At 42.8% G+C, this 57,671-nt stretch carries 54 protein-coding genes and 1 pseudogene (2 of these 55 cut by a window edge); 20 read left to right on the top strand and 35 right to left on the bottom strand.

Features of this window, described 5'->3' with window-relative positions; genetic code table 11:
- From Q9G97_RS11915 to rdgB, 6 genes are all read right to left on the bottom strand, one after another.
- Window positions 1-729, bottom strand: the 5' portion of a protein-coding gene (locus Q9G97_RS11915; protein ID WP_305898989.1) for a c-type cytochrome. 240 nt of this gene lie to the left of the window's left edge; 729 of the gene's 969 nt are visible here — the first part of the coding sequence; its start codon is at window positions 727-729; its stop codon lies off the left edge, out of view.
- Window positions 730-1,110: 381 nt separating this feature from the next.
- Complete coding sequence (locus Q9G97_RS11910) at window positions 1,111-1,941, bottom strand: SDR family oxidoreductase (protein ID WP_305900337.1); 831 nt, start codon at window positions 1,939-1,941, stop codon at window positions 1,111-1,113.
- 417 nt (window positions 1,942-2,358) lie between these two features.
- The gene (gene clpX / locus Q9G97_RS11905; protein ID WP_305898988.1) at window positions 2,359-3,636 is read right to left on the bottom strand and encodes an ATP-dependent protease ATP-binding subunit ClpX; all 1,278 of its coding nucleotides are present in this window, start codon (window positions 3,634-3,636) and stop codon (window positions 2,359-2,361) included.
- Window positions 3,637-3,771: 135 nt separating this feature from the next.
- Window positions 3,772-4,392 (bottom strand): ATP-dependent Clp endopeptidase proteolytic subunit ClpP, encoded by a 621-nt coding sequence (gene clpP, locus Q9G97_RS11900; RefSeq protein ID WP_305900336.1) that lies wholly within the window; start codon window positions 4,390-4,392, stop codon window positions 3,772-3,774.
- A 393-nt stretch (window positions 4,393-4,785) separates the two neighbouring features.
- Window positions 4,786-6,129 carry a trigger factor gene (tig, locus tag Q9G97_RS11895; RefSeq protein ID WP_201570297.1) on the bottom strand — a complete coding sequence of 448 codons (1,344 nt, stop codon included), beginning with the start codon at window positions 6,127-6,129 and terminating at the stop codon, window positions 4,786-4,788.
- A gap of 312 nt (window positions 6,130-6,441) precedes the next feature.
- Window positions 6,442-7,104, bottom strand: a complete 663-nt coding sequence (rdgB, locus tag Q9G97_RS11890; protein WP_305898987.1) for an RdgB/HAM1 family non-canonical purine NTP pyrophosphatase — start codon at window positions 7,102-7,104, stop codon at window positions 6,442-6,444.
- Window positions 7,105-7,521: 417 nt separating this feature from the next.
- On the opposite strand from rdgB, the gene Q9G97_RS11885 reads away from it, so the two are divergent.
- Complete coding sequence (locus Q9G97_RS11885; RefSeq protein ID WP_305898986.1) at window positions 7,522-8,151, top strand: superoxide dismutase; 630 nt, start codon at window positions 7,522-7,524, stop codon at window positions 8,149-8,151.
- 97 nt (window positions 8,152-8,248) lie between these two features.
- Here the strand turns inward: Q9G97_RS11885 and Q9G97_RS11880 are convergent, their stop codons facing one another.
- The 5 genes from Q9G97_RS11880 to Q9G97_RS11860 form a co-directional block, all read right to left on the bottom strand.
- Window positions 8,249-9,319, bottom strand: a complete 1,071-nt coding sequence (locus Q9G97_RS11880) for a hypothetical protein (protein ID WP_305898985.1) — start codon at window positions 9,317-9,319, stop codon at window positions 8,249-8,251.
- Window positions 9,320-9,366: 47 nt separating this feature from the next.
- The gene (locus Q9G97_RS11875; RefSeq protein ID WP_305898984.1) at window positions 9,367-10,527 is read right to left on the bottom strand and encodes a metal-dependent hydrolase; all 1,161 of its coding nucleotides are present in this window, start codon (window positions 10,525-10,527) and stop codon (window positions 9,367-9,369) included.
- Between the two features lie 307 nt (window positions 10,528-10,834).
- A complete protein-coding gene (locus Q9G97_RS11870; RefSeq protein ID WP_305898983.1) occupies window positions 10,835-11,692 on the bottom strand; it encodes a DUF72 domain-containing protein in 858 nt (285 codons plus the stop codon).
- 44 nt (window positions 11,693-11,736) lie between these two features.
- The gene (locus Q9G97_RS11865) at window positions 11,737-12,225 is read right to left on the bottom strand and encodes a diacylglycerol kinase (protein WP_305898982.1); all 489 of its coding nucleotides are present in this window, start codon (window positions 12,223-12,225) and stop codon (window positions 11,737-11,739) included.
- A 123-nt stretch (window positions 12,226-12,348) separates the two neighbouring features.
- Window positions 12,349-13,410 (bottom strand): polyprenyl synthetase family protein, encoded by a 1,062-nt coding sequence (locus Q9G97_RS11860; RefSeq protein WP_305898981.1) that lies wholly within the window; start codon window positions 13,408-13,410, stop codon window positions 12,349-12,351.
- 478 nt (window positions 13,411-13,888) lie between these two features.
- Between Q9G97_RS11860 and fadB the strand changes: the two genes are divergently transcribed.
- The 4 genes from fadB (at window position 13,889) to Q9G97_RS11840 (ending at window position 18,763) form a co-directional block, all read left to right on the top strand.
- Window positions 13,889-16,048, top strand: coding sequence for a fatty acid oxidation complex subunit alpha FadB (gene fadB, locus Q9G97_RS11855; RefSeq protein WP_305898980.1), 2,160 nt, complete (start codon window positions 13,889-13,891; stop codon window positions 16,046-16,048).
- Between the two features lie 93 nt (window positions 16,049-16,141).
- A complete protein-coding gene (gene fadA / locus Q9G97_RS11850) occupies window positions 16,142-17,314 on the top strand; it encodes an acetyl-CoA C-acyltransferase FadA (protein WP_201570283.1) in 1,173 nt (390 codons plus the stop codon).
- Between the two features lie 240 nt (window positions 17,315-17,554).
- On the top strand, window positions 17,555-18,130 hold the full coding sequence (locus tag Q9G97_RS11845) for a hydrolase (RefSeq protein WP_305898979.1): 576 nt from the start codon (window positions 17,555-17,557) through the stop codon (window positions 18,128-18,130).
- A gap of 75 nt (window positions 18,131-18,205) precedes the next feature.
- Window positions 18,206-18,763, top strand: coding sequence for a DUF1287 domain-containing protein (locus Q9G97_RS11840; protein WP_371747946.1), 558 nt, complete (start codon window positions 18,206-18,208; stop codon window positions 18,761-18,763).
- A gap of 93 nt (window positions 18,764-18,856) precedes the next feature.
- Here Q9G97_RS11840 and asd read toward each other — a convergent pair whose 3' ends face one another.
- Window positions 18,857-19,693: an archaetidylserine decarboxylase gene (gene asd / locus Q9G97_RS11835; protein ID WP_305898977.1), complete on the bottom strand. Its 837-nt coding sequence runs from the start codon at window positions 19,691-19,693 to the stop codon at window positions 18,857-18,859.
- 131 nt (window positions 19,694-19,824) lie between these two features.
- On the opposite strand from asd, the gene dtd reads away from it, so the two are divergent.
- Window positions 19,825-20,277 carry a D-aminoacyl-tRNA deacylase gene (gene dtd / locus Q9G97_RS11830; RefSeq protein WP_305898976.1) on the top strand — a complete coding sequence of 151 codons (453 nt, stop codon included), beginning with the start codon at window positions 19,825-19,827 and terminating at the stop codon, window positions 20,275-20,277.
- 42 nt (window positions 20,278-20,319) lie between these two features.
- Here dtd and Q9G97_RS11825 read toward each other — a convergent pair whose 3' ends face one another.
- Window positions 20,320-20,937 carry a M23 family metallopeptidase gene (locus Q9G97_RS11825; RefSeq protein ID WP_305898975.1) on the bottom strand — a complete coding sequence of 206 codons (618 nt, stop codon included), beginning with the start codon at window positions 20,935-20,937 and terminating at the stop codon, window positions 20,320-20,322.
- A 104-nt stretch (window positions 20,938-21,041) separates the two neighbouring features.
- Between Q9G97_RS11825 and Q9G97_RS11820 the strand changes: the two genes are divergently transcribed.
- Both Q9G97_RS11820 and Q9G97_RS11815 read left to right on the top strand, forming a co-directional pair.
- Window positions 21,042-21,743, top strand: coding sequence for a putative quorum-sensing-regulated virulence factor (locus Q9G97_RS11820; protein ID WP_305898974.1), 702 nt, complete (start codon window positions 21,042-21,044; stop codon window positions 21,741-21,743).
- Between the two features lie 69 nt (window positions 21,744-21,812).
- Window positions 21,813-23,213, top strand: coding sequence for a hypothetical protein (locus tag Q9G97_RS11815; protein WP_305898973.1), 1,401 nt, complete (start codon window positions 21,813-21,815; stop codon window positions 23,211-23,213).
- Window positions 23,214-23,220: 7 nt separating this feature from the next.
- On the opposite strand, the gene Q9G97_RS11810 is transcribed toward Q9G97_RS11815, so the two are convergent.
- Window positions 23,221-24,162, bottom strand: a complete 942-nt coding sequence (locus Q9G97_RS11810; RefSeq protein WP_305898972.1) for an alpha/beta fold hydrolase — start codon at window positions 24,160-24,162, stop codon at window positions 23,221-23,223.
- Between the two features lie 253 nt (window positions 24,163-24,415).
- Here Q9G97_RS11810 and Q9G97_RS11805 point away from each other — a divergent pair, with 253 nt between their 5' ends.
- The gene (locus tag Q9G97_RS11805) at window positions 24,416-25,093 is read left to right on the top strand and encodes a TIGR00730 family Rossman fold protein (RefSeq protein WP_305900335.1); all 678 of its coding nucleotides are present in this window, start codon (window positions 24,416-24,418) and stop codon (window positions 25,091-25,093) included.
- A 130-nt stretch (window positions 25,094-25,223) separates the two neighbouring features.
- Here the strand turns inward: Q9G97_RS11805 and Q9G97_RS11800 are convergent, their stop codons facing one another.
- Entirely contained in the window at window positions 25,224-26,876 is a 1,653-nt protein-coding gene (locus Q9G97_RS11800; protein WP_305898971.1) for an FAD-dependent oxidoreductase, read from the bottom strand.
- A gap of 549 nt (window positions 26,877-27,425) precedes the next feature.
- Between Q9G97_RS11800 and Q9G97_RS11795 the strand changes: the two genes are divergently transcribed.
- The gene (locus tag Q9G97_RS11795) at window positions 27,426-27,860 is read left to right on the top strand and encodes a hypothetical protein (RefSeq protein WP_305898970.1); all 435 of its coding nucleotides are present in this window, start codon (window positions 27,426-27,428) and stop codon (window positions 27,858-27,860) included.
- A gap of 77 nt (window positions 27,861-27,937) precedes the next feature.
- On the opposite strand, the gene Q9G97_RS11790 is transcribed toward Q9G97_RS11795, so the two are convergent.
- A complete protein-coding gene (locus Q9G97_RS11790; RefSeq protein ID WP_305898969.1) occupies window positions 27,938-28,549 on the bottom strand; it encodes a YceI family protein in 612 nt (203 codons plus the stop codon).
- A 456-nt stretch (window positions 28,550-29,005) separates the two neighbouring features.
- Between Q9G97_RS11790 and Q9G97_RS11785 the strand changes: the two genes are divergently transcribed.
- Window positions 29,006-29,284, top strand: coding sequence for a type B 50S ribosomal protein L31 (locus Q9G97_RS11785; RefSeq protein WP_201570270.1), 279 nt, complete (start codon window positions 29,006-29,008; stop codon window positions 29,282-29,284).
- A gap of 67 nt (window positions 29,285-29,351) precedes the next feature.
- Here the strand turns inward: Q9G97_RS11785 and Q9G97_RS11780 are convergent.
- From Q9G97_RS11780 to Q9G97_RS11700, 17 genes and pseudogenes are all read right to left on the bottom strand, one after another.
- Window positions 29,352-29,594 (bottom strand): annotated as a pseudogene (locus tag Q9G97_RS11780) (IS3 family transposase); the annotation flags it as partial.
- A gap of 9 nt (window positions 29,595-29,603) precedes the next feature.
- Complete coding sequence (locus Q9G97_RS11775; protein ID WP_305898968.1) at window positions 29,604-30,281, bottom strand: HupE/UreJ family protein; 678 nt, start codon at window positions 30,279-30,281, stop codon at window positions 29,604-29,606.
- A gap of 128 nt (window positions 30,282-30,409) precedes the next feature.
- Window positions 30,410-31,063, bottom strand: a complete 654-nt coding sequence (ureG, locus tag Q9G97_RS11770; protein ID WP_201570264.1) for an urease accessory protein UreG — start codon at window positions 31,061-31,063, stop codon at window positions 30,410-30,412.
- A gap of 80 nt (window positions 31,064-31,143) precedes the next feature.
- Window positions 31,144-31,941, bottom strand: a complete 798-nt coding sequence (locus Q9G97_RS11765) for an urease accessory protein UreF (RefSeq protein ID WP_305898967.1) — start codon at window positions 31,939-31,941, stop codon at window positions 31,144-31,146.
- Complete coding sequence (gene ureE / locus Q9G97_RS11760) at window positions 31,934-32,536, bottom strand: urease accessory protein UreE (RefSeq protein ID WP_305898966.1); 603 nt, start codon at window positions 32,534-32,536, stop codon at window positions 31,934-31,936. The genes Q9G97_RS11765 and ureE overlap by 8 nt, the downstream gene beginning before the upstream one ends.
- Before the next feature lie 68 nt (window positions 32,537-32,604).
- Complete coding sequence (gene ureC, locus Q9G97_RS11755) at window positions 32,605-34,737, bottom strand: urease subunit alpha (protein ID WP_305900334.1); 2,133 nt, start codon at window positions 34,735-34,737, stop codon at window positions 32,605-32,607.
- A 47-nt stretch (window positions 34,738-34,784) separates the two neighbouring features.
- Window positions 34,785-35,087, bottom strand: a complete 303-nt coding sequence (gene ureA, locus Q9G97_RS11750; protein WP_305898965.1) for an urease subunit gamma — start codon at window positions 35,085-35,087, stop codon at window positions 34,785-34,787.
- 124 nt (window positions 35,088-35,211) lie between these two features.
- Window positions 35,212-36,150 (bottom strand): urease accessory protein UreD, encoded by a 939-nt coding sequence (locus tag Q9G97_RS11745; protein ID WP_305898964.1) that lies wholly within the window; start codon window positions 36,148-36,150, stop codon window positions 35,212-35,214.
- Between the two features lie 29 nt (window positions 36,151-36,179).
- Window positions 36,180-36,878: an urea ABC transporter ATP-binding subunit UrtE gene (gene urtE, locus Q9G97_RS11740; protein ID WP_305898963.1), complete on the bottom strand. Its 699-nt coding sequence runs from the start codon at window positions 36,876-36,878 to the stop codon at window positions 36,180-36,182.
- A gap of 100 nt (window positions 36,879-36,978) precedes the next feature.
- Window positions 36,979-37,902, bottom strand: a complete 924-nt coding sequence (gene urtD / locus Q9G97_RS11735) for an urea ABC transporter ATP-binding protein UrtD (protein ID WP_305898962.1) — start codon at window positions 37,900-37,902, stop codon at window positions 36,979-36,981.
- A complete protein-coding gene (urtC, locus tag Q9G97_RS11730; protein WP_201570256.1) occupies window positions 37,899-38,969 on the bottom strand; it encodes an urea ABC transporter permease subunit UrtC in 1,071 nt (356 codons plus the stop codon). Before urtC ends, urtD begins: the two co-directional genes overlap by 4 nt.
- Window positions 38,970-38,979: 10 nt before the next feature.
- On the bottom strand, window positions 38,980-40,587 hold the full coding sequence (gene urtB / locus Q9G97_RS11725; RefSeq protein WP_371747945.1) for an urea ABC transporter permease subunit UrtB: 1,608 nt from the start codon (window positions 40,585-40,587) through the stop codon (window positions 38,980-38,982).
- A 304-nt stretch (window positions 40,588-40,891) separates the two neighbouring features.
- Complete coding sequence (urtA, locus tag Q9G97_RS11720; protein WP_371747887.1) at window positions 40,892-42,241, bottom strand: urea ABC transporter substrate-binding protein; 1,350 nt, start codon at window positions 42,239-42,241, stop codon at window positions 40,892-40,894.
- A 377-nt stretch (window positions 42,242-42,618) separates the two neighbouring features.
- On the bottom strand, window positions 42,619-43,470 hold the full coding sequence (locus tag Q9G97_RS11715; RefSeq protein WP_305898960.1) for an SGNH/GDSL hydrolase family protein: 852 nt from the start codon (window positions 43,468-43,470) through the stop codon (window positions 42,619-42,621).
- Entirely contained in the window at window positions 43,464-44,861 is a 1,398-nt protein-coding gene (locus tag Q9G97_RS11710; protein ID WP_305898959.1) for a nicotinate phosphoribosyltransferase, read from the bottom strand. The genes Q9G97_RS11715 and Q9G97_RS11710 overlap by 7 nt, the downstream gene beginning before the upstream one ends.
- A gap of 222 nt (window positions 44,862-45,083) precedes the next feature.
- Entirely contained in the window at window positions 45,084-46,169 is a 1,086-nt protein-coding gene (locus Q9G97_RS11705; RefSeq protein WP_371747886.1) for a bifunctional nicotinamide-nucleotide adenylyltransferase/Nudix hydroxylase, read from the bottom strand.
- A 187-nt stretch (window positions 46,170-46,356) separates the two neighbouring features.
- The gene (locus Q9G97_RS11700) at window positions 46,357-47,292 is read right to left on the bottom strand and encodes an alpha/beta fold hydrolase (RefSeq protein WP_305898958.1); all 936 of its coding nucleotides are present in this window, start codon (window positions 47,290-47,292) and stop codon (window positions 46,357-46,359) included.
- 163 nt (window positions 47,293-47,455) lie between these two features.
- Here Q9G97_RS11700 and Q9G97_RS11695 point away from each other — a divergent pair, with 163 nt between their 5' ends.
- From Q9G97_RS11695 to Q9G97_RS11680, 4 genes are all read left to right on the top strand, one after another.
- On the top strand, window positions 47,456-47,719 hold the full coding sequence (locus tag Q9G97_RS11695; protein WP_305898957.1) for a hypothetical protein: 264 nt from the start codon (window positions 47,456-47,458) through the stop codon (window positions 47,717-47,719).
- A 279-nt stretch (window positions 47,720-47,998) separates the two neighbouring features.
- Window positions 47,999-48,691 (top strand): Fe-S biogenesis protein NfuA, encoded by a 693-nt coding sequence (gene nfuA / locus Q9G97_RS11690; RefSeq protein WP_305898956.1) that lies wholly within the window; start codon window positions 47,999-48,001, stop codon window positions 48,689-48,691.
- 234 nt (window positions 48,692-48,925) lie between these two features.
- Window positions 48,926-49,939, top strand: a complete 1,014-nt coding sequence (locus tag Q9G97_RS11685; protein ID WP_305898955.1) for a ParA family protein — start codon at window positions 48,926-48,928, stop codon at window positions 49,937-49,939.
- A 182-nt stretch (window positions 49,940-50,121) separates the two neighbouring features.
- Window positions 50,122-51,444 (top strand): O-acetylhomoserine aminocarboxypropyltransferase/cysteine synthase family protein, encoded by a 1,323-nt coding sequence (locus Q9G97_RS11680; protein ID WP_201570244.1) that lies wholly within the window; start codon window positions 50,122-50,124, stop codon window positions 51,442-51,444.
- Window positions 51,445-51,545: 101 nt separating this feature from the next.
- On the opposite strand, the gene Q9G97_RS11675 is transcribed toward Q9G97_RS11680, so the two are convergent.
- Both Q9G97_RS11675 and rsmI read right to left on the bottom strand, forming a co-directional pair.
- Window positions 51,546-52,565 (bottom strand): adenosine kinase, encoded by a 1,020-nt coding sequence (locus Q9G97_RS11675; RefSeq protein ID WP_305898954.1) that lies wholly within the window; start codon window positions 52,563-52,565, stop codon window positions 51,546-51,548.
- Between the two features lie 96 nt (window positions 52,566-52,661).
- On the bottom strand, window positions 52,662-53,633 hold the full coding sequence (gene rsmI / locus Q9G97_RS11670; protein ID WP_305898953.1) for a 16S rRNA (cytidine(1402)-2'-O)-methyltransferase: 972 nt from the start codon (window positions 53,631-53,633) through the stop codon (window positions 52,662-52,664).
- 290 nt (window positions 53,634-53,923) lie between these two features.
- Between rsmI and Q9G97_RS11665 the strand changes: the two genes are divergently transcribed.
- The 5 genes from Q9G97_RS11665 to Q9G97_RS11645 all read left to right on the top strand — a co-directional run.
- On the top strand, window positions 53,924-54,460 hold the full coding sequence (locus Q9G97_RS11665; RefSeq protein WP_371747944.1) for a YraN family protein: 537 nt from the start codon (window positions 53,924-53,926) through the stop codon (window positions 54,458-54,460).
- Between the two features lie 141 nt (window positions 54,461-54,601).
- Window positions 54,602-55,432 carry a BON domain-containing protein gene (locus tag Q9G97_RS11660; protein WP_305898951.1) on the top strand — a complete coding sequence of 277 codons (831 nt, stop codon included), beginning with the start codon at window positions 54,602-54,604 and terminating at the stop codon, window positions 55,430-55,432.
- Between the two features lie 211 nt (window positions 55,433-55,643).
- A complete protein-coding gene (locus Q9G97_RS11655; RefSeq protein ID WP_305898950.1) occupies window positions 55,644-56,606 on the top strand; it encodes an alpha/beta hydrolase in 963 nt (320 codons plus the stop codon).
- Between the two features lie 348 nt (window positions 56,607-56,954).
- Window positions 56,955-57,437, top strand: a complete 483-nt coding sequence (locus Q9G97_RS11650) for a hypothetical protein (RefSeq protein WP_305898949.1) — start codon at window positions 56,955-56,957, stop codon at window positions 57,435-57,437.
- 183 nt (window positions 57,438-57,620) lie between these two features.
- Window positions 57,621-57,671, top strand: the 5' end (the start) of a protein-coding gene (locus Q9G97_RS11645; protein WP_305898948.1) for a BolA family protein. It continues 201 nt past the right edge of the window; 51 of the gene's 252 nt are visible here — the first part of the coding sequence; its start codon is at window positions 57,621-57,623; its stop codon lies off the right edge, out of view.

The raw sequence follows: 57,671 nt of genomic DNA, 5'->3' as shown, positions 1-57,671 counted from the left end.
GCCGTCATCATTATATTGACCTTCACCGTCAGCGCCGTGACAGACGCTACATTTTTCAGCAAATAGCTTTTCACCATTGACAGTATCTGGCTCTAATGACTTATCCACTTTGACAAAACCGCGACCTTCTGGTGAGACGCCATAAGGCATATCTTTTGATAACCAAGCCATATAAGAGACCATAGCATTCATATCATCTGATCCTAAATCTAACGCAGTACCATTCATAGACCGCTCAAAGCAGCCATTGATACGTTCTTGAATAGTGTTGATACGACCTGCACGAGTACGATAAATAGGATAAATACTTGGCATATTTTGCCATGGTGCGGCAAAAGCTTCTGAACCGTTGGCTAAGTGACAGCTAGTACAATTGAGCTGATTGCCGACATTATCAGGTAGCTCTTTATAAGTATGATTGGCGATTTGCAAGCCACGCCTTACCGCCGCACCGTACTCATCATCTGGGATAGTAGATTCGTCTGGCATTTGAATCGTAGGTTTTGCTCCAGCAGTACTGCCAGTAGCTGCACCTGCAGAAGCTTCAGTAGCCGCTGGCATATCATTCTTTAATTGCTCAGCACGTGCCTCAAGCCCTTGTACGCGAGCTATCGCTGCCGCTTCCTCAACCCGATCAACCGCTTGTATATTTTGCTCATTGCTACAAGCGCTGGCAGCGAGAATAGCCAATATAAGAAGAGAGGGTTTGGCTAGTGAAAAAGATTTCATTGTCATATCCTTATGATAATAAATAATATGTAAACACTTGGTAGTGTGCTACTTTACTAAGTAGTTTTGACAGCTCTTTGTTTGAGAATATCTATAATTTATGACTGATATTAACAGCACTAAATGCTTAGAATGACCAATTGTAGAAGAAGTAAGTATAGGTTTATTTGAATAAACCTATCTACAAAATGGCAAAAGTAAAGACAGTAAAATCATCGATTTTCAATTGTTATTATATCAAAAAATAAGATATAAAATCCTGTAATGTTGTCTCATTTAACAATCATACAACCAATAGGGGCGCTCAAACATTGTCAACGTTTGAGCGCCCCTATTAATTTAACTGGCTTAAGCCTATAAAGTATTAACAAAAATTATAACTCAACGCTTAGTTTTGAGCCTACGAGCAATTTTAGTTGCGCGATAAAGAACCGTTCCATAATTTGAGGGAAAAATGCGTTGAACGGCATCTATTACTTTGGCGTCATTACCTATTAAGCAGCGCGACTGGTCATTAGCAGCAGCTTGTAGGATAACCCAAGCGGCATCATCCGCATCGAATTTTAAAAATTTATTAAAGCTTCTGATAGCCTTGTCACCTGTACCCATACCCAGCTCACTGATACTATCATTACCCCGCGCACTATTAGCGATGTTGGTTTTTATACCGCCTGGATGGATACAAGTCGCCGAAACTCCGCAGCATTGAATGTTTAGCTCTTGGCGCAGACTTTCAGTAAAGCCGCGCACCGCAAACTTGCTAGCATTATAAGCCGACTGCGAGGGTTGAGCGGTCAGACCAAATAGGCTCGATATATTGATAATATGACCGTTTTCTACAGCGCCATCGGCTTGGCTTTGATTAACACTATTCTTTATCAGTGGTAAAAATGCTTTGGTGCCATATACCACACCCCAAAAATTAATGTCCATCACCCATTCAAGCTCGCTGATGCTACTGCCTTCAACAGTAGAGTACAGCGCCACACCTGCATTGTTAAAGATAAAGTTAACCTTGTTATGATCTGCCATCACACTATTCGCCCACTCATAAACCGCCTCTTTATCAGCCACATCAAGTACGGTAATAGTAGTTTTGATATCATAATCCACTAGCATTTCTTGCGTTTGCGTAAGCTCCTCTGGGTTGATATCTGATAAGGCAAGATGACAGCCCATCTTTGCTAGATGAATAGCCAAGGCGCGACCCATACCTGAGCCTGCGCCAGTAATAGCCGCCACATGATCTTGGTAAAAGGGCGCGATGTCTTTAGTTGCTACTGATGTAGTAGGTAAATGCTGGCGTAGTGACGCGCTGGTGGCAGCTAGTGTTTTTAGCATGATAAACCGTTCCTGTTTTGCTAATAATTTATAATGACAAGTTACTTTTAGAGAGTTGCTTTTAATGAGCTACTTTGATAATAATTTACCTTAGCATGATTTCCAATAGCGGTTATCAGGATTAATAAACGCGGCTGTCACTTTCTAAAAAGTATTTTGCAATCTGATTCATAAAATTATGAGCCATAAAAAAAGCGTCTAACATTATAAATGTTAAACGCTTTTACTGCTTTACTGTCAACGTGTTGCTATCAAAACCACATAGACTAACTATGTGATTTGGGCAATCTATGCAATTTTAGGTATTTCACCTTCGTTAATGACTTTTTCATCGACCGTAACGGTTTTGGCGTCTTTCATTGAAGGTAGCTCGTACATCGTATCTAACAAGACGTTTTCAACGATAGAGCGAAGACCACGCGCCCCTGTTTTACGCTCCATAGCTTTTTTGGCGATGGCATCGAGCGCTTTATCGGTAAAGGTAATCTTAGCGCCTTCCATATCGAATAGATATTCGTACTGTTTGACCAAAGCGTTTTTGGGCTCAGTCAATATCTGTACTAAGGCTTCTTCGTCCAACTCAGTCAGCGCGGCAAGTACGGGCAGGCGTCCGATTAGCTCTGGAATGAGACCAAACTTAATCAAATCCTCAGGCTCGACTTTTTGCAGCAGATCTGAGCTACGCTTGCTATCGTCTTTTGAGCTGACATCCGCATTAAAGCCAATACCTGTTTTTTCAGTACGCTGCTGAATGACTTTATCAAGTCCTGCAAACGCACCACCAACGATAATCAGAATATTGCTAGTATCGACTTGGATCAGCTCTTGCTGGGGATGCTTACGGCCACCATGCGGCGGAATAGCAGCAACAGTACCTTCGATAAGTTTTAGTAGAGCTTGCTGGACGCCTTCACCTGATACATCACGAGTAATAGAAGGGTTCTCGCCTTTTTTACTGATCTTATCGATCTCATCAATATAGATAATGCCTTGTTCAGCTTTACCAACATCGTAATCAGAGGCTTGTAATAGCTTTTGTACAATGTTTTCAACGTCTTCACCAACGTAACCTGCTTCGGTCAGCGTGGTTGCATCAGCCATAGCAAAAGGGACATCAAGCAGGCGCGCTAACGTCTGTGCTAGTAACGTCTTACCAGACCCTGTTGGGCCAATCAGTAGGATATTACTCTTAGATAATTCGACCATAGCTTCGTCAGCGCCGATCTTGGCTTTTTTACTATCACGAGCTAGTGTCTGACTGACTTTTAGGCGCTTATAATGGTTATAAACCGCAACGGACAGTGCCTTTTTTGCCGCGTCTTGACCGATGACATACTCATCTAATTTAGCGCGTAGCTCTTTTGGCGTTGGTAGCTTTTTATTGACCCACGAAGTGTCTAATTCGCTATCAGAATCGTCATCGTCTGTGTCGCTATCAGCGATTAAATCTGTGCATAGCTCAATACATTCATTACAGATATTGGCATCGTCAGCCGCGATTAACTGTTTAACTTCTTTTTTGGCTTTACCGCAAAACGAGCAATGCGGGGTTTTATCTTCTGCCATATATCGGCACTCCTGATTTTTAAAGCTAATAATGTTTAGAGCTAATAGTGTTTAAAGCTGAGCAAACTTAGTATCAACTCAGTAATCGCGCTCAAAATTGAGCGCTTTACAGATATAGTATAGGTGACTACTAAATTATATTTTCAGCTCAGCAGGGCGACGCTCTAATACTTCATCGACCAACCCATAATCTTTGGCAGCCGCAGCGCTCATAAAGTTATCGCGATCAGTATCTTTTTCTAAGCGCTCAACAGGCTGACCAGTATGCTCAGCCAATAGACGATTAAGCTTAGCTTTTAGCTCAATAATTTCACGAGCATGAATCTCGATATCTGACGCTTGACCACGGAAACCGCCTAAAGGTTGATGGATCATAACGCGTGAATTGGCTAGGGCATAGCGTTTGCCTTTAGCACCAGCGGACAATAGGAATGAACCCATAGAAGCCGCTTGACCTAAGCAAATCGTCGATACGTCAGGCTTGATGAAGTTCATCGTATCATAAATGGCCATACCTGCTGTGACCACACCACCTGGTGAATTGACATATAAATGGATATCTTTATCAGGGTTCTCAGCTTCTAAAAATAATAACTGCGCCACAATCAAATTGGCCATATTATCTTCAACTTCGCCCGTCAAAAAGATAACGCGCTCGCGTAATAGGCGCGAGAAAATATCGAATGAGCGCTCGCCACGAGCAGACTGTTCAACAACCATAGGAACTAAAGCATTATGGGGAGCTGTCTGTGACATGCTTTGAGCACCTTGAGCATTGTGGGCACTCATTAGCGTATCAAAATGCGGATTGGAGGTAATGCGATCATAATCTGTCATGGAAAAATCCTATTAATAATGCAAAGGTATAATATAAAAATAGATGAGCTAAAAAGCTAATTATCAGTCATTTATTCATGCATCGGTTTTTAGATAATAAAGTTAAGAATATAAGTGCCGTAATAGTAACTTTTTTATTGGCACCTAGTAAATACTTACCTTACAAATGATAATTTATTCCCTATTAATAGGGCGTGCCTACTCATTTATCAAGGGTGAAAGCAGCAAACAGGCAATAAAAAGCTAGAGTAAAAATGCCCCAACAATATTTGTTGAGGCATCATATGAAAAGCTAGTAGCGAATAGCGCTTATTACATTGCTTGCTGCTGCTGTTGCTGCGCAGCTAAGAGGTCTTGATAGCTGACTTCTTTGTCAGTTACTTTACCTTGATCAATCAGATAATCGACGACTTGGTCTTCTAATACTACTGACTCAATGTTCGCACGTTGTTGCTTGTCATTGGTATAGTATTCGATGACTTCACTTGGATCTTCATAGTTCTCTGACGCTTCTTGAATGAACTTCTCAACGCGCTCCTGATCGACTTCTAAGCCTTTGGTATCGATAACACGGGCAACAATGATACCAAGACGGGCCGCACGTAATGCTTGCTCTTCGAACAGCTCATTAGGTAGCATGTCTTTATCGAAGCTATCAGCGCCTGCGCCGAACTGCTGAGAGAAGCGTTGCATCATCATACTACGCTGACGGTCAATCTCTTGCTCTAGCATAGCGTTTGGCACGTCAAACTCGTTCTTCTCAAGTAGCGCATCAAAAGTCGCTTGCTTAACTTGGCTACGAGATGCGCTTTTGATCTCGCGTTCCATGTTTTTGCGTACGTCTTCTTTTAACTTATCAACGCCGCCCTCTTTAACACCGAACAGCTCTAGGAACGCATCATCGATCTCTGGTAATTTAGACTTTTCAACTAACTTAACGTTGATTTTGAACTGTGCTTCTTTACCAGCAAGCTCTTCTGCTTGATAGTCTTCTGGGAAAGTCACATCAATAACTTTTTCTTCGCCAGCTTTCATGCCTTTGATACCGTCTTCAAAGCCTGGAATCATCTGATTGCTACCGATGACTAGTTTGAAGTCTTCTGATGAGCCGCCATCGAATTTTTCACCATCGATTGAGCCTTCAAAATCAAAGGTCACTTGATTGTCTTTAGCTGCCATGCCTTTTTTCTCTACAAACTCTTCACGCTGTTTTTGTAGATTTTCGATCATGGTGTCGACATCAGCATCAGCGACTTTAGCAGTATGACGCTCAACTTCGATCTCATCGATACCTTGGACGTCAACTTCTGGGAAGATCTCAACCGTCGCTTGGTAAACTAAGAAGTCATCTTCAAGCTTAACGTCATCGATATTAGGCATGCCAACCGCACGGATATCTTCAGATTTGATCGCTTCAAATACGGTGTCGCGAATCACATCATTGATCACTTCTTGTTGAATACCAGCGCCGTATTGGCTACGGATATGTGACATAGGCACATTGCCTTTACGGAAACCATCAATCTTGGCAGTCTTAGCCACTTGGCGAATACGACCCTCGACTTTGTTTTGGATTTTTTCGACGGGTACTTTTACGGTTAGCTGAGTTTCTTTATTAGACAGCTTGTTGGTTGTGACTTGTAAATCTGTTGCCATGTTAATTACACCTTTAGAATGAAAATGTCAGACAATCGTGTACTGAGCTCAGATCTCTATGAGCAGATTGCCATTAGAATGAATGGGGGATATCAAAAGCCTGACAGTGCAGATAGCAGTATCAGGCTATAAATATCAATAAATAAAGCGCCAAAATGTCTGATTCGTAGATAAGCGCGACAAATGGTAGCTCATAATAAAATTTTAAAAGTAGATTAGTATAATCTATCTACCAATTAAAGTAAAAGTTATCTATCCGCTTGGCTTTAAGATAAAAGTAAAAAAATGCAAAAAACACCACTTTTAAATAAGTTAGGCTTGCAATTGCTGCAATAATTGCCTGATAGCTTGTCCGCGATGACTGATGTTGTTTTTATCATCTGCGCTAAGACTAGCAGCGCTCGCCTGCAGATCTGCTAACCAAAACAGCGGATCATAACCAAAGCCGCCATCGCCATGTACTTGCTCCAAGATTTCACCTTGCCATAAGCCTTGAGCGATAACCGGTAGTGGATCATCAGCGTGCCGCACCATTGCTAACACGCAAACGAACATTCCTTTGATAGGTATATCTGTATTGTTAGTCCGATTTTGCGCACGGATAGGCTGTAAGTCTGCAATCAGTTTGGCGTTATTATTGGCATCATTGCCATGCTCACCAGCATAGCGCGCGGAGTAGATGCCAGGCGCATTACCCAGTGCGGGCACGCATAGTCCTGAATCATCTGCGATAGCAGGCAATTCGCTGATACGGCTGGCGTGACGGGCTTTGATAATCGCGTTTTCTACAAAGCTTAGACCATCCTCGATAGCGTCCTCGATATCGAGCTGACCTTGTGGAATAATCGTGACATTCAAGTTAGCATCAGTGAATAAGCGCTTAAATTCTGCTAGTTTGCCTTTATTGTTACTAGCCAAAACCCAATCTTGCTTGAATATATTGTTAGCTTCATACGACTGTTGAGAGGTATACATAAAAGTTAAGCCCATGATTTAAAGTAAATAGTTTTATTTTTGTTTTGGATAAATTTTAGGTGTTGTAAGATGGGGTAAAGCTATAACATTCGGTAACGGATAATAGACAAGATTATTGTTATACTAATTGGCAAGCTACAGTGAATTATAGCTTATAGCTTGTAAATTAAAAGTTAACAATATGCAACTTACCTTCGTTGTTGATGAATATTGATAGATATTACCAATATTTAACGATAACATCATTAGCTAAGTTGTTTTTAGGTTGTCTATTTACTTTATAGCAAAGTGTATCGCTTTAACTGGTACTTTGCTCATTCACTAATAATAAACTCAGCCAACTTAGCCTAGTATTTTATAGTTATTATTTTATAATACCTATATTATAAAGGGCTAAACAGCAAGGATAAAATAACTATGTCAAATATTACTTTACCAGAATTACCTTATGCAAAAGACGCATTAGAGCCACATATCAGCGCTGAAACGCTAGAATATCACCACGACAAGCATCATGCGGCTTATGTTAATAAGTTGAACGACTTGCTACCAGGCTCTGGTATGGAAGACAAAACCCTTCCAGAAATCATCGAAGCGACGTCTAAAGATGACAGCAAGCAAGGTATGTTTAACCAAGCGGCACAAGTTTGGAATCATACGTTCTACTGGAACTGCATGACGCCTGAGAACGGTGGCGGCGAACCTACTGGTGATCTAAAAGGCAAAATCGAAGAAGACTTCGGTAGCTATGATAAGTTCCGTGAAGAGTTCAAAAACGCAGCATTGACTCAGTTTGGTTCAGGTTGGGCATGGCTAGTCGCTGATAAAGTTGGTGGCACACTATCAATCGCAAAAACAGCTAACGCTGATACGCCATTGGCTCATGACCAAGTAGCGGTATTGACTTGTGATGTATGGGAACATGCATATTATATCGATTATCGTAACCGTCGTCCTGATTATGTCGATACGTTCCTAGACAAGCTAGTGAACTGGGACTATGCGAACGCAAAATATAAAGGTCAAGATGCTGGTGTTGAAGAGTAAATAACTAGGTTTTTGATTGATAAAAAAGGAAGCTGAGAGGCTTCCTTTTTTTGGTTTGAGGGCTTATGAGCTAATTACTAAAAATTGAATTTATTAATTATTCTGAATCATTGAAAACTAAATTTCTATAGGCTTTGGTAAAAGTGAGTATATGTAGATCTTTATTATTACGTCTATTCTTAGTAATTTCAGGCTCAATTTCATCCCACGTATTAATAATTATTTGCATATACTCTTTACCTCCAACTCTATTGATAGTTCCACAATGCAAAAAGTCTGATAGTTGATCTGGGTGTATGTGTCTTTTTCTAAACCAAAAGAAACCTGATGTTAGGGAGCTTCTCTCACATTGATAGACTAAATCTGAACGACTAGCCTTAATATTAATTGCTTTTTTTTGCTCTAAGAAATCTAGAGTTTCCCAAATTTGAGGCAATATTTGCTCTAACCTGACTATTGGTGGTGGATGAGAACCTGTTACTTCTGAATTTAAATCTGACATTCCCAAACCATGCATTTTGTAGATTGCGCAAGATATACCAGTAACGAATGTTCCTATAGTTTCTTTCAATTCATTAAATTCGAAGTGTCTAATTAATTCAGATATACAAGCCTGAATCGCTTCAAAATCTGCGGCAAGCTCCAAAACATGATGTATATTGGCAGCTTTTCCTTTTAAGGATTTAGAATTATCAATGTTGAACTCTTCGTATTCTGAATATTCATTACTGTTGAGTAGACTATTAAGGATGTAGACATGTTCCTGATTGAGATGCGCTAGTTCGTGAAAGTAGACCCAAGTTAGAGCGCTTATAAACATATTTTTTCTATAGTCTTTCGGTTCAAAATTAGTAGGTAGTATTGATTTATCCAAATGATTCTTGAAGAAAAAACTAAATAATTCATTGTCAAATCCGCTTTCAATATAGGTACAGTATTCATCAATAGCATGATATATCTGAAGTGCTAATCCGTAGTTGATAGTGATGATATCAACTGGTGGTTCATTTAATTTAGACTTTGGTATAGCTGAAGCATTGAAAGCATCACACCTTTTCCATAAAACCGATAAACTTGAGTTAGGTTTAGCATACAAACTTTCATTTAAATCTTTAGTAATGGTTTTAATTATACTCTCTGCAAACTGAACTATCTCAAAGTCTTCCATGCTCTTAACCTTGTCTGAATTTATTTTGATATTTTTCATATTGAATGTTATTTACCATCAACCAACTCCCAACCACCATTCTCATCAATGACCGACTCATCAAACACTCTTTCAAAGCCTTGCTTTATCAATTCAAAGCGTGACGGCTGAGGTTTATTGTCGATAGTAATCACTGGCGCGTCTATCGGTTCAATCGCTTGCCATTCTGAGTTTTGAGCATCTTTATTCGCTAATACAAAACTAAAGAAAGCCGTATCGCCTGCCATCATCCGTAAATCATCAACGACCAATTGTGTACTTTTTTTATCAGAGTTATCAGCAAGCGTTTGCGTTCGATACCCTGTCCATTCCCCAGAGAACCAATCCAGCCTCTTTGCATAGGGCTGGCTAGCGCTTGGTAAATTTGCATTTAGCCTAGTCGAATTATTGTATTGAGTCAGATAACGATATTCAGGCAAACGCTTATCTAAAACACTACCACGCAGCTCAATAAATCTATTTTGCTTATCTTCTGCGAGAGTACGCCACATCAGGATAGTCGGTAATACAGGCATAGTTTTGATACGGACGATATTATCAATATTAGCCGCTGCTAAGGTTTGCTCGGCTTTATCTTGTGCATGATATTTTAGACCTAGTGATAGTAGTAAATAGCTACTACTTACCATAAGCATTATTACTGCCAAACGCTGAAAATTCGCTAATAAACCCTGTTTAAAAACACTAAGACTACGCCCTTTTACTAGTCCAAAGATCATCGCAAAAAGCAGCGGCAAAGTGTAAAGCGGATCGATAATAAATATTGAGGCGATACTGATAGGAGTAATTTGCAAGGGGTCTTGTAACGGCCAAAATAGCTGAGTGCCATAGACCGTGAAGCTGTCTAAAATTGGATGGGTAGTGAGCGCCAAAGTCATCGCCAGCGCTAAGCGTTTACCAGAGTAGGGCAAAGGCATGTCACGCCATCGATGGTAACGGGTGATTAGCCAAGAGCCTAATGTTCCCACTATAGTCAAGACAATTAGCGAATGACTAAAGCCGCGATGATAAGTCATGTTGCTGACAGGATCGCCATAACGAATAAGCACATCCAAATCAGGTAAAGTTCCGAGCATTGCGCCATATAGATAGGCTTTACGGCCTTGATATTTACCGAGTATTGTCCCTTGGACGCTGGCACCTAAGACGATTTGACTGAGTGAATCCATAGGTTTGAGTTGGCTCTTTTAGAATGGGAAATTTGCGGTATTTCGTAGCGTGGGTGGTAATCCTGAAAAGCGTTAAAAAATTGCATTGCAATTTTAGCTTTGCAAGGGAAATTCTTTAAATAGAATTTCCGTAAATATTTCGAAGAATGCAAAGTCGCAGGTTGCCACCCACGCTACAATCTGCCCAAGTTAGAATTGTTTTTATATCGAAATATAAAAAGGCGGGTTACGTTTTATTTGAATTCTCTATGAGAGCTTTATAAAACCAACCACACCCTACGAACCTTGTGCATCAAAATTTTTAAGTCTACAAAACATTAAAATCATACGCTGTTAAAGCCTCTCGCAACATCGCAATATTATAATAAGCATGAGCATTAACCGTGTTTTGAAAGAATATATACAGCGTATCGAAGTGCTCGCGTTGATTGGCAATCGTCTGTGCCCAGTCTTGCATCTCAGGCTTGCTATAGCGATAATCATGGCGATCAGAGGCACTCATCGCGCCCCACCAGTCCAAATTATTACCATGCATACGCAAGTAGCCTGTGCGCTCGGTAAATATTAGCCTTGATGGCGGTAGACCATTCACCTTGGGATAATCAACGCTACACCAAATAATGCCTTGCTGCTTGAAGCTATCGACCACTTGCGGGGTATGCCAACCACTGTGGCGAAACTCTACCGCTAATGGGAAGCCAGCAAACCAGCTGACTAGCTGAGCTAAATACAGTCGATGCTCGCGAGTACGATCAAAACCATGTGGAAATTGCAAAAGTAACGGTGCAAGGCAGTTGGCTTCGATAAGTGGTATCAAGGCTGTGAGAAAAGCTTGAGCGTGCTCTGTAGTACCTTTTCGCGCATGAGTAAAGTCTTGATGGAGTTTTACCGCGAACTTTAACTGGCTGTCGGTTTGCACATAGGCTTTATTAACCATGCCCGCAAAGGCTTTTTGCCCGATAGGCGCGTAAAAGGTGCTGTTGATCTCAACCGCGCCGTATTGCTTGGCGTATTCGCATAAAAAGTCAGTCTTCTTAGTACCAATAGGATAGAGCGTACCAAGCAAATCTATATCGCTATAGCCACCAGTACCAAGATAGACAGTCGGCATTGGATTAGCCGAATTTTGAGTTGCGTCGGTTCGACTTGCAGTATCTTCAATCATAACCTTTTGCCTTTTCTTAAAAGCCACCTTTTAAAAACATCGTCTTAAAACAGAAAAGTAGATAGTGCCATTAACCACAAAATAAATAGTAAGGTTAACGCTAAAAACTGTGCCGCAGAGCCGACGTCTTTACCTATCTTGGCTAAGGGATGTTGCTGGGTAGACGTATGATCGATACTGGCTTCTAATCCCGTATTAAATAGCTCAACGATGATAGATAGTGTGGATGCGAAAAGCAGAATCATCTTTATAGTGATCGCAAAAGGTATAAATATCAGCACAATCAACAATACTAAATTGAGCCAAAAGGCTTGGCGAAAGGCCGCTTCATTTTTATAAGCCGCCATAAAACCATCAGCGGAGTAGCCTGCAGCTTTAACGATACGACCAAACCCTGCTTTACCTTTGGCATCAGCCGCAAAACTATCAGCTGCTAGCGAGCCTGCATTTGGGGTATGTTCATCGTGGTCGTTATGAACGTGTTCATGACTAGGTTCATGATTATGAGAACGGTTTAAATTATTATCAGTCATATTATTTATACCAAACGTATCAATTATAGTTATCAATGATAAGCAGTTTAGCATGAGCATAATTCTAACAAAGCTGTTAGTTAGCCTATTTTTGTTTGATTTTTAACACAGCTATAAGAGTAGCTATTTATTACGCGCCCATAGCCAATCAATAAGCTCAAGTAGCGCACTGTTTTTACTAGCACTATTAATATCAACGCTATCGTCAGTACTAGTATTCAGCTCACGTATTATTGCGCTGCGACCTTCGTTAAATAACGATTGCGCGTGCTCTTTGGCCTTCTCAACACCCATTAGTTTTACGTAAGTCGATTTATCTAACTTTTCATCGCTGCCGACAGGTTTGCCTAAATCATCGGTATTACCAATCACGTCCAATATATCGTCTTGTACTTGAAAGGCGAGACCGATATGCCCCGCGCACTCTTGTAATGCCATGCGTTGTAATGCAGTAGCGCCTGCGCAAATGCCGCCCATCAGCATTGCCGCTTCAATCAAAGCGCCTGTCTTATCACGATGGATTGCCTCTAGCTCATTCTGCATTATCCCCGCGCTCGCTTCAGCATTTAGATCGAGCATTTGACCTGCCACCATACGTCGCGCACGTGGCGCAAATACTGCCAGCAAGCTACTGGCGATATGAGCATCAAAAGGCGCGAAGGTCTCAACCTCAGCAGTTAGTATTTCAAAGGCCAAGGTCTGCAACACATCACCTGCTAGCAATGCTGTCGCTTCACTAAAGACAATGTGACAAGTCGGCTGCCCACGGCGCAGCGCATCATCATCCATACAGGGCAGATCATCGTGTACCAACGAGTAAGTATGCAATAGCTCAACGGCTAACGCGGCACGCCTGCACATATCATAATGAATTTCGCTATTTAATAAGTCATCCAACCCCGTTTCTATATTTAAAGTAGCGCTATTCAAATCAGGCGTTTGAGAGCTGTCCTTTGCGCGGTTATGACTGGCCTCAACGCTGACAAAACTACTAGCCACTAGCAATGGACGCACCAGCTTACCTTGTCCCGTCATGACATAACGACAGGCCTCATCCAGCGGGCTTGGCAGCTGAGCATAAGCAAACAGCGCCTCAATATCTTGCGCTAGCTGGTTACGCAAAGCATCGTGCAGCTGCTCAAAAGAGTCAGAAGGAATAAATCGCGGTGCAACAGAGACGGTCATAATTCGAGCCCAGTTGAAGTAAGAGAATAAAAATAGGGTAGTTTAGCATGATAGCCAATACTGCCTATATGGCTTTTATTCATACCTTGATAGTTCTAGCTATTCTTTGATGTTTAAAGTCATAGTAATGATACTTTTCTGCTATTTATCTTTACTCATTGATGATTTAACTTGTTAGCTGAATATGTTTTTATAAAGCAAGTGTGATCTTTATAGCGTTCTAAACGAGTGGCTATTGCTTACTATTTATGATTACTCATTAAATAGTGACTTGTGCGTTTGGTTTTAGCTTGTGACAGTTGCTACTATAATCCCTACACTAATTGACGATGACAGCTTATCGAAGATGATTTTATTCTTTGAGCTAAACAATTTGTACTGAAAATTTTTATTAATAATAACGAGCTACTTTACTTAAAAAATAGGTTTGTTTTTTAACTTGATGAGATAGCTTTTAATACATAGCAAGGAGTTCCAAATGGTATATCAAGGAAATCGCATTACCGTGAGCATGCTAGAGGATGGCATCGCCAACATGCATTTTAATGCAGAGAATGAGAGCGTCAACAAGTTCGATCTTGAAACCAATAAACAGCTTAGCGAAGCGGTTAGTGCGTTAGAGAAGTCTGATGACGTTAAGGGCTTGATCGTCACCTCAGGTAAAGGCGTCTTTATCGCTGGAGCAGATATCACAGAATTTGTCGCTTCATTTAAAAATTCAGAAGAAGACATCAAAGCTTGGGGCATTAAAGTCAATGGCGCTTTCAATCGCTTTGAAGATCTGCCTTTCCCGAAAGTAGCGGCTATTAACGGCGCAGCACTGGGCGGCGGTTGTGAGATGACGCTGGTTTGTGAATATCGCGTTATGAGCGACAAAGCCATCATCGGTCTACCAGAAACCCAGCTAGGTATTTTCCCAGGCTTTGGTGGTACGGTACGTAGTTCACGGGTCATCGGTATCGATAATGCGCTTGAATTGATCGCTACAGGCAGCCCTAAAAAAGCCCTTGATGCGCTAAAACTAGGCTTAGTCGATGCAGCAGTTGCAGCAGATGACTTGCAAGATGCTGCCATAGATTTGGTCAAAAAATGTATCTCAGGCGAGATTGATTGGCAAGCTAAGCGCGAAGAAAAACTAAATCCAGTTAAGTTAAATCCGCTAGAGCAAGCGATGGCGTTTAACAGTGCTAAAGGCATGATCTTCGCTAAGGCCAATCCTAAGCAGTATCCAGCGCCAGCATTAGCTATCGAGGCAATTGAAAAGCACGTTAATTTGCCACGTGATGAAGCTATTGAAGTTGAAGCGACTTACTTTGCCAAAGCAGCTAAGACTCCACAAGCAGAGAGCTTAGTAGGTCTATTCTTGAGCGATCAATTGGTCAAAAAATTGGCCAAAAAGCATAGTAAACAAGCGCATGATATTAATGAAGCTGCCGTACTAGGCGCAGGCATCATGGGTGGTGGTATCGCCTATCAAGCCGCCAGTAAAGGCTTGCCAATCATCATGAAAGATATCAAATCTGAGCAGTTAGATTTGGGTATGGGTGAAGCCAGTAAGCTATTAGGTAAAATGGTCGACCGTGGCAAAATGACTCCGACCAAAATGGGTGAAACGTTAAGTCGTATCCGCCCAACACTTAACTACGGCGACTTTAGCGATACTGATATCGTTATCGAAGCGGTCGTTGAGAATCCAAAAATTAAGCGTTCAGTGTTAAAAGAAGTTGAAGGCTTAGTCAAAGACGACGCTATCATCGCCTCTAACACCTCTACTATTTCTATCACTTATCTAGCGGAAGAGCTGGCACGCCCAGAGAACTTCGTCGGTATGCATTTCTTTAACCCTGTTCACCGTATGCCACTAGTAGAAGTCATCCGTGGTGAAAAGTCTTCTGAAGCAGCTATCGCAACGACTGTGGCGCTAGCAACCAAAATGGGCAAAACGCCTATCGTGGTCAATGATTGCCCAGGTTTCTTAGTCAACCGTGTACTGTTCCCATATTTTGGCGCTTTTGATTTACTGCTTAAGCAAGGCGCTGATTTCGTCCATGTGGATAAAGTCATGGAAAAATTCGGCTGGCCTATGGGCCCTGCGTACTTGATCGATGTGGTTGGTTTAGATACAGGTGTACATGGTGCTGAGGTGATGGCAGAAGGCTATCCTGATCGCATGAAAGCCGACTATAAAGGCGCTATCGAGCATCTATATGACAACAAACGCTTAGGTCAAAAGAACGGCGTTGGTTTTTATAAGTATGAAATGGACAAGCGCGGTAAGCCGAAGAAAACCCCTGATGAAGCGACTTATGAGCTATTGAAAGCCACTACTGATAGTGAAAAGCAAGCGTTTGATGATCAGGCTATTATTGATCGCACCATGCTAGCGTTCTGCAATGAGACGGTACGCTGCCTAGAAGATAATATCGTCAGCACGCCAAGCGAGGCGGATATGGCGATGATTATGGGCGTTGGTTTCCCACCATTCCGTGGCGGACCTTGTCGTTATATCGACCAAATGGGTCTTGATAACTACTTAGCACTGTGTGAGAAATACGCGCATCTTGGCAAAGCCTATGAAGCCCCACAAAAAATACGTGACATGGCAGCCGCTGGTGAGACGTTTTACGCCACGGCATAATGCGCACACTCAATTAGGATAAATGTCGCCAGCTTATTTTTAGATCAAAAACAAGCTGACGATCACTAATAAAAATTTAAAAGGAAAATTAATATGACAACTTTAAGTCCAAATGATGTGGTCATTGTCGATGGCGTACGCTCAGCGATGGGCAAAACAAAAAATGGTATGTTCCGTCATGTGCGTGCTGATAGCTTATCAGCAGAATTAGTTCGCGCGTTAGTTGAGCGTAATGATTTCGATACTAATGATGTCGAAGATATTATCTGGGGCTGTGTTAACCAGACTCTAGAGCAAGGCCTAAATATCGGTCGTAATATCGGTCTATTGGCTGGTATTCCAAAGACTGCTGGCGGTCAAACCGTTAACCGTCTATGTGGCTCATCTATGCAAGCCCTGCATACTGCTGCTGCGCAAATCATGACTCAGCAAGGCGATTTATTTATTATTGGTGGTGTTGAGCACATGGGTCACGTCGGTATGATGCATGGCGTTGACTTAAATCCAGCGGCCTCAAAGCACTACGCTAAAGCCTCAAATATGATGGGCTTGACCGCTGAAATGCTTGGTCGCATGAATGGTATTACTCGCGAAGAGCAAGATGCATTCGGTCTAGAGTCGCATCGCCGCGCGTGGGAAGCGACTACTGAAGGTCGTTTTAAAAATGAAATCGTCGGTATTGAAGGTCATGATGAAGCGGGTCGTTTGCAATTATGTACCGTTGATGAAGTAATTCGTCCTGATGCGACGATGGAGCAAATGCAAAAGCTACGTCCAGCGTTCGATCCTAAAGGGGGTACGGTAACAGCGGCAACTTCATCAGCATTATCAGATGGTGCATCAGCGATGCTAGTGATGAGCGCCCAAAAAGCTAAAGACTTAGGTCTTAAGCCACGCGCCCGTATCCGCAGTATGGCAATCGCTGGTTGTGACGCGGCTATTATGGGTTATGGCCCTGTACCAGCTACGCAAAAAGCGCTAAAACGCGCGGGCTTAAGTCTTGATGATATCCAAACTATTGAGCTAAACGAAGCCTTTGCTGCGCAAGGACTATCAGTACTCAAAAACTTAGGTCTGACGGACAAGCAAGACATCATCAATGTCAACGGCGGTGCGATTGCACTTGGTCATCCGCTCGGTTGTTCAGGCGCGCGTATCACGGTGACTTTGCTAAACGCAATGGAGCAGATGGATACCGAAGTTGGACTAGCAACTATGTGTATCGGTCTCGGCCAAGGTATCGCCACTATTATTGAGCGTGTGTAGATATAAAGTTTAAATTTTCGAATCAGTTTATTGCCTAATTTAAAGCCTTTGATCTATATGATTGAAGGCTTTTTTATTTTCTGTCAATAGTAAACCGACGCAGCTAGGCTCGTTATAAGTTGTTACGATAGGTTATCCTCGTTGACGTCCTCAACAAAATGTGACTAAATGAGAAGGAGCATAGACTATAAAAATAAACTGATCTGTCGCTATCTGCTACAGAGGTACAAGGAGTGTATTATGTCCACTATGATTATTGACCGTACTTACCGTATTGCCCGTGAAAACACCCAAGCTATGGTTATTGACGTTCAAGAGCGTTTAACACCGCACATTCATGATCATGAGAATATCGTCAAAAAAATAGTAATACTCGTTAAAGGTCTGCAAGCCTTAGGTGTTCCTATTATGCTGAACGAACAATATAAAAAAGGCTTAGGCGAGACGCTCCCTGAAATTCGTGAGCTGTTAGAAGAAAAAAACAGCAAAGGCTTTGAAAAGGTCACTTTTAGCGCTTGTGATAATCCTGATGCTTGGAATCATCTAGCGCAGCAAAATCGTAGTATCGTGCTGTTATTTGGGGTGGAGTCGCATGTTTGTGTGCTTCAAACCGCGCTTGATTTACTTGATCAAGGTCTGCAACCTGTCATTATTGGTGATGCGGTAGGTTCTCGTTTTCCCTATGATAAGAAGCTAGCACTACGTCGTATTCGCCGTGCAGGTGGCATCATTACTACGGTTGAGACTGTATTGTTTGAGCTATGCCGTTCAAGTCAAGACCCTGCTTTTAAAACGATTAGTAATTTAATTAAATAATGAATTGAATATATAAAGTAGGTCACAGCGATGAGTAGGATAGAGCCGTTTAGTGTTAAGAGCTTGTTGGCGGTAATGCTCTCAATAGCTTTATTAACACCAGCTATAGCTGCTAACACGATTAGCAGTGGTGATAAACTAGCTGTTGATGCTAAAAAGCAAATCGGGGTCACAACTAGCTATGATCCTACTTATCGCAAGCTAGACTTTCCGCGCGGTGATGTGGCGCAAAATACGGGCGTCTGTACCGATGTAGTCGTCCGCGCTTATCGCTTGCAAAATATTGACTTGCAGCAGCTGATCAATGTCGATATGAAAGCCAATTTCTCTGCTTATCCTAAGATTTGGGGTCTCAAATCCACTGATAAAAATATTGACCATCGCCGTGTACCCAATATCGAGACTTACCTTGAGCGTCATGGACAGAGTTTATCGATGACTGATAAGGACAGCTTTAAGACAGGTGATATCGTCTCATGGCGTTTGCCCAATAGTAATTTGCCCCATATTGGTGTGGTTTCAGACAAAAGCGCGGATGATGGTACGCCACTTATTATTCACAATATCGGACGTGGCACTCAAGAAGAAAACATTCTGTTTGCTTATCCTATTCATGGTCATTATCGGTATTGATAAGGTCTTACCTACAATTTTTTTAAATAAAAAAAGCCGCTAGCAGTTTCATGTTAGCGGCTTTTTCAGACAAAATTATTAATAACAAAAGCTTTATTCTGCGTTTGCCAATCCTAAAAGCTCACCCATCTCAACTTTAGTATTAGCACTCATACTCTCTTGCCAATTCGCTTTCGCGGCCTTTGGCAAAATCACAATAGCAGTTGAACCTAGATAAAAGCGTCCAAGCTCATCGCCCTTTTCAAGCTTTATCTCATGCTGCTCTAGCTGAATATCTTTAGTACGCGTAATTTTACCCGTCGCTACGGTTTCGATACCTGCAACAATCATCGCGCCAACCATTACTACCGCAGCTTTGCCATATTCTGTATCGAACATACAGACTAAGCGCTCGTTACGTGCAAACAAATCAGGCACGTTAGCGGCTGTGCTATTATTAACCGAAAATAAAGTACCAGGCACATAGCGAGTGGTGGTCAAAGTGCCAGCGAATGGCATATGCACCCGATGATAGTTACTTGGCGCTAGATAGACGGTGGCAAAGCTGCCATCGGCAAAGTAATCGCCATCGTCAGTATTGGCTAGTAATTGTCCAATCTCGTAATAGCGTCCTTTGGCTTGCAACAGTTTGGTATCTTCTATTTGCCCCAATTGTGAAATGACGCCATCAGCTGGGCTGACGATACCTTGCGCAGTCTTATCAATAGGGCGTGCCTCGTCTTTTAGCTCACGAGTAAAAAAGTCATTAAAGCTCTCATAGGCATTAAAGCTTTGGCGCTCATACTCATCCAAGCTGACCCCATAAGCTTTTGCAAAGCTACGAATAAAGGCTTTTTTGACCAAAGGGTGACGACTAGAGGCTAGACGACCAGCGACGCGGCTGAGTTTCTGTTGTGGGACAAATTGCTGAATAGTAGTGAATAATGACATAGTAAGTTACCAAGATAATTTTAAATAAAGTTGTAAATAAGAGTGAATGACAATGTGGCGTATTTTATCATGGTCAGCGCTACTCGTATGCGTGTAATTGGTTAAAGGCAGTTTAATATAAGGACAATTTAATGAAAGCACTTATTCAGCGGGTCAGCTCTGCTAGTGTCAAAGTCAACGGGCATAGCGTTGGCGCAATCGAACACGGTATCTTGGCTTATATCGGTCTAGGCAAAGATGACAACAGCCAAAGCATGCAGCGTATGATCGATAAGATCTTGACTTATCGTATTTTTGAAAATACTGAAGATATTAGTAAACTAGGCAAGCTTGATCAGAACTTGCAGCAAGTGAAGGGCGGACTATTATTAGTATCGCAGTTTACGCTAATGGCAAGAACTGATAAAGGTCGCCGTCCTGACTTTGGTCGTGCGATGGCCCCTGATATAGCGCAAGCTTTATTTGCTCAGATGATAGCTTATGCCAAGACGCAGCATCCGCTAGTAGCTACGGGTGAGTTTGGTGCTAATATGCAAGTTGCGAGTGTCAACGACGGGCCGTTAAATTTCTTATTAGAGACTTAATATATAAGCTAGTCAAAGTTTTCAAAGTTAACGTTTTTATCGCTAGTTTTTTATTAATAAAGGATAAGGATTGACCGCGCTACCATTGATATATATTCCATAATGCACGTGTGGCGGTGTGCCTTTGGCGTTGCCGCTATTGCCAACATAGCCGATGGTGTCTCCCGCCTCGACCCAATCATTAACGCTAATATCAGCGTAGTCCTCTAGGTGTGCATAATAATGCCCTGCGCCACCAGGCCCGACGATGACGACCACGCGACCGCCTAGAGTATTCTCACCTACCTTGCTGATAATGCCATGTGTGGTGGCTTGTACGGGTGTATTGCGCTCAGCAAAGATATCAATGCCCTCATGAGAGCGACCTTGGCTACGAGCCGCGCCCCAAGTATCCGCTAAGCTCTGCCCAGGTAATGGGCTAGGTAAGCTATTATCTACAGGGAGCTCTTCTTGTAATAAATTAACCCGTTGCCATTTACTTTCGATCAAGGTCTGTGTTTGCAAGCGAAAAGTTGGCCATAGCTTGTCAAATATAAACAAAAGCGCAAATAAAAAAACGGCTCTTAGTAGTACACTGAATATCCGACTAAAGAGCGAAGGCTTTGGCGGTTTTGGCGGCACTGGTAAGGGTGGCGGTGTTGATGACTCGTTAGGTAGCATTGATTCGCCTTATTTACTCTTAAGTAAAGGTATAGAATGTTATTCTATAGAATATGTGCCAAAACTTTAAATGGTGTTTGGTAAAAGAGATAGGTATTTGATGAATGACTGACATAGCAACCGCGCTGATTATCGATACAGAGACCGACCGAGGCGGCGACCCGCGACCTATTCAAGTGGCGACTATCAATGTTGCTACAGGCTTTGAGTGGATGCAGTACTTTAATAGTGGCCGTGCTATATCGCCTGTGGTGATAAAGGTGCATGGTATCACCGACGAGGATGTGGCTGGACTTGAGCCGTTTAATATTGATGAGTTTGAGCTGCCAGAGTATCTAATTGGTCATAATGTACGCTTTGATTGGCGAGTCATTGGTCGCCCAGTGGCCAAGCTGATTTGTACCGTTAGACTGGCGCGTGTGGCCTTTCCAGAATGGCGCTATTATGGTCAATCAAAGTGTATCGAGCAGCTAATAGGTAAAGGCGAGGCGAGCAAAATGACTATCGCGGCGCACGATGCTTTGGGTGACGCGCGAATGTGTTACCTGCTATATAAAGCCTGCTGCGAGCGCCTTGAGATTGAGCCGACTGATTTTGCTGCTGCCCATAAAATATCGAACAAAGCCAGTCCGACAGGCAAGATGCCCTTTGGTAAGCACAAAGGCAAGTTAATAAAAGAGGTGCCTATCGACTATATCAAATGGATGCTCGCCAATATTCATAATTTGCAACCCTCATTGCATACCGCTTTAACCAAGCGTGTTGCCGCTGAAAATCTAAAGTCTACAGAAGACCCTATCAATTAAAACTTTATAATATTCAAAGTGAACTCTAAAGGTTAGTGATAGCCAAACAAAACAAGGATGTCATCTACAATGGGTATCACTGAAGCTGCATTATTTTGGGGGTTTTTGCTGGTTTATGGCGTGATTATGTATGTGCTATCACCCAAAAGTAAAAGTTCAGAGTCGTTCTACAAAGGGGTCGATGAGCAAGGTAAGCCCGTTGGTCAATGGGCACTGACTGCTAGTATTTTTATTAGTTGGATATTTGCCAAGTCAGTGACTAACGCGGCCAATCTAGGCGCAACCTATGGGGTCGTCGGTGGCCTCGCTTATGCCAGTTATTGGCTCTCTATTCCCGTAGCGGGCTATGTGATTTATCTGATTCGTACGCAGACGGGCGCGCGTAGCTTACAAGAGTTTTTGACTTCGCGCTTTGGACGGCTAGCGTCATTAGCTTTTGCCGCGGCTATTTTGATTCGGCTCTACAATGAGATTTGGAGTAATACTGCGGTGGTCGGTGGCTATTTTGGTCTGCCTGGACAGTGGCAGTATTATACAGCAGCGATGGTCTTTACAGGCTTTACCTTAGCTTATAGTTTAAAAGGCGGGCTACGCTCCTCTATATTTACCGATGTCATTCAGACCTTTGTCTTTGTATTCTTTTTAGGCGCGGTCATATTTATGATCTTGCCCGCTAATGATCCGAGCGCTTTATTGCAGTCGGGTAGCTTTCGACTGAATGGTGGTGTAGATTTATTATTAGTGGCTTTGCTACAGCTGTTTAGCTATCCTTTTCATGACCCAGTATTGACGGATCGCGGCTTTGTAAATAATGAAAAGACCATGCTCAAGAGCTTCGTAGTCGCAGGGTTATTAGGATTTGTAGCGGTATTTGTTTTCAGCTTAGTAGGAGTACATGCGCGCTTAAACGGTATCGATGCGATGGGCAATGCACCTGTCGCTGTTGGACGCTCGCTAGGGCTGGCGGCGCTGTTTTTTATGAGCGTAATTATGATGACCTCAGCAGGCTCGACGCTGGATTCTACTTTTAGCTCGTTAGCTAAGTCGCTAGCGGTAGATTTGCCAAGGCTTGCGCAGCGTAGCATTCAAAGTCTACCCAGTGTAAAAGTTGGTGCTGGCGTCATGATTATTTTTGCTCTACTGGGTAATATACCTATGTTTGCAGGTACTGATATCCTGCTGGCGACGACTATCTCTGGCACTATGGTTATGGGGCTAGCGCCGGTATTTTTGTTTTATAAGTTTACCAGCTGGTCACCGTGGAGCTTTCATTTAAGTTTTTGGACGGGTCTGATGTTAGGGGTAGCATTAGCCATTGGCGCTGTACCCCAGAGCTGGGCTATAGGCGATGGTGATTATGCCTTGCTATTAGGAACGAACGCTTGGGGTATCTTGCTATGTACCCTAGGATTTTTTATACCGTTAGTACTGTCTCGTTTGCGTGATAAACCTGTGGTAAAAGCCAATTAAAATAAGGCTAATGCGTTTTAAACCAGTCTACTGCCATTTGCCAAAGCTCAGGCGCTTGTGCATGAGTCTTACGACTAAAGAAACGCATGTGTCCTATGCTATTGACGCCTAAGGCCTTGGGGTCAAGGTAGTGCTTTTCTACAGGCATGTTTGGGAATACTCTGATCATATCGTCGATGTTTTTACTATTAGCGATTTCATCATCACTAAAGCCTAGCCAAAGCGCAGGCATCGCAACTTCATCATAAAAGTGACTATGCACGGTTTTGCCAAGTGCAGTCTGTATATAGCCTGAGCCATTGCACCACTCACGCCACTGTCTGGCAACGCCTCGTGGTAGTGGCTCGCCCATGCCGATTTTGTCCGCTGGCGTATAGCCCAAAGTTAGATTACTTAGCGGTATAAAGACATCCATAAAGCCCATTGCTTTGAGCTTGTAGGGCATGTCCATATTAGCGATGCATCCTGATGAGCAAGCGACATTGAATACCGAGCTAATAGCACTATAATTAGGCATCAAGCCAATGAGCTGACCACCTGCACTATGACCGATCAAATGATATGAGGCATCAGGGAACTCATAGTGCAGGGCATCGAGCACCGCTGGCATGTCATGACGACCCCAGCTAATCAGGGAAGCATCACATTTTTTCAAATCAGTGGTCAACGACTCACCGATACCTTCATTATCAAAAGTAATCACTCCGAAGCCATGCCCTGCTAAAAACTCAGCAAAATGATGATAAAACTGGCGCTTAATACCTGTTGCTGGTGCTATCATTATCGCGGTCTTGATCTGATTTCGAGGACGATAAATAGTAGCTGCCAGCGTGCGGTTGCGTTCAGTCATTATAGTTAATGAGTATGTTTTTATAGTCTCATTGTTATTCATAGCTTCTTTGGTATTATATTCTTGCTGCAAGTTGTGGAATGATTCATTATCTGACATAGTTATATCCTAAATTGCCTGAGTATTGAGCGCTAGCATGTAGTGATTACGTAGTGATCAAGCGTTGCCAATCAGTATTAGTATGGCTTATGGTAAAATAAACGTAGCCTAATTTTAACCAATAATCCAATCAACCAGCATAAAAATTAATATCATCACAGTCATAGATAAAAATGATACTAGAATTAAAAAAAGCACGATATCTAAAAAAATTAAAATTAAAATTTAAAAACTAAACTAAGGGCACGACATGATGCAAATGAAAATCAATAACGATACGTATGAAGTAATAACCAGTCACGATATAGCCAATATAGAACAAGCAGTCGATAAATCAAGCCTTACTATGCCATTAGTAGCCGTCTATTGTGGATCGCGCTTGGGCAATGATGAGGTTTATGAACAAGCGGCGCGTGAGCTAGGTAGCGCGCTTGCAAAGAACGGCTTAGGGCTAGTCTATGGCGGTGCTAGTATCGGCTTGATGGGTGCGGTCGCTGATGGCGTAGTCGATGGTGGCGCACAGGCAGTAGGCGTTATCCCAACCTTTATGCTCAAGCATGAGATCGCTCACGAGGGCTTAACGCGTCTGCATCTAACGGATACCATGCACACTCGCAAGACGGTTATGGCGGAGTATGCGAATGCCTTTATTACCCTACCAGGTGGCCTAGGTACTCTAGAAGAGATAATGGAAATTGCCACATGGCGACAGTTGTATCAGCACGAAAAGCCGATGATTATTCTCAATATTAATGGCTTTTATGACAGTCTAATTGAGCACCTTAAATTTACCACTGATCAGGGCTTTATGAAGGCTGAGGATCTTGAGCGTTTAGTGGTCTGTAATAGTATCGCTGAGGCGATTGAGCTACTACAGACGATCGTAACTATTGATGAAGAAGTAGACACTAAGAAGATGGTGGGTAACTAAGTAAATTGGTAAGCAAATTGACAGTTTAAACGAAACGGTCAATTTGAATGGTTAATGACAGTCAGCTAATAAAAGGGCTTAGCGTATTACGCTAAGCCCTTTTATTAATAGTAATTATATATTCTACGGCCTAAACCATCACTGGGGTCAAATCATCTAACGCTACATCATGAACACTATGATTGACCTCTGCCATACGAGTAGGAAAGCCGCGTTGTTCAGCCAATACTCTAGCAGCGCCATCGATAGTCAAGCTATCATTGTGCTCTAGATATTGCCAATTATGAGCATAACGATCTTGATTAGCAGGTAAATTGCTCTCTAATAGGTCAAGCTCAATCAATTGCTCAACGATCTCATCAGCAGCAATCAATGTCGATGATGCTTTGACGTTTTCAGCGCGTGCATAATGCAAGTTAGGATAGAGACTGACATCCGCCACTCGTAGAGTATCATCTTCACCTGGAATTTGCTGACCACCATATAAGGCATTGCCTATGGTACGTGCACTATTAAAACTCGGTACAAATTCAGCAACATAATCGATCGATTGCTGACTACGCGCTTGTAGTGGCGCTTTATCCCAGCCATCTTCGATGTAGTGCACATACTGTGCAGGCAGCTTAGGTTGTGAGCTATCCTTAGTAGAGGCCACCAAGCCATCATCAAACAGAGTAATAAATTTACTCATACCATGAATCTGGAAATAACCGCCAGGGTATGGCGTCAACTGCGCCATACCCTCAGGAGTACCACGCGCACCATATACAATAATCTCAGGTATTTGCCCACCAGCATCATCCCAATGCGTAATGTATGAGGATTTAAACTCTACCATACGTGTGACATCGACACCGACCATATCATCGATAATACCAGTACGAAAGCCACAAGCATTGACTAGATAATCGACTTCTATAGAATCAGATTGTGCTGTATTTTTTGCGACATCATTATTAGCGTCACTGCTGGTATCGTTATTATGCTTAAAGGCTTGAGGACTTTGCTGATAGTCAATGCGCCACTTAGAGACATGATGATTGGCATTGCTACAGTCACTGCACTCAACAGCTACTACTTGCTCAACTTTGGTATCGGTAAAGACGTGAGCATTATCATAGCCATCTAACGCAAGCTGAGCTGATGCTGCCAAGCGAAAGATATTCCAGCCGTACTCTTGCACCACAATCAGCGGATATTTGACTTTATTTAAATCTAAATATTTGGCAACAGGTATGACCCATTCATCGACAGTGCTAGGCACAGCGACTTGCTCGCGTCCGGATAATTCAATGAGCTGCTCATGGCTGTAAAGCTGATAGTAGTCTTCAGGCTCACCCAATACTTTATTATTAGGATCTTGCTCAATAAGATCACGATAAGCTTGGGTCAATATATCTAGACGCGGCAGTAGATCCTCAGGCATGCCTTCATCACGAGTAGGCACGGCGAACACAGTAGGGCGCACGTCTATGGTATAAGGATAAAGACGTAAAATATCGATACATTGCTTAAGTAGTGCGACGCAATCCTCATCAGGAATCTCACGATATAGATTACCACCTGCATGCAAGTGACACATTGGCGGACCATCGATAAGTGATTTTTTCTTCTCGAATAGATAAGTCTCAAGTCCTAATGCTGCTAGACGAATGGCGATAGTCGCCCCAGCAGTACCGCCACCTAAGATACCGACTCGCTTTTTAGCTTTAGCAGTAGCCAAAGGTGCAGTGGTTGCATCTGCAGTTGCGAAGGTATGAGCGTAGTTAAAAGAATGAGTCATAATCGAGTAGGTATCCTTGGAGCCACTTAGCCTAACTTAGTAACGATAGTGGCAAACTTATTGATTTTATTATCTTTGTATAGATATGAGTGCGTTAACAGTTGAGTTCAATAGAGATAGTAAAGCACCCTTCTTCATATTCCAAATTGTTGTCTAATTACAATGCAATGCAACATTTGACGTTAGCTGTAAAAGGGTTGCTCGTTATATTATTTGATCATATGGTCTTAAATGAGTATTCTACGGAATATTAAGATTTATATAACCGTAAACGCGTAAAGTACTGCATAAATTTTGTCAACAAGTGAAGGTACTGTGTAATAAGCAAACTCTAATAGTAAAGGCAAACGGAATCTTGAAAATAATACGGCTTACTATTATCTGTTATCTGTTATCTGTTATCTGTATTGAGGTGTTTTGTTAGTTTGAAGTGGAGAGCGGATTAATCGTTTTTTGCTTGTGCTATATTGAAACTGCTCGCTATTAGGATATAGATAGAGCAACTAACTTTAACGAAATAATTTTTTACTATGAGATAAGGAAGTTACTATGAAAAATATTATTATGTTGTCAGCTTTGACAGGAGTCTTAGCGCTCTCTGGTTGTACGACTATGAAAGACATGATGGGCATGGGCGATTCAGGGATGCAAGATATACAAGCTACTGCCAGTAATACAGCTCCAGTTACTAGTATGAACGGGGTGTTAGTCGACTCAGTTAATAAAATGACTTTGTATACTTTTGATAAAGATTCAATGAATAAGTCTGAGTGTGGTTCAGTTTGCACGGTTGCTTGGCCTGCATTTATGGCACATAATAATGCCAAGTCATCAAGTCAGTTTTCAGCTTTTCAACGAGAAGATGGCACTTATCAATGGGCTGCTAATGGCAAGCCATTATATTTCTATGCCAACGATACCAAAGTAGGTGATACAGATGGTGACAATAAGCTTGGTGTCTGGCATGTTGTCCGTACCAAATAATATTTAATATAGTATCTTATAAAAAAGCAGCCATTTTTAGAGCTGCTTTTTTTTGTTCATCAGAATACTTTTTTACACTAGTTTTTTTTAATCAGCTCGCCGTCGATTTGAATAGGCACGTTAGTAGTGATACCGCCTGCAAACATAGTCATACCATAAGCCGCGCGGTCGATATTACCTGTCGCACGAAAGCCGATAACAGGCTCTTTAGTCATCGGGCTATCAGCAAGCTTTTTTAGAGTCACATCAAGTGTTAATGGCATAGTTTTACCTAGCAGGGTAAAGTCGCCTGTTACTTTAGCTTGAATAGGATTACTAAAACTGACTTGGGTCGATTTAAAGGTCATTGTTGGATATGTGGCAACGTCAAAGAAGTCGTCAGATCGAAGATGCTCATCACGCGCCTCCCATGCAGTATTGATACTATTAGTATCAATAACAAAGCTCATTTGCGTAGCATCAGGCGTTTTCATATTGTAATTAAGCGTGCCATCAACCTTATCAAAACGACCCATAGTGGTCGAAAAGCCTAAATGCTCAACCTCAAAGCCGACGCGAGTATGTGAATTGTCCAGCTCCCACTGCGTTGGCATGGCGGCGCTGGCAAGGGTAGTTATCGCTAGAGTTGAGCTGATGACTAGGGTTTTTGCTAATATTTTTGCTGAATAATTTAAAGAAAGAGTAGTCATAAATCTTTGTTCCTATCAATAAGTAATTGTTGATAAATACGGTTTAATAGATTGCTCTAAAAGCCTGCAATAAAAATCATTCATCATTTATAACGTATCGCAGTGCAAAAGTCAGTAGCGTTATGCAAACGGATGTATTGCTTTATCTTGCTACACAGAACAATGTGAACTTTTGACCATGACAACTAAGTAGCAATGACAACTAAGGATAATCTTTAAGCCGCTTTTATTAATAGTCATTGCTCGATGGCTTGCATCAAAGTCCAAAAACCGTTAAAATCGCCCTTTAATTTTCCCGCTGTGGAAGGCTAAGAAAGCAGAGGTGTGGTGTTGAGTGCTGGAATAAGCCAGTGACGTGATTGCCAGCCTTAGATATGTGCTTAGTGCCTCAGTTACGTATGTCAATCCTGATTATCTATCATTTAGATGACATGCATCGGACCTAGAGAGATTATTATGCGTAAAGATATCCATCCTGATTATCATGACGTTTTGTTCCATGACACCAATGCTGACGTTTATTTCTTAACCCGTTCAACCGTTAAGACCAAAACCACTCGCGAGTATGAAGGCACAGAATATCCGTACTATCCACTTGATATCTCAAGTGCATCGCATCCGTTCTATACGGGCGAGCAACGTAAAACCTCTACTGAAGGTCGTGTTGCTAGCTTTAACAAACGTTTTGGCGCATTCGGTGGCCGTAATAAGAAAGCTGCTGATTCTGCTGAATAAGATTGCTATTGAGTATAAGTTATTTTTACTTATGCCCTATAATAGTGTGAAGATAAAAAAACCGCCCTTAATAAACTGATCCTCTAGACTTGGACAGTTTAAGTTTGACAAAGGACTGAGCCCTGTATTGTACAGGGCTCAGTCTTTTTAGTTTAAGCTGAATTCTTTCATCATTACAGTAATGCACATATTCATGAATTTGTTTTTCTAATGTCTCAGTCGTTTTATTCTTTTCAATGTAGATAGTCTCATACTTGAATATCTCAAAGAAGCTCTCCATCAGTGCATAGCCTAGACAGTTTGGCGCTCGCATCCTGAACTAGCTCAACAGTACAGCACACAATCCAAAAACAGCGATAATGCGTTGAGTAATCAGGCTGTTTGGTAAGCGATGGTTCAGATAAATGGCAACACCTTTGCCAACAGTATATAGACCAAGCATAGCAATGATCATACCAGTAAAGAAACCCGCTATAGTGCTGCTTGTAGGGACCTCAATGGCATGTGCAGCTCCGTGGAACATAGCGAGCGCACCAAAACCAATGATGGCTAAGTTATGCCCTGTTTTAACGGATGCTTTGTTGCTTTGATTCAATGAGTTATTAAAGTAGCGGCTCATAAGGGCTGTGGTGAGTGCGACGATAGAGAATAGAATACCGTATTCGATAAACATAGGGTTCAAGCTCACACTCAAGCTCAGTGCAAATCCCACTACCAAACCAACCCCTAATGAGGCAAAGCCTTTTTTGAAGCTGTGCATTTGAGTCAATAGCATGCCCATACCGAGTGCTAGCATGAGGTGATCAAGCCCCGTCAAAGGATGCGTTATGCCAGACAATATTGAACTTATAAATGCGGCATCTGTCGCTAGTAGGTCGTGCCCAGAATGAGAAAATGCCAGTGTCGGTAGCAATGACAGTAGTGCCAAGCCACTGATGATTACTGTTTTGCTAGTAAGGGTTTTAGAGGCTATAGATTGTGATGCTTTTGTGCTCATGATAATACATCCTTAATAAGTCAACAAATCGATATACTCACGATCTGCTGAGCCGTTTATCAGTGGATAAAATAGTTATTGACGCCACAGAATATGTGGCTTTGAGAGATAACAATACAGGTAGCGTCTTACGCCGCACTTATCATGCCTTTATCAAGAATAAAGGCCACAATATCATCCAGACCGTCGCCTGTTTTCATGTTACTAAAGACCACAGGCTTATCACCGCGCATTTTTTTGGCGTCATGTGCCATAACCTCAAGCGATGCGCCTACTAAAGGGGCAAGATCGGTTTTATTGATAATGAGTAAGTCGGATTTCATAATGCCAGGCCCGCCTTTACGAGGGATTTTATCGCCTGCTGAGACGTCAATGACATAAAGTGTTAAGTCGGATAATTCAGGGCTAAAGGTAGCGGCCAAATTATCACCGCCAGATTCAATAATAATAAGCTCAAGACCTGCAAATTGTTGCTGTAATTCAGCGATGGCAGCGAGATTAATTGAGGCGTCTTCACGAATAGCCGTGTGCGGGCAGCCCCCTGTTTCAACACCGCGAATACGCTCGGCTGGCATCGCCTCATGACGGGTCAAGAACTCAGAGTCCTCTTTGGTATAGATATCATTGGTCACTACGGCCATATTGACGCTATCACGTAAGCGCTGACATAATCTGAGGGTTAATGCTGTTTTACCTGAACCAACAGGACCGCCAATACCTAAGCGTAGAGGTGATAGTGTCGTATCTGAATGAGTGTTTTCGACTTTAGGGGTCAGTGCCATAAATAAATATCCTCGATAAGGGTTATTAAATAACGGTAGTTCAATAAGTATTGTTCAATAGAAGTTAGGTGTGTCAGTGTTTAAGAGCGAAATAATCGGCTGTATTGCTTTTCATGCTGACAAGAGAGTATCGCTAAATTTGGTAAATTCGCGGACATATGTAGCTGCTGATAAAGTAGATTTAGCTTTATGTTGACTTCCACAGACGTATCCTGAAGGTGCAAAAAGCTTTGCTTGACGCGGGTCGCTAGCGGATATACTTGCGTGCTTAACAACTGCTGTAATTGCCAAATAACTCGCTGTCCTGCCATTTGCCCAAGCGGTACGGTTTTGACCGCTGCCAGTACCATATTTTCTATTTGACCAAAGGCGTAGGTGGTCATCGCTTGCTCAGGCTTAAATTGCCAATGCGCGCTAATATGGGCAAACAGTGGCAAAAAGCCGTGGGCAAGCAAGCTATCAGGTACATCAAGCTTAAGTACCTCATCAAGCCATGCGGATAAGGATAGTGCTAATTGGCTCGACTCATAGACGAACTCTTTACTCTCACGGCTGGCGTGATAATCCTTGCCTAAGGCATCAGCAAGCGCTACGTCATCAACCGTCAGGGCTTCAATCATAAGCGCCAATAGCGGTAGCTCATAGCGACACAGTGCGAGCTCCAGATAGTCACTCATAAATGCTAAGCAGCTGCTTTCATCATGAATAAGCCCTGACTCAATAGCGGACTCTACACCTTGGGAGTAGGTATAACTGCCAATAGGCAAGTTACTTGAGGCTAGCATCAATAGACGTCCAGTTACCTCGGTATTATTCAGATCGCTTATACCTTGTGCTTTATTAGTAGTCTGCTGTGAGTACACGGAATCATTATTCATGAGCGTTATCATGACTGTGATTATCACTGTGATGATCATTATTATGATGGCTATGGTTATGATGACTGTGCGCGTGCTCATGATTATTAGAGTGAGCATGAGAGTGAGCATGAGAGTGAGCATGCCCGCCATTATCACCTTTATAAGCACCCGTTTCTGGTTCAAACGGTGCTTGGACTGCTTGGGTATGTAGGCCAAGTTGATGTAGCATCGCCTCTAATACGTGGTCAGGCTCGAAGTACAATGCCTTGGGCGCAATCATTAAGGGCACATGACGGTTACCCAAATGATAAGCGCCCTTCATAAGATCAAAGCTATTATCGGCAGTCACTTCGATTAAGGCTTGCTTGGCAGCCATAATCTGGACTAATGCGCCTTGATTATTTGTCAACACGCTACCATTTTTGATGGTTTCGGTACGCGGTAGATCCACACCAATAGTTTCTTGCTGCTGAGTTTGTGCTTTGAATCGGCTGCGCTGGCGAGTATCAAAGTCTAGATACAAAAAGTGTCCTGAGCATTTTTGAGTATCAATCGTGGTTTGTTGCTCAGTGTTAAGCGCTGATTTGTCGAGGCGTTGCGTATAAATTATCATAAAGATGTCTACAGTCAGTTAAAATAGCCCATTTAAAGTTTTGTATCTCTAACAAAATAAAAAAACAATTAGAATAAAAAGTAGCGCTGCGCCATTGGTAGATGCTCGGCAGGCTCGCATGTTAGTAGTTTGCCATCGGCATAGACTTCATAGGTCTCAGGATTGACCTCCATATCAGGACAGTAGCTGTTAAACTTCATGTGTTGCTTGCGCACCTTACGAATGTCATGCACTGCTCGAATAACTTTTTCTAATCCCAATTGTCTATCCACGCCTTTGTCGATAGCCGCACTTGACATAAAGGTGATACAAGTTTGTGCCACAGTTTTGGGGAAGCTGCCAAACATGCTGCGATAGTGCACAGGCTGCGGAGTAGAGATGGAGGCGTTTGGGTCGCCCATAGGCGCAGCAGCTATCAAGCCGCCTTTGAGAATGCGATCAGGTTTTACCCCAAAAAATGCGGGTGACCACAAAACCAAATCTGCCCATTTACCGACTTCAACAGAACCTACCTCATCGCTGATACCATGAGTAATCGCAGGATTGATAGTGTATTTTGCGATATAGCGTTTGATGCGAAAATTATCGTTACCGCTATCAGCGTCAACATCGCTTAAGGTAATCCTCAAAGAGGATTGCTCGGTTTTAGCGGACTTGTCAGGTGCTAGATGACCGCGCTGCGCCTTCATTTTATCAGCGGTCTGCCACGTGCGAATAATGACTTCTCCCACGCGTCCCATCGCTTGCGAATCACTACTCATCATAGCGATAGCGCCCATATCTTGTAAAATATCTTCAGCGGCAATGGTTTCTTTACGAATACGGCTCTCTGCAAAAGCGACATCTTCAGCGATAGAGGGACTCAAATGATGACAGACCATGAGCATATCTAGATGCTCATCAATAGTATTAATAGTAAATGGGCGCGTCGGATTAGTGGACGAGGGTAGCACATTGGTCTCCCCAATAGCTTTTAGGATATCTGGCGCATGACCACCGCCTGCGCCTTCGGTATGAAAAGTGTGAATACAGCGGTCTTTAAACGCGCCTAAAGTACTATCCAAATAGCCGCTCTCATTGAGTGTATCGGTATGAATCGCCACTTGTACATCATATTCTTCAGCCACGCTAAGACAGTTATCAATGGCTTTGGGCGTAGAGCCCCAGTCTTCATGGAGCTTAAGACCGATAGCGCCTGCTTCAATTTGCTCGACAATAGGCTTAGGTAAGCTCACATTACCTTTGCCCAATATTCCGATATTCATCGGAATAGAGTCAGTAGCTTTTAGCATGCTGTGAATGTGGTAAGCGCCAGGCGTACAAGTTGTCGCAAGCGTACCTTCAGCAGGCCCCGTGCCACCGCCTAACATCGTGGTGAGACCAGACATCAATGCCGTTTCACATTGCTGGGGTGCAATAAAGTGAATATGACTATCGATACCGCCAGCAGTCAGGATTTTACCTTCTCCTGCGATAATCTCGGTCGCCGCGCCAATAGGTAGCGTCACATTAGGCTGAATATCAGGATTACCGGCTTTACCGATGCCACTAATGCGCCCCTCTTTGATAGCAATATCAGCTTTATAAATACCCGTATAATCGACGATTAAGGCATTGGTAATAATGGTATCAGCGACTTGACTACCCAGTAGTTGCGATTGACCCATACCATCGCGGATCACCTTACCACCGCCAAACTTGACCTCTTCACCAACACTGACCTTGTGAGTATTAGAACGACGATCTATGAAGCTGGTCAAATCATACTCAACTTCAAGCCATAAATGAGTATCAGCCAGACGTACTTTATCCCCTGTAGTAGGGCCAAAATGCTCTGCGTGAATACGTCTATCGATAGACTTTTGCGACGTAGCTGTAGTGTGTTTAACCTCAGCTGGCCCCATAACTTTGCCTGCAAAACCATAGATGTGCTGACGACCTGCGATAGCAACCAGCTCAACTTCGCGCGCTTGTCCTGGCTCAAAACGTACCGCCGTACCTGAGATGATGTTCAGACGGTAGCCAAGTGTCAACTCTCGATCAAAACTTAGTGCTGTATTGACTTCATAAAAGTGATAGTGAGAGCCGATTTGAATAGGGCGGTCGCCGGTATTGATGACTGCTATGGTTTGAACACTGCGATCAGCGTTCAAAGCCATATTGCCTGCTTTTATTTTATATTCACCTGCTTTTATCATAATATCAATTATCCTTAATTATCTTTGCAACGGCTGTACTGTGAATCAAGCTATACGATGGGGTTATGTACTGTTACCAGCTTGGTGCCATCAGGAAAAGTGGCTTCAACTTGGACATCATGTATCATCTCTGCGATACCGTCCATAACATCTTCGGCACAGAGGTAGGTCGCTCCTTCACTCATCAGTTGTGCCACTGTTTTGCCGTCGCGAGCGCCTTCCATTAGCAACATGCTGATGTAAGCAATAGACTCAGGATAATTGAGCTTGACGCCGCGATTTTTACGACGCTCCGCTACCATGCCTGCTGTAAATAATAAAAGTTTATCTTTTTCTGTGGGGTTTAATTGCATGGATACTCCTTGGTTATTATCATTCTTTATAAATTATTGAGCGTTTTAAATAGTTATAAAAGATATGCTAAATAGTGTCATTGTGGTTTAGTGGCGCATTGCTTGAGATGCATAGTAGGTGATATTAGGTATCCCAGATTCTCGGTCGATGAGGCTCAAGCTTGTACCATTTAGACCTGATAAGCTCGCGAATTTGGTAAAAAGCGTCAAAGCAAGCACGCACATCTGACCCCAAATAGCGACAATTAATACCTTGATAGTTATGAGTACAGTAAATAGGTAGCGACTGCTGATCGATAAGATGACGTATCTCGGCAATAATAGTATCTAAATACTGACCAAGCTTTAGCGGATTATTCTGCAACTTAGGTGCAATGACCTCTGTGCTGGGTATTGCCCAAAAGGAGCCATGCACATGGTGATGGTTTAACCCAAGCGGGGAGATAAACCAGCGCGTATTGGCTTGCTGGCAAGTATGCTCACTGACGAGTAAACCCTCACCACGCCATATCTCTAAGCGGTTGGCATAATGACCGTTAGCAAAAACCTCATGATACGCTTGACGCCCGAACACAGCAATATCCCAAGTCAGCAAACTGGCTGTCTTAGCTAAATAAAAGCGATTATTGGCGCAAGAGACAGAGTGGTCGTAATAGATGCTTTCTTGGGGGAGCCATTCAAGAATAGCATGGTCAGCAAGGCGCGCGTCGATATGTTGTTCTGCGCTAATAAACTTTGAGGATTCAGAAGATTCAGAAGATTCAGAAGATACATAGTGCCGTAGAGACTTTCTTTGACCATACCATTTGCCCGCTCCAGGAGTCGTTATCACAGCGTGACTGTTGGGCTTGAGAGTAAAGTCTAAGGTTAAGCGGTCCTCATCGGCAATACCAGCGGGCGGGTACAACACGTAAATATGGCAAATCCCCTCTTGGCTATCAGGCTCAGGATACAGCGCGCGCTGTACTACTAACGCACCCGTATGAGCGCGATGAAACAGCCGAGTTTTAGTGCTGTCAGCGACGTGGTCAAAACTGAGCTGTAATGAGGATTGCCAAGTCAAAATTGTGTTCCCTTTTAAAAAGTGTCTCTTTAAATTGCGACCAATTCTTGAATATTATTCTCAGCCATGACGTGACCTGACCCTTGAGCAACGACTTTTCCGCGAGAGAGTACCGTATAGTTATCGGCAAGCTCTTCTGCAAACTCATAAAACTGCTCAACCAAAACGATTGCCATGTCGCCTTTGTTGGCAAGACTACGAATGACTCTACCGATGTCTTTGATGATGGATGGCTGAATACCCTCAGTAGGTTCATCCAAGATTAGTACTGACGGCTCAGATGCCAGTGCTCTTGCAATAGCCAGCTGCTGCTGCTGACCGCCTGATAGATCACCACCGCGGCGATGCTTCATCTCATCTAACACTGGAAATATATCGTATAAGTATTTGGGTACTTTACTTGCCTTACCTTGAGAGAACTTTGCCATGCCAATGAGAATGTTTTCTTCAACACTTAGAGTAGAGAAAATATCGCGTCCTTGCGGCACATAAGCGAGTCCTGCGCGTACGCGTAGCTCAGGCGTCATCTTGCTAATATCTTTACCGTCTAATAAAATCTCCCCTGATTTAATAGGTAAGATACCCATCAAGCATTTAAGCAAAGTCGTTTTACCGACGCCATTACGGCCCAGTACGACGCTACATTCGCCTACAGGCGCAGTAAGAGTGACGTCGCGTAAGATGTGACTGCCGCCGTAGTATTGGTTTATAGCATTAACTTCTAACATATAAACACCTGCATTCTTTTTTAGGTTCAGTTTTAAGCGCTATTATTTGTTATTGATCTGAGTTTATTATCGAGTTAAGTTTATTATCGACTCAAGTTTATTATCGACCCAAGTAGGTCTCAATAACGGCCTCATCGTTTTGCACTTCACTCAAAGTCCCTTCGGCCAAGATAGCACCATTTGCTAAAACGGTTACTTTCTCACTAATAGCATCAATAAAGGTCATGTCATGCTCAACCACGACTAAGGTATGATTCTTTTTGAGGCGTAGACACAGCTCAGCGGTGTGCTCGGTTTCGGCATCGGTCATACCTGCCACAGGCTCATCAAGCAAGATGAGTTTTGGTCTTTGCATCAGTAACATGCCGATCTCTAGCCACTGTTTTTGACCATGAGATAATAACCCTGCTGGCTTGCTTATCATGTCTTTTAAGCGAATTTGCTGTAGCGTTGAGTCAAGCGTATCTTGAGTTTGCGCATCAATTTTGGTAAACCAACTTTTTGATACCCGCTTATCTTTGGGCGCAGCCAGCATTAAATTATCGAGGACGGTAAAATTTTCAAATACCGTTGGTTTTTGAAACTTACGACCAATGCCAGCCTCAGCGATCTCTTCAGTAGATAGCTTGGCTAAATTATGAGTTTGACCAAAAAATGCACTTCCTTTAGTCGGACGTGTTTTACCAGTGATAACATCCATTAAAGTGGTCTTGCCCGCGCCATTAGGACCGATGATACAGCGTAGCTCACCCTCTTCAATATATAAAGATAAGTCATTAAGTGCCCGAAACGAGTCAAACCATACGCTAACGTCTTCCAAATACAGCGCGATACCATGCCTCATATCTGGACCTGATTTAGGGGTAGGGCGTGCTAAACCAGCACTGTCGCCATAATCTTCGGCCAAAGTAGTGACGGGACGAGCAGCCCTGTTTTCTGTAGCCGTTATACGGTCAGTCGCTTTATTATTCCCTGTTGGAGTACTCATACTATAATCAGTCTTATTAGATATTTTTGACATCATTCTTTTTCCTTCTTAAAACGATCGAGGACACCAATAATACCGTTAGGTAGAAATATAGTAACGACTACGAATAATCCCCCTAAAATAAGCAGCCAAAACTCAGGGTAAGCTACAGTAAAATAAGTCTTAATCGCATTGACTGCGCCAGCGCCTACAATAGCACCAATAAGTGACCCTCTACCTCCAGCAGCCACCCATACGGCCATCTCGATGGAGTTGACAGGATTCATCTCGCCTGGGTTAATGATGCCAACCTGAGGCACATATAGAGCACCTGCGATACCCGCAATCACAGCGGACAACACCCAAGCGGATAGCTTGTACCAAAGCGTGCGATAACCCAGATATTGCAAACGATTTTCGCTATCACGAATAGCACCAAGCACGCGGCCATAAGGCTGGTTCATCAAGTAGCGTAGCCCTATGTATGACAGTAGCAGAGCCAAAGCTGTGGTAAAACACAACATCGCTCGGGTTGAAGAAGCTGTGATGTCATACCCGAGCAACGTGGTAAAACCTGTGAAGCCATTATTACCACCGAAGCCTGTTTCGTTACGGAAAAACAGTAAGGCTGCGGCGTAGGTCATGGCTTGGGTGATAATCGAAAAGTAAACCCCTTTAATTTTTGAGCGAAAAGCAAAATAGCCAAAGATAAAAGCGACCAGACCTGGAACGAGCACCACCAAGGCCATAGCCCACCAAAAGTGCTGCGTTCCCGCCCAATACCACGGCATTTCAGTCCAGCTCAAAAAACGCATAAAGTCTGGCAGAGCGTTGCCTGCTGTTTCGCGCGTTAAGTACATACCAAAGGCATAACCGCCCAAGGCAAAATAAAGGCCATGACCTAAGCTTAAGATACCAGCGTAACCCCAGACGAGATCTAGTGCCAGTGCCACCATTGCTAAAGCCATGATTTTGCCAATAAGCGTTATCCAGTAGGCAGACAAGTGAAAACTTGAGCTCTCTGGCATTAAGTGTAGCCAAGGTAAAATCAGTAGTACCAAAAAGCATAAACCAATCAAAATAGAGTTACGTGGGGAATCAGATAACAGTTGAGTCAAACGCATGAGGTTCTCCTTAATCCACAAAACGGCCTTTTAGGGCAAATAAACCTTGTGGACGTTTTTGAATAAATAAAATCACAAGAACCAATAACACAATCTTAGCCATCACCGCACCAATGCCAATCTCAAGCACAGTACCACTGACACCAAGACCTAAGGATGCCAATACGGCGCCCCATACTTGTCCTACGCCGCCCACGACAACGACTAAAAACGCATCAATAATATAAGTCTGACCCAGATCAGGTCCGACATTGCCTACTTGTGCAAGCGCGCAGCCAGCGAGACCTGCAAGACCTGAGCCCAGACCAAAAGCCAGCATATCGATACGGGCAGAGCGAATACCAACAGCGCGAGCCATCTGCCGATTTTGGGTCACAGCGCGCACAAATAAGCCAAAGCGAGTCTTGTTAAGTAGATACACAAGGAGCATAAGAACTATAATCGTAAAGCCGATAATGGCGATGCGGTTATAGGGGAGTACTAGGCTTGAGGACACCTGATAAGCGCCGCTTAGCCAAGCGACATTACTAACTTCAACATTCTGTGCACCAAAGACCATGCGCACTAATTGCATAAGAATAAGACTGACACCAAAAGTGGCTAGTAAGGTTTCAAGCTCACGACCATAAAGAGGGCGAATAACGATTCGTTCGATAATCATGCCGATAATGGCACTGACTAAGAAGGCCACGGGTATAGCCGCAATCAGATACCAACCCGCCATTTCAGGAAAATACGCTTGAAAAAGGTTTTGCACCACATAAGTGGTATAAGCGCCAATCATAATTAGCTCGCCATGAGCCATATTGATGACCCCAAGGAGTCCAAAGGTGATCGCCAGTCCAAGGGCTGCCAATAACAAAATACTAGCAGTGCTCATACCCGTAAAAAGATGTCCCATCCAAGTGCTGAAGGTAATGCGTCGCTCGATACTCGCTTCAGCATCTAGCAGACTAGATTTGAGCACAGGATCTAGATCGTTTGCCGTTAATGCTCGCTTGACCTCAACCAAGACTTGCGGGCTATCACTATCGGCAAGTAAGTTCACAGCGGCTGTTTTAGTCGCTAGATCACCATCTCTAAACTCAATACGTGCCTGTAGATAGGCGAGAGCATCCTTAACTTTACTATTATTCTCTGTAGCTGCTGCTGCCGAGATGATAGTGGGATCTACTTGATCAATGTTATTAGATAGAATATCAACGGCTTGTAGACGCTGAGCCGTATCCTCTGACTCAAGTTTAACTTTGGCTTGTCCAAAGGTTAGCGCCGAGCGTAGCACATTGGTCAAGGTCACTTGTGATAAGTCGCTAGGCCAATCCGCGGTTTCTTGCTTATTTGGGTAGGTAAACAGTTGATCGTCGCTATTTAGCAGATATGTCTGCCCGCCATTGCCTTGGTATAGCTCATCATTACTAATGAGCGCCACTAAAGTATCTAGGCTCTCAATAGATGCTGGCCAATTATTTAACATCGCTTGGCGTTTGCCGAAGTCTGCGGCAACAAACTGCTCAATGGCATCGCCTTGACTTAAACTAGCATCAGCTGGCGTGGTGAGAGATTGCTCGTTTTGAGTAAGCAAAGTCTGATCACTTATGGCATTAGATGTCGCCGTCATTGTATTGGTAGACACAGCCTCATCATGGCTGTGTACGACTGGCGTCTCGTGAGCATAGGCAGGCGCGGTGATAGTTATTAAGAGATACACAAATAAAGAGAGTAGGCCAATGATAAAGGGCTTATCAGAGTAGTTGGCTTGCGCGTCACTTTTAGAATAGACATAAAAATGTGCCATGGTAATTCCTTTTTTACAGTCAACACTCCTCCAGCTCCCTACTGAAAAATGGTCTTAATCAGTAGAGAGTTTAAAAGGATTGCTGGTATTGAACCAATAAGGGGCGAATAATTAAGTGGTTACGACCTTATTTAGGAATGTACTGACTCCATGGCTCGGCACGGATAGCTTCTGGTGTTTTGCTAATCACATCGAACTGGCCATCAGCACGGATTTGACCGATCATGACAGGCTTCCATAAGTGATGGTTTTCTTCATCCATTTTCAGTGTGTACCCTGATGGAGCATCAAACGTTTGACCACCCATGCTAATACGTACTTTATCGACATCAGTTGTACCCGCTTTTTCAACCGCTTGTTTCCACATATTGATACCGACATAGGTGGCTTCCATAGGATCGTTAGTCACAACTTTGTCCGCATTAGGGAGGTTGTTGTCTAGTGCGTACTGTTTATATCTTTTGGTAAAGCCATTATTTTCTGGGTTTTTAATGGACATAAAGTAGTTCCATGCGGCCAGATGACCTTGCAGTAAGCTGGTATCGATACCGCGTAGCTCCTCTTCACCTACTGAGAATGCCATAACTGGAATGTCGGAGGCTTTAATGCCTTGATTGGCAAGCTCACGATAAAAGGGCACGTTTGAGTCACCGTTAATAGTAGAGATAACGGCTGTCTTTTTACCCGTAGAGAAATTTTTGATATCACCTACGATAGTCTGATAATTACTAAAACCAAATGGCGTGTATTCCTCCATAATATCTTCTTCAGCGATGCCCTCAGATTTTAAGAAGGCACGCAAGATTTGGTTGGTGGTACGGGGGTAGACATAATCTGTGCCAAGTAATACAAAGCGTTTTGCACTACCGCCCTCTGGACTCATCAAGTACTCAACGGCAGGAATGGCTTGCTGATTGGGAGCCGCCCCAGTATAGAAGATGTTTTCTGACTGCTCTTGACCCTCGTACTGTACAGGGTAGAACATCAGGCCATTTAACTCTTCAACCACTGGCAGTACTGACTTACGTGACACGGATGTCCAGCCACCAAATATCACATCAACTTTATCTTGAGTTAATAGCTGACGAGCTTTTTCAGCGAATAATGGCCAGTCGGAGGCGGGATCAACCACAACAGGTTCTAGCTGCTTACCTAACACACCACCGTTAGCATTGATCTCATTAATGGTCATCAGTGCCGTATCTTTTAGAGATGTTTCAGAGATGGCCATCGTGCCAGATAGTGAGTGCAAGATACCTACTTTGATCGTATCGCTATCTGTCGTAGATGCAGTAGTATTTTCGGTTGTTTCGACTGTTGTTTCGCTACTAGTTTCTGCGGGTTTTTGGCAACCTATGAGGCTTAGACTGCCTATAACAGCGATTGCCAATATAGACAAACGCGATTTTAATCTTGAATCCACACGATAGTTTGTATTGACGTGAGTAGCAGTGATAAGGGTAGGCAATAAAGACATATATTTCTCCAAAAAGACAAAATAGCAGACTAATAGGTCGAGTGAACGAACCGATCATAACTGTTATTAATACATCAATATTTATGCCAACCTAAAATATAAGATTTTGCACTAATACTGGTCTTTATTAAGAGATATCGAGATTTTTTTTGCACCGTAATGATTCTTCTTTTTTTTAATGCACCATTTATATACAGCCAAAAGTTGCAAAAACGGTGCATGAGGAGTAGTCATCAGGCACGCTCTTAGTTTGAAGCAGTCAATCAAACTTCAACAATCTATAGACAATAAAAAACCCTACAAGTATGAACTGATCCCATAACCTTGGACAGTTTGACTAGAGGGGTTTTTTAAGTTTTAAACTATAGTTTTAGTGGTTACTCTAAGGCGGAATCATTAGAGATATCAAGTAATTCAACAACAAGCTCTGCTAATTGCTGCGCCCAATAGCCATACATCAGACTGCTAGGATGAAAGCCGTCGTCCGCGAACATCACTGAAATATCTATAGCGGCACCATTGGCGTGCTCATCCATCATCCTTGTAAAGTCAGTCGCCATATAAGTGACGCCATCATGATCGGTACAAACTTGCTGTAATATATCATCCAGCTTAGTCGCTTTTGCTCCGATAAAGTGACTCAAGGGTGCAGGGAGTGCTGGCATCTGTGCCATTTGCGGCAATCTTGCAAAAATCAAATGAGCGACACCGAATTTGCGCTGAGCAATAGCAATAATTGATTCAAGCTGTTGTTGCCACTCAGCCGTTGAGACGTTTGCAGTAGTATCATTGACCCCAACACTTAGTACCATCACATCGAGAGGATGAGTAGGTTTAGCTAACACATAAAGGCGACGCAGAATATCGAAGCTAGTATGCCCCGTTGTCGCTTGTACTGACCAAGTTAGCTCATCAAATTGCTGACCAAATGCTTCGTTAGTTAACGCTTGCTGCTGCAAAGCAGGTATCAGTTTACCCGCTAGAGCCTGCTCTTGGGTCTGACTACCGACCCCAGCCGCCGCTGAATCTCCAGCGATCATTAGACTAAGCGTTTGCTGATCGACATTATGACTATTCAAAGCTGTATTTAGCCTAACGCGCCCGTAGCGTATCCCTTCAGGCTCAGATAGACGCAAAGTATCACGTTTAACCTTACGACCTTGATATAGATATATCGGCGCTAGCAATACGTCTTTTGCGACACTCTTAATTTTAGTCGTTGCTACCATCCTGCACGCTCCCGAATAGTCGTTAGACTGTCTTCAACGACTAGCTTGCCATCGATGAACACATCACGTAATAAGTTCTTGTTGTCGGTACTTAAGTCATCAGCTTTAACGGTTTGCAGTTGACCGCGACTATCTTTTATTAATGCTAAGCGACCTTTTTTTGAGCGTTTAGAATGGCTAGTAATAGGATCTTTATAGATTTCTTTCCAGTTACCATCGATTGAGATTGCACTGGCTTTCATCGCCCAGCTCATAGTGTCGCGATTGACTTGCTGCAATAGACCACCGCCCATGCCAAAGGTAATGTTATCTGCACTAAAGCCTGCTGCCATTACGGCATTGACAATCTTACCGAGACTTTGCGGACTGATACCATCGCCTTGGATAATACGTACGTAATCGGGCAAGACTTTATAACCTTTGCTATTAAAAGTCGTACCGAATTTGACCGCTAGACGCTCTAATGCTTCCCGAACCACTTTGATCGGCTCACCGCTATCAGGTCTGATAACCAAAGTGCCACCGGTGTTTTTGACGTCATCTTTGAGCGTGTCACCCCAGATATTGTCGATGGCATTCCATAAGTCGTAGCTGTCCGATACCACCGAAAAAGCTTTGTCTTTGCCACCGAATTGCTCAAGCATGTTGGTATAAGCATCGGTTTCGCCATCGCGGCCCCAAGCCGTCATCGTGCTATGCTCAGCGGCAGGAATAGAAAATGCTGGCATGTCTTTATCCATACCGTACCAACGGCTGGCAGCGACTAAAGCGGTCATTGAGTCGGTACCTGAGAAGTTAACCAAATGTGCAAGACTGCCCAATGCTACGGACTCAAAACTTGAAGCGCCACGCGCACCAAAGTCATGCAAACGAAATGGTAGCGAGTCAAGATTGTCAGCAGATTTCTCTAGCGCATCACGGATAATGCCTTTGCAATAGCGCGACACGCTGGCAACGGTTGAAGGATACCAAATCGCCCGTAAAAGGGAGGTCTCGATATAGCTGGGTAGCCAATAAAAGTCAGGGTCAGTATTGATAATTTGGCAGACGACGTTAGAGACGGGTACGATAGTACCTTCGGGAACCGCTTCAATTCGTAGCGGTAGATACCCACCATGTCTATTAACTAATAGCTCCCAACCAGCGCGGTTAAAGGTCAAACCATGCGCTTGAATGACGGCTTCGGCTTCATCGATATCTTGCATAGTGACAGGAGTACTTAAGTATTCTTTGATAAAGGCTTGCAGGCCAAAAAACACCACATCGTAATCGCCACCGCGAGCTTCGACATAGCTGGACATATACTCGCTACCCGCTGGATATTGCACCCAATGGGAGGTTTTATAGCTATCGCTATTCAAGATTAAATTATTAAAATTGCTGGTGTACATCACAGAACTCCTCTGCTTTTTGATGTCGCTATTTGCTTTATTGAACAAGTTGCGACGAAATAAGCCTTTGCCGTCTATCGGCTAGGGCAGTGAAACTTAAACCATTAAAATAATAGTTATAAAATTATATCGACAATTTTTACTTGAAACTGACTATATTATGACTTAAAAGGTCAAAATAAGTTGATAGCGCTGTATAGTTTCAAATATCAATTGCAAGTATTACAACCCAACCATCTTCATGATAATCGCATAGTGATCTTCAAACATCTTTTTGGAATCAAGCTCTGCTAACGGCAACCAAAAAGCTTGTGCCGCATCATCGCCACCTTTGACTTTGGGCAGACCTTTGGCATCGTTTTTAAGTTGAAAATAAAAGGCTTGGGTAATGGTGCGACCACGAGCGGAGCGATACGGATCATCAAAGGTATGCTGGCTATGACGCGAGCCGCGCAGTACAGGTTCTGGTACCTTTAAGCGTGTCTCTTCACGCAATTCACGAATACAAGCATCAAGCAAAGTTTCTTTTGGATCGACAAAGCCACCTGGCAAAGCCCATAGGCCACGTCCTGGCATGCTACGACGCTCGACCAATAGTATATGCCCTGACTGAACCACCAGTGCATCGGCAGTCATAAAGGTCGGTGGATAAGGTACAGAGGCCCACTGTTTTTTATACTTATCGATAAAGCCTGCCTCGATATGTAACTGCTGATAGTCATCTGTTGCTTTAAACTTATCTAATACTTTGCGAGTTGATTCAGGGGTACGCTCAGGGGTTGGCGTCGCACCCATAAGATAACTTTCACGAATAGGAGTTGCTGACAAATTATGATGGCTAGGAACAGATATAGATGCCCAATGAGGGAATAATGACAGATAATAAGATGAGCTGTCTTTTGAGTGTCCAATTAGACCGATATCAGAGCGCAAATCATTAGTCACTGATCTGACGCTAGCCTGTACATATTGTAGCCAGCGCGTATCATTATAGAGTACATCATCGAGTGCTACGCAGTGAATACGTGCAGCCTCCTCTTTTGAGTAAGCGCCTTCAATCATGGCCGTGCGTTCAGCAACCGAAAAAGGATTGCGTAAACTACGGGGTAAGTTGGCTGAACCAATAAGTATAATGACTTCATCAGAACGCTTAAGCGCCTCATCGATAACCGCTTTGTGCCCATTATGAAACGGCTGAAAACGTCCAATAAATACTAGATATTTATAATGTTTATTGGCTTGATTATCTAAACCAACCTTAACTTCTAGTGGGTTTTTCATTTGTTCTTGCTCTGATAATTCACTCATAAACGTCAACTCCCTACAGAATAGCTATCAAGTATTCAGAATTATTTTTGATGTTGATTCAATGACGCTAATACTGACACAGCTTATGAAGAGCTGGCAAGTGTAAAGATGTTTTGTATAGGTATGATTAGTAGCGATTGGGTTTATACCTTTTATCACAAAGAATAACGTATATTTCCTGTTAAGACTAGACTTTAGTATGCCTATTAACCCAAGCGGCAATCGTCGACCAAACTTCTTTGGCAGCGTTACTGCTGAGTATGATGCGACTATGGTTATAATCTTCTAAGTGACCATTTTTGATAGCAAATTCACAAAAGACATTAGTAGAATTATTAAAGTCATTTAGGAATAACTGGCAGCCACTCGGTGGCGCGATAAAATGATCACCTTTGGCGCTGATAGCATAAATAGGAATAGTAATAGACGGCATCAGCTGACGATAATCGAAGGTCTCATCCACGCTGCTTTCTTGATGATCGCTATCATGCTTAGCTAAGCTACTTTGGAAGTGTTTACCTAGATTCCAGTTATACCACTGACTCATCGTATGGTAGCTCTCATTGATTGGACCTAGTTTAAACCTTTTAGCAGGAACATATCCCAGCAGGCGAGTCATAGTTTTTAGCAAGGTTATTTTAGCGTAGCTTTGAGTGTTGAGCACTGCGCCATAAGCTTGGCAAGCGACCATCGTGATACTGTTTATTTTAGCGATATAATGCTGGTTTTGCGTCAAAAACATCGTCAAGCAAATACCGCCACCGCTATGGGTCACTGCATGTAGATTGTCTACCTTTAATTCGTCGAATAAATACTGAAAAGTCGCTGCAATGTCATAAAAGGCGATAGTCTCAAAGTTGAATTTATCGGAGGGAATTGAGCTGTCGCCATGACCGCGCCACTCCATAATGTAGCACCTATGACCAAGCTTGGCTAAGTAGCCAGCCATACCTAAGCTGACTCTTTTGTCTGAAAACGTACCATGAATCATGAGTATATTTTGCGCTTTGATTTTAGTTTTATCAGCAAAATATTGTTGCTCGACAGGATCATCGCTAACTTGCCAAACTGCAATTTTCTCACCATCTTGAGTAGTCACTCGATGTAAGCTTTGGGTTATCATAAATTTGACTCATTTTAATTAGCTAACTATTTGCTAATTACAGGCATATAAGAGGCAAAAACAGGTTTGCCAAAGGTCAGTGAATGGGTCATAGTTATCTCAGCCATCACTATTTTACAATGAGTCTAAAACTTTATCTATTCACTTTTTACAGAGAGCTACTATGCGCACTATTATTTTAATTGTGGCAGGGCTGGTGCTGCTAGCCACATCTTGCTTTATCGCGCGTCTATTCAAGGGTGATCATGGAGCAAGTCGCATCGCTACTATTTTCATAGGATTATGGTTCATCGTGGCGGCTATTAATCTCAGTATTGGTGTCATCAGTGCAGGTTATAATGTGTTAGAAGAGATACCATTCTTTTTAGCCGCGTTTGGTGTGCCTGCACTAGTAGCGTTAGGTATTCGCAAACGTCTTAAATATTAGCGACACTCAATTTAAAGAATACTTGATAATTAAGCGCATCGCCTTCATAACTGCGCTGAGGATGGAATAAGTAAAGCACGGCTTTGTTCGTCCGCAAGACAAGAGCTATGCTAGCAGTGAATAGTGTTATTTTTTGCCGCAGATAAAGTTAAAAATAGTCACTGTTATTGCCATGATCGAGAGATCAAACAGATCCTAATATACGCTATTAAAAAGACATTTTGAACGTAACTATCTTATCCTACAGAACAATGACTAAGTAATGAATCAGGAGTAATTATGAGCGAAAATAATCCAACCAGCGCTGCCCCTACAGAGCTTACAGACGCTTCAGAGTATGAGTCAGCATTAGATACTGAGCAGCTTGAGACTAAGAGTAATATTACTATTACGGAGTCCGCGCAAGGCTATTTAGCAGATTTGTTATCTAAGCAAGATACGGACGGCATTGGTGTACGTATCTTCGTTGAGCATCCAGGGACACCGCGTGCCGAGTGCTGTATGGCGTACAATCAGCCAGGTGAAGAGGACAGCGCTGATCTAAAGTTCAGCTATGATAATTTTGCTGCTTTTATCGAGGCCGCTTCTGTGCCTTATTTAGAGGATGCGGTAATCGACTATAATAAAGACCGTTTCGGAGGTCAGCTGACTTTCCGTGCACCCAACTCAAAGGTGCCAAAAGTGGGCGCTGATGCTAGTATTGAAGAGCGTATCAACTACGTATTGCAATCAGAGATCAACCCAGGTCTTGCCGCCCATGGTGGTGATGTGCAATTGCTTGAGCTCATTGAAGAAGAGGGTATTGGCCTGACCGCTGTCTTGAAATTTGGTGGTGGTTGCCAAGGCTGCTCAGCCGTTGATATGACTTTGCGTCAAGGGGTTGAAGTGCAGCTAAAGCAGCAAATTCCTGAGCTGACCCAAGTGGTTGATGATACGGATCATAGCAGCACTGAAAATGCTTATTATAAATAACTACTATTGTTTTTAGGTTAATAGTTACCTAATGTTAGCTATATTAAATACTTAACAAGTCAGATACGTGATGTGTCTGGCTTTTTTTAATGAGTATTATAAATAAAATATTTTAAGCTGATCTGCTTGTTTATATTATGTCCATATATTACTTATTAAAGTATTTTATTTACACTATTGTGTCCAATTTGGACTTATGGTAGTATTAATTCTTTATAACGTGAGGAAAGAATTATGAGTATTTACTTATTTTGGAATAACAAAGGTGGTACAGGAAAAACAAGCTTAACATTTCAAACAGTGACTAGATTTTCGGAATTGAATCCAGACAAGAAGGTGTTAGTAATTGATATTTGTCCACAAGCTAATATTTCTGAAATGCTTTTGGGAGGACAAGAAGGCAATGGAAGCGATAATTTGCTAAAACAACAGGGAAAGGTTCCTAGATGTAGTATTGGTGGATATTTTGATTATCGTTTAAGCTCACCTTTTACAGTTCCTGATTTTGACGCATCTTCCTATGTAACAAAACCCAATAAATTCAATGAAAATGTACCTAAAAACCTTGATTTAATCTGTGGTGATGCATTATTAGAGTTACAGTCTATAGCCATGAATACATTAGCTAATAACGATATCCCTGGTGTAAATGCTTGGCTATCTGTAATTGATTGGCTTAAAAATTTACTAGACAAGCTTGATTATGATTACATTTTTCTAGATACGAACCCGAGTTTTTCAATGTATACGCAGATAGCCATTGCTGCATCCAATAAGGTTGTTTTGCCAGTAATGGCTGATGATTCTTCTAGAAGAGCAATTCAAAATGCATTTTCTCTAATATATGGTCAGAGACTACCTTCTGAAGTATATCGGAATTATACGTTTGCAAAGAAGTTAGAAGATGCAGGTCGCGCCCTTCCTAAAATTCATCTTATAATAAAGAATCGAATTACTCAATATATGGGAGATGCTTCAGCATTCAAGGCAGTGTTGACTGCAATGGATGATGATGTTAATGAGTTAATTGATGACTATCCAAATAGTTTTACCTTCTCAGATGTTGCTGATGGAATGGTGAGCGTGCGTGATTTTGGCACTACAGGAATTGTCGCTTTCGCTAGAGGATGTCCTTTTTCAGTTATGCCTTCAGGTAAGTTATCAGTTGCAGGTAGAAGAGTAGGAGTAAAAGCGGATTATCGAGATGCAGCTCTATTGTGTATAGATGAAGTTGTAAGTAAACTATAATCATAAAGTTAGATATACTTTGTTAGTATATTAATAAAACCTTAGTTAGTAAATATAATATGATTAAGTGCTTATTCTTAAAATTGATTAAGCGAATAAAAAATGGCTTTTTTATGGCATCGATTTCGTTATATTGATATATGTTTTGATACCTAATTTTAATACTTAACAAGGAGTGATGTATGAGTGACCAGAATTCAAATGAGCAAGCGGCTAATCAGTCAGAGCACAAGCAGCGCTTAGAGACCTTAGCCATTCATGCTGGCTACAGTGTCGAGCCTACAACCAAAGCGGTAGCTGTACCTATCTATCATACTAGCTCTTATGCGTTTGATAACACTCAGCATGGTGCGGATCTGTTTGATCTGAAAGTTGCGGGCAATATCTATACTCGTATTATGAACCCAACTAATGCAGTGCTTGAGGAGCGCGTTGCCGCACTAGAGGGAGGTATAGGTGGCCTAGCAGTAGCCTCTGGGATGGCGGCTATTACTTACGCCGTGCAGACTATCTGTGAGATGGGTGATAATATCGTTGCGGTATCGACATTGTATGGTGGAACGTATAACTTTTTTGCGCATACCTTACCGCGTCAAGGAGTAGAAGTACGATTTTTTGATCATAAAAATCCTGAAGCTATTCGCGACCTGATCGATGACAAAACTAAGATGGTATTTGCTGAGAGTATCGGTAATCCGCTCGGCAATATCGTTGATATTCAAGCGCTCAGTGACATCGCTCATGAGTATGGTGTACCTGTCGTCATTGACAATACCGTGGCGACTCCTGCACTTTGTCGCCCGTTTGAATATGGCGCGGATATCGTTGTCCATTCATTGACCAAATACATGAGCGGTACAGGGACTTCAATTGGCGGTGCTATCGTCGATAGCGGTACTTTCCCTTGGGGCGATCATCCTGAGCGTTTCCCGCTGCTCAATACGCCTGATGCCAGCTACCATGGTGTCAACTTTGTCAAAGACGTCGGGGCCGCTGCCTTTATCGCTCGTGCTCGGGTCGCACCACTGCGTAATACGGGAGCCGCACTCAGTCCGCTCAATGCCTTTGGTATTTTGCAAGGGATAGAAACCTTGAGTCTGCGTATGGAGCGTCATGTTCAGAATGCACAAGCCGTTGCAGAATATCTACAAGGGCATGACAAGGTGGCATGGGTCAAATATGCAGGCTTACCCGATCATCCTGAGCACGCATTGGCACAAAAGTATATGAACGGCACGCCTTCATCCATTCTTACTTTCGGAGTAGTAGGCGGCAGCGAGGCAGGGGCATGCTTTATTGATGCTTTGCAGCTGATCACTCGTCTGGTCAACATCGGCGACGCCAAATCTTTGGCTTGTCATCCAGCTTCTACCACTCATCGTCAGCTCAATGGACAAGAGCTTGAGCAAGCTGGGGTTAGCGAAGATATGGTGCGCTTATCGATAGGTATTGAACATATTGATGATATAAAAGCAGATTTGGCACAAGCGCTAGCTTCTGCTTAATCAATAAGCTTATAAAATAACGGATAAACTCATAAAAAAGCCCCTATCGCTGAATACAGTGATAAGGGCTTATAGCTTATAGACAGTTGCTAGCGTTTTATCTAAACCGATAACACACGATGAGCGATATCTTTATAGTCTTGCGACTCTAAGCGTGGACCGAACTGCTGAATAATTTGGGCTGCGACCTCAGAGGCAAGACGACCACATTCAGGCAAGCTATAGCCCTGTGCCAAAGCATATAAAAAAGCCCCAGCATAGTTATCACCTGCGCCATTAGTATCGATGACATCAGTGACCTTAGGCGTAGCCACTTCATAGAAGCTAACCTGGGCGTCAGTGTCAGATTTTTGCGCAATCACAGCACCGTTTGCCCCATCAGTGACGACGGCTATTCGGCAATGATCAAGTAAAGCTTGCGCTGTGGACTTGATCGGCTCTTCACCAGTAAATAGGCGCGCCTCTTCACTATTGCAGAATATCACCTCAACCTTATTGCCAAGCATATTAAGTAGGCCATCTTTGGCAAACCTGACTACGGCAGGATCAGCAAAGCTTACCGCGATTTTGGCGTCATTAGCTGCCGCTTGCTGTTGCAATTGCGCCATTGCAGGTTGAATGCTTGCAGACATGCCTAGATACCCCTCGATATATAGCCAATTAGCCTCTGTTAATGCATCGAAATCGACATTATCAGCGGTGATCTCACTTGAGGTGCCAAGATAAGTCTGCATCGTGCGCTCACCATCATCAGTGATGGCGACGACGCAAGTGCCCGTCACACCGCCAGCATGGATTGACTTATCCGAGGTGGCAACCCCTGCCTGATGCAAGTCCTGCAGATAAAACTGCCCAGGTTTATCATCACCCACCCGGCAGGCATAGAAAGGCTTACCGCCTAAGCTGGCATAAGCAAACATAGTATTAGCCGCCGAACCACCGCCCGCTTGTTTGGCAGATTTAATCTCGGCCAGTGCCAAAAAGGCCAATAATTCCTGCTGCTCGTGAAGCTCTGACAAGGTCATATTACCTTTGGTTAAGCCCGTATCTTCTAAGGCGGCATCTGATAACACATACTCGTGATCAACCAGCGCATTACCTATCGCCATTACATCGTACATAACTTATTCCCTTGACTAAAATATTAAAATGAAAGCTCTAAAAATTATTCAATTCGGTTCATTACTGCTACTGCTAATAACTAACTATAAGGTCTTTTACTCTTGTAGGGCTAATAAACGCTGATAAAGTGCATTCTTTTTTACCCCAGTAATATCAGCGGCTAAGGCGGCCGCTTTTTTAACGGATAAATCTTCTAATAGCCGTTTTAATAACGTATCATGAGCGCTTAAATCATCTTCATCTTGAACGATAGTATCGCCTGCCACCACGATCACCATCTCGCCACGTTGCTGATTGTCATCCGCTTTTACGAACTCAATTAAGTCGCTAAGCGTGCTTTTATGCACGGTCTCAAAGGTCTTAGTTAGCTCACGACAAAAGGTTGCTTGGCGCTCACCACCGAATATCGCTGCCATATCCTCAAGACTGGCAATAATACGATGTGGCGCTTCATAAAATATTAGGGTTTCCGCTGCGGCTTTTAGAGCGGTAAGCTGCTTTTGGCGGCCATGAGTCTTAGCAGGTAAAAAACCAATAAAGCTAAAACGATCAGAGGGCAGACCTGCCACCGATAGCGCTGCAATAGCTGCCGATGCACCGACGATAGGCGACACCGTAACCCCTGCTGCGTGAGCTGCTTGCACGAGCTGGAATCCTGGATCACTGACCAAAGGCGTGCCCGCATCACTAATGAGTGCCACCGAATAGCCTTGCTGAATCATCTCAATTATTTTGGGCGTTTGAATGGCACTATTATGCTCATGATAGGCCCATAACTTATTATGACCTTTTTTGGGTGCTTCATTATTTGGCGCTGCATCAGCTGCAAGCTCGCTACGGGTTTTAGCCTCACTATCAAGGCTAACAGGGCTAAAATCAGCGTCTTTACTTGATTTTGTATCGATCCCAAAATGCGCAAGCAGTCGCCCTGAGGTACGCGTATCTTCACAAGCGATAATAGCGACTTGCTTGAGCGTCTCTATCGCGCGCGTGGTCATATCGCCAAGATTACCAATCGGAGTCGCCACGATATATAGACAAGCGGGCATTTTGGTTGGGGTGGACATAAGACCTCTTAAGCGTTGGTTAAAATAGAGAGACACAAAAGCGGTTAGTTTACCATGTTGTGCTATGATAATTACAAATGCAATAGCCGCTAAAGTTTATGGATTAGCTAAACGGCTTAGCTATATAGCTTTCGCATCACCGACAGTGGATTTAGGTTATGACTAATAATGATAAAGCTAATCATAACCTTATATACCTAACGGACTCTGAACATTCGGCTAATAGGGTTAATATAAGTATTGAAACTAACTCAAACACTATTAAGACGAACAAGACGACCAAGACAAATGTGGCTCATGTTAATAAAAGTAAAAGTCATAAACTTCGAAGCCCTTTATTAGCCACTTCACCAACTCAGCGTCAAGGCAGTTATTTTGAGCAGCTCGCCTGCGACTATCTACAGCAGCAAGGTCTGCAACTGATTGCCAAAAACTGGCAGCAGCCAAAAGTAGGTGAGCTGGATTTGGTGATGATAGAGGTAGGCGTCGCATGGTCGACGCTAGTGTTCGTCGAGGTCAGACAGCGGCAGTGCTCAAGTTTTGGCGATGCTGCCCTGAGCGTGACAACCAGTAAGCAGCGCAAAATTATCAAAGCAGCTCAATATTTTTTGCAGCAGTATCCTGAATATGCCGATTATGACTGTCGATTTGATGTGATCGCTTATAATATAAATAAGAAAGATATAAACAAAGCAGATATTGCCAAAGCTAAACTTGAAAAGGATAAGTTAGAGCCTTCTAATGCTAGCGTGACAAAATCTAATGCGATCAAGCCCAGCTACCAGCCTGAGTGGTTAAAGGGTGCTTTTGTGGCTCAAGCTTGGTAGCATTGTGTTTTTGCTCTAACCGTTCATAAAGATTTTGGATAACTTATTATAAAACTATTTATAAAATTAAATTTTATTGTTAACCATTAATTTTCTTATAAACTATTAAGTTTAATATTCGCGAGGCAGGAGATGATGAGGATGCATACCTTTAATAGCTTAGTTTGTAATAGAACAGGTTGGCTGCGTTGTACTATGGCGAGCGTGATTACTCTGACCGCTGTCATTAGCACGGGCTGTACCACTAACTATCTGACCAATAGCACGCAAGGTACTTATGGCGTACCAGTGACTGAGCGCACAATTCCCCAGCGTCTGCTGGATCGTAGTATTGAGCATACCGCAAAGATTAACGCCTACGCGCTAAAGCAAAACCTGCAAGAGACTAGCCGTATGAGTATCGACAGCTTCTATAGTGAGGTGCTACTCAGTGGTGAAGTGCCAACCGAAGAGATAAAGTCGCAAGTGGAGCAAGTGATCCGCTCAATGCCAGATGTACGCCATGTCTATAATGAGCTGAGTGTTGGGGTAGCTCGTGGCTATAGCTCTACGGTGCAAGATAATTATATTAATTCAAAGCTGATAGCCAAGGCGCTCACAAATAACAATATAAAATCCTCACAAGTCAAAACAGTCACTAATAACGGCGTCGTTTATGTCATGGGACGAATGACGCCTACGCAACAAAGCTTAGTGATTGACGTGGCAAATGATACGGCTGGAGTGACTGAGCTGGTACTACTCACAAAATTGGTCAATGATAATGGCACCTCTATTGGTGACGAAGACATTATGTTTGAGCGCAATGTAGACAATACCACTGGTGCCATTACCGCTCCTGTATCTACTAATACGCTAAACAACACATCAAACAATGTACCAAATAATGTACCAACGCCCGTCATAAGAAATACCACTACCGAGCCAAGCGAATCTAGTCCTTATATTGAGCTGTATAAAAATCAGCAGTAATCGCTATTTGCTGAAGTATAGAGTTCAAAAAGTCGATAGTCTTGCTTGTCTTTATAATGTAATCGCTATAGATAGTAATTCTTCACAATAACCCTTATAGAGATAACAGTAAAAATACGCCCGTGAGCAAAGTTGCGACTAAGATAATAGGGTCTATACAGAGTCCAAAGACCAAACTCGCACGCATATTTAATAAAAAGGGATATCAAACATGAAAGATACCAACAAGCCGACATCAGTCAATGAGCTGGCAGATAAGACTTATATCGTTAATCTGGCAAAGGTAGGACTAACTACCTTAATGGCGATAGGAAGTATTGCGCTTGTCACTCAGCAAGCACAAGCGCTATCAGCGTTGGGCATTGTCAATGGTATCTCATCGAGTGGCGGTGTCGGTGTCAGTCGTGACATCGACTATGGTGACGCACCGTTACAAAACTTGGATATGTACTATCCCAAGCCCTTAGCACAAGCCATGCAAGCACAGAGTGCCATTACTGATAGCTATCCGATGATAGTGTTCGTCTACGGTGGCTCATGGGAGAATGGCAGTAAAGAGGATTATGCTTTTGTCGGTCAGAGTCTTGCACAGGCAGGCTATGTCACAGCGGTGGTCAACTATCGAAAAGCACCTGAGTATGTCTATCCTGATTTTGTTGAGGATACCGCCAAAGCTATCGCTTGGAGCTATGAGAATGCTACAAAATTCCATGCTAATCCCGAACGTCTAGCGGTGGTCGGTCATTCAGCAGGGGCCTTTAACGCTGTTGCGGCTATCGCTAATGAGGACTTTTTAGCGCCTTATGGGATGAGTCCGAGTGATATTAGTGCGGTCGTCGGTATCGCAGGGCCTTATAGCTATGATTTTCGTAAGTTCGATAGTGCGAGTGCTTTTCCTGCCGATGCAACGCCTGATGAGGTGATGCCCGATCGTCAACTCAAAGGCACGCAGCCACCGTATTTATTGTTAACCGCAGAGAACGATAAAATCGTTTATGAAACCAATACGATCAAGATGACCCAAGCACTAAAGGATTTTGGCGCAACGGTTGAGACGGGTGAGATCAAAGGCGCGAGCCACGCCACTAGCATTGGTGCGATGGCGAAACCTTTACGCTGGGTCAATGATGTGCGCGCGCAAGTACTGACTTATCTAGATAAAGAGCTGAAATAGTTTGATAAGAGTAAATTTACTCAATTAATTATTTAATATAAGTAATCCCCAGTTTGGCATAGCGCCAGCTGGGGATTTTTTATGCTTAATAGATCAAATAGGTAATCAGGTCAAGTGACTAAATATTTAACCAGCAGAATATTTTCAATAATTCCTGTCAATTCGATGTTATATGGCTCTATTATAGAATAGAGCTGTTGAAAGAATGAGTCGTCACCGCTTTAGCCGATAGCCTCATGAAAACAATAAAAATAACGGCTCTAAAACTAAGTATTAATTATCAAGCACTAAGCTCTATGGCCAAGCATTAAAATATGGAAAGCTAACTTAACCTAAAGGATGATTCTCATGAAACTACTCAAACTCTCACTACTGAGCCTAACGATAGCACTGCCGTCATTAGCCCTCTCATCACTGGCACTGGCAGCAGGCGGCGATGACCCTATTACAGGAATTGATATTATTATCAAAAAAGACCCTGGCTCACAGCCTATCGCCAATATACCTTTCACTGACTCAGAGATGAGCCAATACAATGAGCTTAGAGAGAACGATCGCCCTGCTTATCTGAATAAAGTCATCGTCCCTAAATTACAGAGCGTTAATCAAAAGTACAATTATCCTATTAAATGGGATGACATCATCGAAAAAGGCATCGAGCAGCAGTGGTGCATCACCGTACCATGTAACGCAAAGACCAATATGATTATACAGCTCACTATTCCTGAGAGTTTGCGTCAGTCTGATGTTAAGTTTAGCTTAGCCAGTCAATCAGATCGAGTGATAGAGCGTCGCACCATAAAGCGTGTCGAGCAAATCAGAATGCGTTAAAGCTAAGATAAAGTGCTTCGCTTTTGCATAATCGTAAAAGTCGTTATTATCATTATAGTAATGTGAATGTCGTCTGTGTATATGTCATGTGCGCTTATACACAGACAGTGCTGTAAGATGCGCAAACTCTTGTTATAATGTCGCCATTCAAAAATCATTTTATAATTAAAGACAGGATATCTTATGAGCATGAACGCTGACGACTTAATCGCATTTTTACAGACGCATTATCCA

It is taken from the genome of Psychrobacter sp. M13 (assembly GCF_030718935.1).
In the GTDB taxonomy this organism is placed as follows: Bacteria; Pseudomonadota; Gammaproteobacteria; order Pseudomonadales; family Moraxellaceae; genus Psychrobacter; species Psychrobacter immobilis_G.
The sequence above is the reverse complement of the archived record's forward strand: the minus strand, read 5'-3'. Positions and strand labels throughout refer to the sequence as shown.

Excerpts from the sequence above, each read along its gene's own strand:
- Q9G97_RS11680 (WP_201570244.1), top strand. The coding sequence starts at position 50,122 with ATGAGTGACCAGAATTCAAATGAGCAAGCGGCTAATCAGTCAGAGCAC.
- nfuA (WP_305898956.1), top strand. The coding sequence starts at position 47,999 with ATGAGCGAAAATAATCCAACCAGCGCTGCCCCTACAGAGCTTACAGAC.
- urtB (WP_371747945.1), bottom strand. The coding sequence starts at position 40,587 with ATGACGGCGACATCTAATGCCATAAGTGATCAGACTTTGCTTACTCAA.
- Q9G97_RS11800 (WP_305898971.1), bottom strand. The coding sequence starts at position 26,876 with ATGACTCATTCTTTTAACTACGCTCATACCTTCGCAACTGCAGATGCA.
- clpX (WP_305898988.1), bottom strand. The coding sequence starts at position 3,636 with ATGGCAGAAGATAAAACCCCGCATTGCTCGTTTTGCGGTAAAGCCAAA.
- urtE (WP_305898963.1), bottom strand. The coding sequence starts at position 36,878 with ATGTTAGAAGTTAATGCTATAAACCAATACTACGGCGGCAGTCACATC.
- Q9G97_RS11765 (WP_305898967.1), bottom strand. The coding sequence starts at position 31,941 with ATGAATAATGATTCCGTGTACTCACAGCAGACTACTAATAAAGCACAA.
- Q9G97_RS11705 (WP_371747886.1), bottom strand. The coding sequence starts at position 46,169 with ATGAGTGAATTATCAGAGCAAGAACAAATGAAAAACCCACTAGAAGTT.
- dtd (WP_305898976.1), top strand. The coding sequence starts at position 19,825 with ATGAAAGCACTTATTCAGCGGGTCAGCTCTGCTAGTGTCAAAGTCAAC.
- Q9G97_RS11675 (WP_305898954.1), bottom strand. The coding sequence starts at position 52,565 with ATGTACGATGTAATGGCGATAGGTAATGCGCTGGTTGATCACGAGTAT.
- Q9G97_RS11710 (WP_305898959.1), bottom strand. The coding sequence starts at position 44,861 with ATGTACACCAGCAATTTTAATAATTTAATCTTGAATAGCGATAGCTAT.
- fadA (WP_201570283.1), top strand. The coding sequence starts at position 16,142 with ATGACAACTTTAAGTCCAAATGATGTGGTCATTGTCGATGGCGTACGC.
- urtC (WP_201570256.1), bottom strand. The coding sequence starts at position 38,969 with ATGCGTTTGACTCAACTGTTATCTGATTCCCCACGTAACTCTATTTTG.
- rsmI (WP_305898953.1), bottom strand. The coding sequence starts at position 53,633 with ATGTCCACCCCAACCAAAATGCCCGCTTGTCTATATATCGTGGCGACT.
- ureG (WP_201570264.1), bottom strand. The coding sequence starts at position 31,063 with ATGGCACTGACCCCTAAAGTCGAAAACACTCATTCAGATACGACACTA.
- Q9G97_RS11820 (WP_305898974.1), top strand. The coding sequence starts at position 21,042 with ATGACTGACATAGCAACCGCGCTGATTATCGATACAGAGACCGACCGA.
- Q9G97_RS11825 (WP_305898975.1), bottom strand. The coding sequence starts at position 20,937 with ATGCTACCTAACGAGTCATCAACACCGCCACCCTTACCAGTGCCGCCA.
- Q9G97_RS11885 (WP_305898986.1), top strand. The coding sequence starts at position 7,522 with ATGTCAAATATTACTTTACCAGAATTACCTTATGCAAAAGACGCATTA.
- Q9G97_RS11790 (WP_305898969.1), bottom strand. The coding sequence starts at position 28,549 with ATGACTACTCTTTCTTTAAATTATTCAGCAAAAATATTAGCAAAAACC.
- Q9G97_RS11880 (WP_305898985.1), bottom strand. The coding sequence starts at position 9,319 with ATGGAAGACTTTGAGATAGTTCAGTTTGCAGAGAGTATAATTAAAACC.
- Q9G97_RS11660 (WP_305898951.1), top strand. The coding sequence starts at position 54,602 with ATGCATACCTTTAATAGCTTAGTTTGTAATAGAACAGGTTGGCTGCGT.
- Q9G97_RS11785 (WP_201570270.1), top strand. The coding sequence starts at position 29,006 with ATGCGTAAAGATATCCATCCTGATTATCATGACGTTTTGTTCCATGAC.
- Q9G97_RS11810 (WP_305898972.1), bottom strand. The coding sequence starts at position 24,162 with ATGTCAGATAATGAATCATTCCACAACTTGCAGCAAGAATATAATACC.
- Q9G97_RS11910 (WP_305900337.1), bottom strand. The coding sequence starts at position 1,941 with ATGGGTCGCGCCTTGGCTATTCATCTAGCAAAGATGGGCTGTCATCTT.
- Q9G97_RS11795 (WP_305898970.1), top strand. The coding sequence starts at position 27,426 with ATGAAAAATATTATTATGTTGTCAGCTTTGACAGGAGTCTTAGCGCTC.
- Q9G97_RS11840 (WP_371747946.1), top strand. The coding sequence starts at position 18,206 with ATGCTCTCAATAGCTTTATTAACACCAGCTATAGCTGCTAACACGATT.
- Q9G97_RS11700 (WP_305898958.1), bottom strand. The coding sequence starts at position 47,292 with ATGATAACCCAAAGCTTACATCGAGTGACTACTCAAGATGGTGAGAAA.
- Q9G97_RS11715 (WP_305898960.1), bottom strand. The coding sequence starts at position 43,470 with ATGGTAGCAACGACTAAAATTAAGAGTGTCGCAAAAGACGTATTGCTA.
- Q9G97_RS11655 (WP_305898950.1), top strand. The coding sequence starts at position 55,644 with ATGAAAGATACCAACAAGCCGACATCAGTCAATGAGCTGGCAGATAAG.
- Q9G97_RS11870 (WP_305898983.1), bottom strand. The coding sequence starts at position 11,692 with ATGATTGAAGATACTGCAAGTCGAACCGACGCAACTCAAAATTCGGCT.
- tig (WP_201570297.1), bottom strand. The coding sequence starts at position 6,129 with ATGGCAACAGATTTACAAGTCACAACCAACAAGCTGTCTAATAAAGAA.
- Q9G97_RS11860 (WP_305898981.1), bottom strand. The coding sequence starts at position 13,410 with ATGACCGTCTCTGTTGCACCGCGATTTATTCCTTCTGACTCTTTTGAG.
- Q9G97_RS11875 (WP_305898984.1), bottom strand. The coding sequence starts at position 10,527 with ATGGATTCACTCAGTCAAATCGTCTTAGGTGCCAGCGTCCAAGGGACA.
- Q9G97_RS11650 (WP_305898949.1), top strand. The coding sequence starts at position 56,955 with ATGAAACTACTCAAACTCTCACTACTGAGCCTAACGATAGCACTGCCG.
- clpP (WP_305900336.1), bottom strand. The coding sequence starts at position 4,392 with ATGTCACAGACAGCTCCCCATAATGCTTTAGTTCCTATGGTTGTTGAA.
- rdgB (WP_305898987.1), bottom strand. The coding sequence starts at position 7,104 with ATGTATACCTCTCAACAGTCGTATGAAGCTAACAATATATTCAAGCAA.
- ureA (WP_305898965.1), bottom strand. The coding sequence starts at position 35,087 with ATGCAATTAAACCCCACAGAAAAAGATAAACTTTTATTATTTACAGCA.
- Q9G97_RS11865 (WP_305898982.1), bottom strand. The coding sequence starts at position 12,225 with ATGACTGATAATAATTTAAACCGTTCTCATAATCATGAACCTAGTCAT.
- asd (WP_305898977.1), bottom strand. The coding sequence starts at position 19,693 with ATGTCATTATTCACTACTATTCAGCAATTTGTCCCACAACAGAAACTC.
- Q9G97_RS11695 (WP_305898957.1), top strand. The coding sequence starts at position 47,456 with ATGCGCACTATTATTTTAATTGTGGCAGGGCTGGTGCTGCTAGCCACA.
- Q9G97_RS11685 (WP_305898955.1), top strand. The coding sequence starts at position 48,926 with ATGAGTATTTACTTATTTTGGAATAACAAAGGTGGTACAGGAAAAACA.
- Q9G97_RS11845 (WP_305898979.1), top strand. The coding sequence starts at position 17,555 with ATGTCCACTATGATTATTGACCGTACTTACCGTATTGCCCGTGAAAAC.
- urtA (WP_371747887.1), bottom strand. The coding sequence starts at position 42,241 with ATGTCTTTATTGCCTACCCTTATCACTGCTACTCACGTCAATACAAAC.
- fadB (WP_305898980.1), top strand. The coding sequence starts at position 13,889 with ATGGTATATCAAGGAAATCGCATTACCGTGAGCATGCTAGAGGATGGC.
- Q9G97_RS11775 (WP_305898968.1), bottom strand. The coding sequence starts at position 30,281 with ATGAGCACAAAAGCATCACAATCTATAGCCTCTAAAACCCTTACTAGC.
- ureE (WP_305898966.1), bottom strand. The coding sequence starts at position 32,536 with ATGATAATTTATACGCAACGCCTCGACAAATCAGCGCTTAACACTGAG.
- Q9G97_RS11815 (WP_305898973.1), top strand. The coding sequence starts at position 21,813 with ATGGGTATCACTGAAGCTGCATTATTTTGGGGGTTTTTGCTGGTTTAT.
- urtD (WP_305898962.1), bottom strand. The coding sequence starts at position 37,902 with ATGATGTCAAAAATATCTAATAAGACTGATTATAGTATGAGTACTCCA.
- Q9G97_RS11805 (WP_305900335.1), top strand. The coding sequence starts at position 24,416 with ATGCAAATGAAAATCAATAACGATACGTATGAAGTAATAACCAGTCAC.